General features: G+C 69.1%; 47 protein-coding genes (1 of these 47 running past the window's edge). 30 read left to right on the top strand and 17 right to left on the bottom strand.

Annotated elements, in window-relative coordinates; genetic code table 11:
- Positions 1–2,043: the 3' portion of a BREX-2 system adenine-specific DNA-methyltransferase PglX gene (gene pglX / locus ACGFU7_RS20950; RefSeq protein WP_393697502.1), read on the top strand. 1,668 nt of this gene lie to the left of the window's left edge; 2,043 of the gene's 3,711 nt are visible here — the last part of the coding sequence; the start codon falls outside the window, past its left edge; it ends in the stop codon at positions 2,041–2,043.
- A gap of 81 nt (positions 2,044–2,124) precedes the next feature.
- On the opposite strand, the gene ACGFU7_RS20945 is transcribed toward pglX, so the two are convergent.
- From ACGFU7_RS20945 to ACGFU7_RS20930, 4 genes are all read right to left on the bottom strand, one after another.
- Complete coding sequence (locus tag ACGFU7_RS20945) at positions 2,125–2,331, bottom strand: DUF397 domain-containing protein (protein ID WP_393697501.1); 207 nt, start codon at positions 2,329–2,331, stop codon at positions 2,125–2,127.
- Entirely contained in the window at positions 2,328–3,164 is an 837-nt protein-coding gene (locus tag ACGFU7_RS20940; protein WP_393697500.1) for a helix-turn-helix domain-containing protein, read from the bottom strand. Before ACGFU7_RS20940 ends, ACGFU7_RS20945 begins: the two co-directional genes overlap by 4 nt.
- Before the next feature lie 377 nt (positions 3,165–3,541).
- A complete protein-coding gene (locus ACGFU7_RS20935) occupies positions 3,542–3,667 on the bottom strand; it encodes a hypothetical protein (RefSeq protein ID WP_393697499.1) in 126 nt (41 codons plus the stop codon).
- 9 nt (positions 3,668–3,676) lie between these two features.
- Positions 3,677–4,984 carry a hypothetical protein gene (locus ACGFU7_RS20930; protein WP_393697498.1) on the bottom strand — a complete coding sequence of 436 codons (1,308 nt, stop codon included), beginning with the start codon at positions 4,982–4,984 and terminating at the stop codon, positions 3,677–3,679.
- A 353-nt stretch (positions 4,985–5,337) separates the two neighbouring features.
- On the opposite strand from ACGFU7_RS20930, the gene ACGFU7_RS20925 reads away from it, so the two are divergent.
- Together ACGFU7_RS20925 and ACGFU7_RS20920 are read left to right on the top strand one after the other, a co-directional pair.
- Entirely contained in the window at positions 5,338–8,805 is a 3,468-nt protein-coding gene (locus ACGFU7_RS20925) for a DEAD/DEAH box helicase (protein WP_393697497.1), read from the top strand.
- Between the two features lie 161 nt (positions 8,806–8,966).
- Positions 8,967–9,443 (top strand): ATP-binding protein, encoded by a 477-nt coding sequence (locus tag ACGFU7_RS20920; protein ID WP_393697496.1) that lies wholly within the window; start codon positions 8,967–8,969, stop codon positions 9,441–9,443.
- A 79-nt stretch (positions 9,444–9,522) separates the two neighbouring features.
- Here the strand turns inward: ACGFU7_RS20920 and ACGFU7_RS20915 are convergent, their stop codons facing one another.
- The gene (locus tag ACGFU7_RS20915) at positions 9,523–11,082 is read right to left on the bottom strand and encodes a hypothetical protein (protein WP_393697495.1); all 1,560 of its coding nucleotides are present in this window, start codon (positions 11,080–11,082) and stop codon (positions 9,523–9,525) included.
- A gap of 295 nt (positions 11,083–11,377) precedes the next feature.
- On the opposite strand from ACGFU7_RS20915, the gene ACGFU7_RS20910 reads away from it, so the two are divergent.
- The 6 genes from ACGFU7_RS20910 to ACGFU7_RS20885 all read left to right on the top strand — a co-directional run bounded on the left by ACGFU7_RS20910 (position 11,378) and on the right by ACGFU7_RS20885 (position 23,693).
- Positions 11,378–12,805, top strand: coding sequence for a PIN-like domain-containing protein (locus ACGFU7_RS20910; protein WP_393697494.1), 1,428 nt, complete (start codon positions 11,378–11,380; stop codon positions 12,803–12,805).
- Between the two features lie 92 nt (positions 12,806–12,897).
- Positions 12,898–13,524 (top strand): hypothetical protein, encoded by a 627-nt coding sequence (locus tag ACGFU7_RS20905; RefSeq protein WP_393697493.1) that lies wholly within the window; start codon positions 12,898–12,900, stop codon positions 13,522–13,524.
- Between the two features lie 125 nt (positions 13,525–13,649).
- Positions 13,650–17,507 carry a PglY protein gene (locus tag ACGFU7_RS20900; protein ID WP_393697492.1) on the top strand — a complete coding sequence of 1,286 codons (3,858 nt, stop codon included), beginning with the start codon at positions 13,650–13,652 and terminating at the stop codon, positions 17,505–17,507.
- Complete coding sequence (gene pglZ / locus ACGFU7_RS20895) at positions 17,507–20,242, top strand: BREX-2 system phosphatase PglZ (RefSeq protein ID WP_393697491.1); 2,736 nt, start codon at positions 17,507–17,509, stop codon at positions 20,240–20,242. Before ACGFU7_RS20900 ends, pglZ begins: the two co-directional genes overlap by 1 nt.
- Positions 20,239–21,570 (top strand): BREX system ATP-binding protein BrxD, encoded by a 1,332-nt coding sequence (brxD, locus tag ACGFU7_RS20890; RefSeq protein WP_393697490.1) that lies wholly within the window; start codon positions 20,239–20,241, stop codon positions 21,568–21,570. Before pglZ ends, brxD begins: the two co-directional genes overlap by 4 nt.
- Positions 21,567–23,693: a DEAD/DEAH box helicase gene (locus tag ACGFU7_RS20885; RefSeq protein ID WP_393697489.1), complete on the top strand. Its 2,127-nt coding sequence runs from the start codon at positions 21,567–21,569 to the stop codon at positions 23,691–23,693. The genes brxD and ACGFU7_RS20885 overlap by 4 nt, the downstream gene beginning before the upstream one ends.
- 84 nt (positions 23,694–23,777) lie before the next feature.
- Here the strand turns inward: ACGFU7_RS20885 and aceB are convergent, their stop codons facing one another.
- Together aceB and ACGFU7_RS20875 are read right to left on the bottom strand one after the other, a co-directional pair.
- Entirely contained in the window at positions 23,778–25,397 is a 1,620-nt protein-coding gene (gene aceB / locus ACGFU7_RS20880; RefSeq protein ID WP_393697488.1) for a malate synthase A, read from the bottom strand.
- A gap of 234 nt (positions 25,398–25,631) precedes the next feature.
- The gene (locus tag ACGFU7_RS20875; protein ID WP_393697487.1) at positions 25,632–26,237 is read right to left on the bottom strand and encodes an NTP transferase domain-containing protein; all 606 of its coding nucleotides are present in this window, start codon (positions 26,235–26,237) and stop codon (positions 25,632–25,634) included.
- A 258-nt stretch (positions 26,238–26,495) separates the two neighbouring features.
- On the opposite strand from ACGFU7_RS20875, the gene ACGFU7_RS20870 reads away from it, so the two are divergent.
- Positions 26,496–26,798 carry a DUF5955 family protein gene (locus tag ACGFU7_RS20870; protein ID WP_266356559.1) on the top strand — a complete coding sequence of 101 codons (303 nt, stop codon included), beginning with the start codon at positions 26,496–26,498 and terminating at the stop codon, positions 26,796–26,798.
- Between the two features lie 17 nt (positions 26,799–26,815).
- Here ACGFU7_RS20870 and ACGFU7_RS20865 read toward each other — a convergent pair whose 3' ends face one another.
- Together ACGFU7_RS20865 and ACGFU7_RS20860 are read right to left on the bottom strand one after the other, a co-directional pair.
- Entirely contained in the window at positions 26,816–27,448 is a 633-nt protein-coding gene (locus ACGFU7_RS20865; protein WP_393697486.1) for a response regulator, read from the bottom strand.
- The gene (locus ACGFU7_RS20860; protein WP_393697485.1) at positions 27,445–28,662 is read right to left on the bottom strand and encodes a sensor histidine kinase; all 1,218 of its coding nucleotides are present in this window, start codon (positions 28,660–28,662) and stop codon (positions 27,445–27,447) included. Before ACGFU7_RS20860 ends, ACGFU7_RS20865 begins: the two co-directional genes overlap by 4 nt.
- 110 nt (positions 28,663–28,772) lie before the next feature.
- Between ACGFU7_RS20860 and ACGFU7_RS20855 the strand changes: the two genes are divergently transcribed.
- The gene (locus tag ACGFU7_RS20855) at positions 28,773–29,867 is read left to right on the top strand and encodes an ABC transporter permease (protein WP_393697484.1); all 1,095 of its coding nucleotides are present in this window, start codon (positions 28,773–28,775) and stop codon (positions 29,865–29,867) included.
- On the top strand, positions 29,864–30,553 hold the full coding sequence (locus ACGFU7_RS20850) for an ABC transporter ATP-binding protein (protein ID WP_393697483.1): 690 nt from the start codon (positions 29,864–29,866) through the stop codon (positions 30,551–30,553). Before ACGFU7_RS20855 ends, ACGFU7_RS20850 begins: the two co-directional genes overlap by 4 nt.
- Before the next feature lie 4 nt (positions 30,554–30,557).
- On the opposite strand, the gene ACGFU7_RS20845 is transcribed toward ACGFU7_RS20850, so the two are convergent.
- Positions 30,558–31,358: an IclR family transcriptional regulator gene (locus ACGFU7_RS20845; protein WP_393697482.1), complete on the bottom strand. Its 801-nt coding sequence runs from the start codon at positions 31,356–31,358 to the stop codon at positions 30,558–30,560.
- A 371-nt stretch (positions 31,359–31,729) separates the two neighbouring features.
- On the opposite strand from ACGFU7_RS20845, the gene allB reads away from it, so the two are divergent.
- The 3 genes from allB (at position 31,730) to ACGFU7_RS20830 (ending at position 34,627) form a co-directional block, all read left to right on the top strand.
- On the top strand, positions 31,730–33,073 hold the full coding sequence (gene allB, locus ACGFU7_RS20840) for an allantoinase AllB (RefSeq protein WP_393697481.1): 1,344 nt from the start codon (positions 31,730–31,732) through the stop codon (positions 33,071–33,073).
- 2 nt (positions 33,074–33,075) lie between these two features.
- The gene (gene alc / locus ACGFU7_RS20835) at positions 33,076–34,191 is read left to right on the top strand and encodes an allantoicase (RefSeq protein ID WP_393697480.1); all 1,116 of its coding nucleotides are present in this window, start codon (positions 33,076–33,078) and stop codon (positions 34,189–34,191) included.
- Positions 34,192–34,297: 106 nt separating this feature from the next.
- Positions 34,298–34,627, top strand: a complete 330-nt coding sequence (locus ACGFU7_RS20830) for a putative quinol monooxygenase (RefSeq protein ID WP_393697479.1) — start codon at positions 34,298–34,300, stop codon at positions 34,625–34,627.
- 128 nt (positions 34,628–34,755) lie between these two features.
- Here the strand turns inward: ACGFU7_RS20830 and ACGFU7_RS20825 are convergent, their stop codons facing one another.
- The 6 genes from ACGFU7_RS20825 to ACGFU7_RS20800 form a co-directional block, all read right to left on the bottom strand.
- Complete coding sequence (locus tag ACGFU7_RS20825; RefSeq protein WP_393697478.1) at positions 34,756–35,586, bottom strand: aldo/keto reductase; 831 nt, start codon at positions 35,584–35,586, stop codon at positions 34,756–34,758.
- Positions 35,587–35,671: 85 nt separating this feature from the next.
- Positions 35,672–35,797, bottom strand: a complete 126-nt coding sequence (locus ACGFU7_RS20820; protein WP_393697477.1) for a hypothetical protein — start codon at positions 35,795–35,797, stop codon at positions 35,672–35,674.
- Positions 35,794–36,549, bottom strand: coding sequence for an SDR family NAD(P)-dependent oxidoreductase (locus tag ACGFU7_RS20815; RefSeq protein ID WP_393697612.1), 756 nt, complete (start codon positions 36,547–36,549; stop codon positions 35,794–35,796). Before ACGFU7_RS20815 ends, ACGFU7_RS20820 begins: the two co-directional genes overlap by 4 nt.
- 204 nt (positions 36,550–36,753) lie before the next feature.
- Positions 36,754–37,374: a TIGR03086 family metal-binding protein gene (locus ACGFU7_RS20810; RefSeq protein WP_393697476.1), complete on the bottom strand. Its 621-nt coding sequence runs from the start codon at positions 37,372–37,374 to the stop codon at positions 36,754–36,756.
- A 108-nt stretch (positions 37,375–37,482) separates the two neighbouring features.
- Entirely contained in the window at positions 37,483–38,127 is a 645-nt protein-coding gene (locus ACGFU7_RS20805) for a TetR/AcrR family transcriptional regulator (protein WP_393697475.1), read from the bottom strand.
- A gap of 99 nt (positions 38,128–38,226) precedes the next feature.
- Entirely contained in the window at positions 38,227–39,183 is a 957-nt protein-coding gene (locus ACGFU7_RS20800; protein WP_393697611.1) for a helix-turn-helix transcriptional regulator, read from the bottom strand.
- 140 nt (positions 39,184–39,323) lie between these two features.
- Between ACGFU7_RS20800 and ACGFU7_RS20795 the strand changes: the two genes are divergently transcribed.
- The 6 genes from ACGFU7_RS20795 to ACGFU7_RS20770 all read left to right on the top strand — a co-directional run bounded on the left by ACGFU7_RS20795 (position 39,324) and on the right by ACGFU7_RS20770 (position 44,700).
- A complete protein-coding gene (locus ACGFU7_RS20795) occupies positions 39,324–39,773 on the top strand; it encodes a hypothetical protein (protein WP_393697474.1) in 450 nt (149 codons plus the stop codon).
- Positions 39,774–39,924: 151 nt separating this feature from the next.
- Entirely contained in the window at positions 39,925–40,848 is a 924-nt protein-coding gene (locus ACGFU7_RS20790) for a DMT family transporter (protein ID WP_393697473.1), read from the top strand.
- A 150-nt stretch (positions 40,849–40,998) separates the two neighbouring features.
- Complete coding sequence (locus ACGFU7_RS20785; RefSeq protein ID WP_393697472.1) at positions 40,999–42,216, top strand: sensor histidine kinase; 1,218 nt, start codon at positions 40,999–41,001, stop codon at positions 42,214–42,216.
- A gap of 73 nt (positions 42,217–42,289) precedes the next feature.
- Positions 42,290–43,012 (top strand): response regulator, encoded by a 723-nt coding sequence (locus ACGFU7_RS20780; protein WP_393697471.1) that lies wholly within the window; start codon positions 42,290–42,292, stop codon positions 43,010–43,012.
- Between the two features lie 55 nt (positions 43,013–43,067).
- On the top strand, positions 43,068–44,258 hold the full coding sequence (locus ACGFU7_RS20775) for a cytochrome P450 (protein WP_393697470.1): 1,191 nt from the start codon (positions 43,068–43,070) through the stop codon (positions 44,256–44,258).
- A gap of 16 nt (positions 44,259–44,274) precedes the next feature.
- Positions 44,275–44,700, top strand: a complete 426-nt coding sequence (locus ACGFU7_RS20770; protein WP_393697469.1) for a PaaI family thioesterase — start codon at positions 44,275–44,277, stop codon at positions 44,698–44,700.
- A gap of 19 nt (positions 44,701–44,719) precedes the next feature.
- On the opposite strand, the gene ACGFU7_RS20765 is transcribed toward ACGFU7_RS20770, so the two are convergent.
- Positions 44,720–45,763 carry a Gfo/Idh/MocA family oxidoreductase gene (locus tag ACGFU7_RS20765; protein WP_393697468.1) on the bottom strand — a complete coding sequence of 348 codons (1,044 nt, stop codon included), beginning with the start codon at positions 45,761–45,763 and terminating at the stop codon, positions 44,720–44,722.
- Positions 45,764–45,900: 137 nt separating this feature from the next.
- Here ACGFU7_RS20765 and ACGFU7_RS20760 point away from each other — a divergent pair, with 137 nt between their 5' ends.
- The 9 genes from ACGFU7_RS20760 (at position 45,901) to ACGFU7_RS20720 (ending at position 57,550) form a co-directional block, all read left to right on the top strand.
- On the top strand, positions 45,901–46,659 hold the full coding sequence (locus ACGFU7_RS20760) for a GntR family transcriptional regulator (protein WP_393697467.1): 759 nt from the start codon (positions 45,901–45,903) through the stop codon (positions 46,657–46,659).
- A gap of 93 nt (positions 46,660–46,752) precedes the next feature.
- Positions 46,753–47,763 (top strand): sugar ABC transporter substrate-binding protein, encoded by a 1,011-nt coding sequence (locus ACGFU7_RS20755; RefSeq protein WP_393697466.1) that lies wholly within the window; start codon positions 46,753–46,755, stop codon positions 47,761–47,763.
- A gap of 194 nt (positions 47,764–47,957) precedes the next feature.
- Positions 47,958–48,941: a sugar ABC transporter substrate-binding protein gene (locus ACGFU7_RS20750; protein WP_393697465.1), complete on the top strand. Its 984-nt coding sequence runs from the start codon at positions 47,958–47,960 to the stop codon at positions 48,939–48,941.
- Positions 48,938–49,993: an ABC transporter permease gene (locus tag ACGFU7_RS20745; RefSeq protein ID WP_393697464.1), complete on the top strand. Its 1,056-nt coding sequence runs from the start codon at positions 48,938–48,940 to the stop codon at positions 49,991–49,993. Before ACGFU7_RS20750 ends, ACGFU7_RS20745 begins: the two co-directional genes overlap by 4 nt.
- Positions 49,990–50,850, top strand: a complete 861-nt coding sequence (locus tag ACGFU7_RS20740; protein ID WP_327272037.1) for an ATP-binding cassette domain-containing protein — start codon at positions 49,990–49,992, stop codon at positions 50,848–50,850. Before ACGFU7_RS20745 ends, ACGFU7_RS20740 begins: the two co-directional genes overlap by 4 nt.
- Positions 50,851–50,980: 130 nt before the next feature.
- Positions 50,981–52,144, top strand: a complete 1,164-nt coding sequence (locus ACGFU7_RS20735; RefSeq protein WP_327272036.1) for an ROK family glucokinase — start codon at positions 50,981–50,983, stop codon at positions 52,142–52,144.
- A gap of 14 nt (positions 52,145–52,158) precedes the next feature.
- A complete protein-coding gene (locus ACGFU7_RS20730; RefSeq protein WP_393697463.1) occupies positions 52,159–52,749 on the top strand; it encodes a hypothetical protein in 591 nt (196 codons plus the stop codon).
- Between the two features lie 54 nt (positions 52,750–52,803).
- Positions 52,804–53,067, top strand: a complete 264-nt coding sequence (locus ACGFU7_RS20725; protein WP_393697462.1) for a hypothetical protein — start codon at positions 52,804–52,806, stop codon at positions 53,065–53,067.
- A 748-nt stretch (positions 53,068–53,815) separates the two neighbouring features.
- Complete coding sequence (locus ACGFU7_RS20720) at positions 53,816–57,550, top strand: S8 family serine peptidase (RefSeq protein WP_393697461.1); 3,735 nt, start codon at positions 53,816–53,818, stop codon at positions 57,548–57,550.
- The last annotated feature ends 121 nt before the right edge of the window (positions 57,551–57,671 follow it).

Genomic DNA, 57,671 nt, shown 5'->3' with positions numbered 1-57,671 from the left:
TGGGTGACAGTGGACGATGCTGATCGAGCCACGTTTGCTGCTTATCCGTGGAGCCTCTCAGGGGGTGGGGCGGGAGACCTGTTTGCGAAGCTTTCGAGCGAGCCTGAGCTGAAGTCTCGAGTGGATGGATCAATCGGCGTCCATGCAATCCTCGGGAACAATGATGTTTTTCTGTCCACAACCCTGCCTGCTCGGTGGGATCGGGATGGGATTCCGGTCAGAAAATTTGTGGCAGGAGAGAACATTCGAGATTGGTCATGCTCCTCGATTCGAGTCGCTTGGCCTTACTCTGCAGAAGAACCTGTATTGAACCTGCAGAAAACGCATCTGTTTTGGTCATGTCGGACCGACCTGCGCGCCGGGCTGGTATTCGGTCGAACTCGAGAGCAGCGCGGCATGGCATGGCATGAATATGCAATGCTTTCGCGGAGTAGGATGGACTCGCCTCTCCTGATCTCCTTTGCCTGTGTTGCGACGCATAATAATTTCAGTCTTCAGCGTGGCGGCGCCATTCACAATCAGCACGCGCCCGTAATCAAGCTCCCGGAGGGGGCTACAGAGGAACAGCATCTCGAATTGCTTGGGGTCTTGAATTCTTCGACGGCTTGCTTTTGGCTGAAACAGGTGAGTCAAGCAAAGGGAGGAGCTGATAACTCTAGTGGTGGTGGGAATCGTTGGGCGCCTGAAGATTGGATCGAGCGCTACGAATTCACCGGAACCAAGCTCCAGGAGTTTCCGATCCCGGCCGAATTGCCGCTTGAGCTTGGCCGCGCCCTCGACGCTCTTGGCCGTGCCCTGACAGCCCGCGAGCCCTCTGCTGTGGTCTCTTCGGCGCTCCCCGCTAGGGTCATCCTTGACGAGGCTGAGGCAGCTCACCTCGCCGTTCGCTCCCAAATGATCGCGCTTCAAGAGGAACTGGACTGGACTGTCTACGGTTCGTACAACCTCCTCACACCAGCCGAAGTGGCACGCGCAACCCTTAAAGATTCTGCCGACGCACCCCAATTGGCTCTCGGTGAGCGGGCATTTGAGATTGTTCTGGCTCGAGCAGTGGCCGCCGGCGAGACCGAGACAGCGTGGTTTGACCGGCACGGCTCCCTTCCCGTGACTGAGATTCCTGCTCATTGGCCCGCTGCGTACAAGGCTGTTGTTCAGGCGCGCATTGACATCATTAACTCCCGCAAGGACATCGCGCTCATTGAGAGGCCCGACTGCAAGCGTCGGTGGTCCTCCGAGCCATGGGAGAAGAAGGAGAAGCAAGCCCTTCGAAACTGGTTGCTTGATCGCTGTGAAGACGAGAACCTGTGGTTCAGCCTGCGAGACGGATTCCGCGCCCCTTGCACGCTCACAGTCTCCCAGCTCGCTGACTCTCTTCGTCACGACGCCGAAGTGCAAGCAGTTTCCGAGTTGTACGCCGCCGATCACATGGGCAATCGCGATGCGACACTTGCGATGGTGCTCGCTGACGTCATTTCCGTCGAGCACGTACCCCACCTTGCCGCCCTGCGATACAAGGACTCGGGTCTGCGTAAGCGCGAGCAGTGGGAGCAGGTGTGGGAACTCCAGCGCGAGGAAGATAGGAGGGGGGAGCGGCTCGACATCCCTGTACCTCCGAAGTACAGCTCTGCTGACTTCCTCAAGCACACGTACTGGTCGCACCGAGGCAAGCTGGACGTGCCCAAGGAGCGGTTCATCTCCTACCCCGACGCGTCGCCCGACTCGGACCCGACTCTCCTGCTTGGCTGGGCCGGCTGGGATCACAAGGACCAGGTGCAGGCCCTGATCAACGTGATCAATGACCGGACTGAACAAGCTGGTTGGGAGACGCCGCGCCTGACGCCGCTCATCGCGGGCATCCAGGAACTGATGCCTTGGGTTCACCAGTGGCACGGCGAGTACGACGCAGAGTGGGACGGTGCGCCCGCTGAGGAGTACCAGGCGTACCTGGACGAGCAGCGCGCCAAGTACGGGCTCTCGGCGGAGGACCTCAGAGCCTGGCGGCCGGAGAAAAAGACCCGTGGCCGGGCGAAGAAGGCTGACTGACCCCCGCCTACACGGTCGTGCACATGGAGACGCCCCCGCCACCGTCATATTTCGGGTGATGGGGGCGTCGTCCGTGCGTGGTCAGTTCTGGGCGGCGAACTCCAGGAACGCCGCCCAGCCGCCATCGGCGACAGTCAGGATCGGCCCAGCCTTGACCTTCGAGTCGCGTACGTGGACGGCACCGGGGCAGGCCGCGACCTCGACGCATTCGCCGCCCGAGCCGGTGCTGTAGCTGCTCTTGAACCAGGCCCGTTCAGACACAGCCTGCTTGGGCTCTTCGACGTTCATGCTTCTCCTAGCAACTTCTCGACAAAGGCCAGCGACTCGCGCGGGCTGAGAGCCTGAGCCCGGAGGATTCCGTACTGCTCTTCAAGCTCCCGGACCGACGCCCGATCTGTATAGAGGCGGCTGTCCTTGTACGCCTCCACGTAGGCGATCCTCTGCCCTTCCTTCGTCTCGATCAAGGTGAAGGGCGCTTCCAGTCCAGCATGCTCCTCCCGCTCGATCGGCATCACCTGGATTTCGAGGTTGCGGCGCTGGCCGTGAGCCAAGATCTGCTCCAGCTGCTCCCTCAGTACAGAACGCCCGCCGAGCGGGCGGCGCAACAGGAACTCCTCGATGACGAAGCTGATCGTAGGCAACGGCGCGGCGGAGAGGATGGCTTGGCGTGCGATGCGCGCTGCCACGCGCTGCCCGATTTCGTCCTCGGCCAGCAGCGGGCGCCCCATAGAGAAGACCGCGCGCGCGTAAGCTTCTGTCTGCAGCAGCCCGGGTACAGCCTTCGTTGCGTATACGTGCAGTTCAACTGCCTGCACTTCCAGCCGCGCCGCATCCCGAAAGAACGCCGGATACTGAGCCCGAGCCACCTCCTCCTTGCTGGCCTTCAGAACCCCACCGGCATCCAGCAGTTCGTCCGCCTGGTCGATGAACTTCGGCTGCGGGATACGACGGCCCTGCTCGAACGACGCGATGGACGACGCCGCGTACCCGGTCATCGCCCCGAACTCCGCCCGCTCCAGTCCCGCCCGTACCCGGAAGAGCTTCAAGTGCTGGCCAAACACGTGCAGGATGCCCGACCCGACCTCGTACTCGCACTCCGGCTGCTGTCGCTGATCGTCCACGTCCCACGCCTCCCGTTACCGTGCCGCGTCGCCCTGCCTGCCCCGAACGTCCCGCCTACGCATCGGCCAACGCAGCCCACTGGGGTCGGTCATGCCCCGCACCGCGTACAGCCCGCGCGTGGACGCGTACAACAGGGGCCCGTCGGCGCGTCTCTCCTGGTCAACGGTATGCACGCACCGAGATCGTTTACTGCCTGAACCGAACAGTTCCCCCAGAAGTGCGCAGCGAGGAACGTGAGGTGCGCATCGCCCAGCTTGTCCCTCGACAAGCACGTGATCCAGGCCCTCAGAGCCAATGTGGCTTCACGTTCCCAGCAGGGTTGTCATGCGGGTGCTCCGCAGATCCAAGCGGCGTGTTCGGGCTCGTCCCGGATCGCTCAGGTGGGCTTGGCGATGTTGTCCGCTCCGAGCAGCCGCAGCCTGCCGACGGTCAGATTCCGCAAAGCGGCCATCGCCTGCGGCGCGATGCCGGTGCGGATGGTGGAGGCGTCCTCGGCGAACACCACATCGCCCTACGCGGGCAGCGCAGGGAACACGACCACTGAGCCATCCTTGTCACGCGCAATTTCAATCGCCACGTCTGTCGCCCGGCTGTCGACCATGGCGCCGTCGCCCAGCTTGTGAATTCGGTGTGTCGCGCGCATCAGGCGATCGACTTCACCGGTCGTGAAGACCGGCCGCAAACTCTGCGGGCGTGCCAGCTCCAACGCCGACAGGCGTTCCAGAACACCGGCGATGCTCGACTGCAGTGTGTCGAGGCGCTGATGGTCGGCCTTGAGTGTGCGGGCGAAGTTCTCGAACAAGTTGGCAGGGTCGCTCTGGGCGTGCTCGACGGCCTGTAGGACGATGACCCGCTGCTTCAGCGCGATGGCCAGGGCAGCGAGTTCGAGGTGGGCGCGGAACGCGCCGCCCTGGTCGTCGAGGCCGGGGAACGACTTGGCCAGCGTGCCGATCTCGACAGCCTCGCCATCGGGCAGCTTGTCGAGTGCGCTCTGCCACCGGGCAAGGCGGCGATCAGCTTTGCCCAGCGCCGTGTTGATGGCGTGCACTGCCGAGTCCAGTCCCAGCGAGGCACCGAGCTTGCCCTGGTCGAGCAGAATGGCAGTGGCTTTGTCGATGGCATCGCGGCAGCCGTCGAGCTCGCTGTGCTCGTCTTCGAGTTTCTGTTCGTGCAGTTGCTCCAGCAGTTCCGTGATGTGCTCGATAGCCTGCTGGCGCTTGTGGTTGGCATGCGCGCTCACCCCTACCGCAACGGCCATGAGCACGAGCGGCGCGGCCACGGTGAGCGCCGCGCTGCCTGTGACCGCGACGCCGGCCGTTGCGCCGGCTCCACCGACTGCGCCTGCTGTTGCCGCTTTACCGACCGGCACGAACGTCGCATTGGCTGCGATGCCCGTCGAGTTCATGAGCGCACTGTGGATGCCACCGGCCGTCGCCTTCGACGCCATCGGGCGAACGATGCCTTGACCGAACTGGGCGGCAACCTTCGCCGGAACCACCATGCGATAGAGGCCTTCGCCGGCAGCGGTCGCCGTGGCCGGCGCAGAGGAACTTCGCGCTGATTGCGTGATGAGCTGCGACAGGTGCTGCGCCAAGGGGCTCACGGCGTCGAGCGGGATACCTCGGCTGCGGTCGATCTGGTCGGGCAGCGGATGCATCTCAAGTGTGGCGATCGGCGCATCGGCCAGACCGGCTAGCACACCGCGCAGTTCAGCCAAGCGCTCAACCGTCATCGGCCCGTCTCCGGCCAATGCGGGCACCTGGACGTCGCCGGTCGCCAGCGTCCACACCGGAACGATCGCCTTGCGGTAGTTAATCAACGTCTCCCCCTTGTTTCCCCACAACAGCCTACGGCCGACGTGGGACAAGAACGGCACGAACTTGTGCCTGTCATCTACGGGCGCCGTATCCCCGTTAACTGACGATCTGACGCCTTCCGGGAGCTTGCAACGGTTCTGATCCAGAGCCCGTTGCCCCGACAACGAGTGGGCTCGAGGAGGCGAAGCATTGCTTGGCCGAGCTGCGTTCCTGACGAGCGTCCGCCTCCCGTCGCCGCCGACGGCACAGCGGACACCGACCCGAGGTCGCATATGCGCCAATGCCCTCTGCGCACAGCGCGCGAAGCTGACTAGGGTGATCGTTCCTGGCGGACCGGAACGAGGGGGCGGACCGTATGGCGGCGAGCAGTGAGCGACGGCGCAGGGCGGACATCGTGCGCTACTGGCGGGCGGTGGAGATGTTCAGCCCGCAGAAGGTGGAGAAGACCTCGCCGCCGAAAGGCATGTATCCCGTGGAATCCGAGCGCCCCTTGCCGTGGGAAGAGGGGCATCCCGTCCGGCGACGGAGCCCGGGCCGGAACATGGTCAGGCAGCACACCGTCTACTGCGGCGTGTACCCGGTCGCGTCCGTCCGCGATGTGCTGCTTGATGTCTTCGGCGGCAGCGAGGAGGACCACGACGGCCGTGTGGATGGTGACAGTGCTCTGTTGGCCTTCGAGGTCACTGATGAGGGGCTGCTGGTCCAGGACTCCATCACCTTCTCCGCGTGCGCCTGGGCGACGAGGCGCAGCCGTAGGCCCGGCCCGGGGGCCCAGGGATGGCTCGACGGCTTCGAGGCGGAGGCGGACGCGTGCGAAGGTGTTGTGCTGGGTGTCGGCGACGGCAAGGTGACGATCGCGGACGCGGTGCCAGGGCGGCGGCAGCGGCCTTTCGCGGGGTTGCTGTGCGAGATCACGGTCGGCGCGGTCGGTGGTGCCCTGAACGCCGCGCTCGGGCCGATACTCGGTGACCTGGCGGTCGGTGCCGTCACTGGCGCCGTCGATGCCGTGGCCAACGGCGGCGCCAGACGTTCTGCCAGGCGCGAGGACGAGGGTTCGCTGGACGAAAGCCCGTTGGACGAGGGCGCAGCCGATGCGGGGGACGACGACGAAGCCCCGCCGCGGCTCGGGGAGAAGCCGCTGACCGTGCGTGACCTGTCGGCCGTCACCCGCTGGGTCGCAGAACAGTTCGGCGTCACCGACGACCTGCGGCCGGAGACGATCCGGGTCCAGTGCAGATCTGTGTCGAGGCGGAAGGCCGGCCGGTCGGGCGGGTCGGACTTCCTGAACAGCTTCATCGCGGCGGACCTAGGCTTGGTCGCGGGCAGCCTCTCCAAGGACGAGCCAGGGCCTGCGCTACGGGACTATCTGACCGCTTCGACCACGCTGCGCGGCCGTACGCGCATCGACCTCAAGCACGAACCCGGAGCGGTACTCGACGGCGTTCAGCCAGTCCATTTCCCGCTCGGGCGATGGCCTGCGAAGACGGAGCACCCGCTGGTGCTGAGCCAGCAGTTCGCAGTCAACCGGATCGTGGAGCAACTCGCCGACACCGACGGGCTGTACGCGGTGAACGGCCCGCCCGGTACGGGCAAGACCACACAGCTGCGGGACCTCATTGCATCCGTCCTGGTCATGAGGGCGGAGCGCCTGGCCGAACTCCGGCGGCCCGATGACGCGTTCACCGGCCAGGCGCACCGCTGGAGCACCGGCACCTACCAGCGGTCGGTCGCGTCGCTCAAACCGGAGCTGGTGGGTTACGAGATGGTGATCGCGTCGGCCAACAACGGCGCTGTCGAGAACGTCTCCAACGAGATCCCGGCGCTCGAATCCGTCGCTGCGGAGTGGCGGGAGGAAGCGTCCTTCTTCCCGGAACAGGGTCGCCTTCTTCTCGACGGCGCACCGTCGTGGGGAACCCTCGCCGCGAAGCTCGGCAACAAGGGGAACCGTTCGGATTTCCGCAACAAGTACTGGTTCGGCCCTCCGCGTGAGGAGCGGGCCGAGCGTGGCGAGGGCATGCGGGACGTCCTGAAGGCGGCTGCTTCGCGCGGCTTCGACCTGATGCGGTGGCGGGAATCCGTGGCCCGCTTCAGGGGTGCACGGCAGACGGTGCAGGCCCTGCAGGACGAGCGTCAGCGAGCCTATAGGGCGCTCCTGGACTTCAACGGTTCGGACGCGGCCGTCACTACCGCCCAGGAGGCGGTTGTCAGCGCCCAGCAGGACCTCGACGCACTTCGGCAACCGGCTGCGGAGGCCCGTGCGGCTCGCGGCAGGGCACAGAGGGACCTCGCCGGCCCTGCGGGCCGGAGGGCGGAGCACCGTCGGCACCGTCCCGGCCTGACCGCGGGCATCTTCACCCTCGGCGCGGCGCAGCGCGACTGGCAGACGGAGGACCAACTGCTGGCCGTAGCGGAGCAGACAGCTCGGGCCGCGTACGAGGAACACACCCAGGCGGCCGCCGCGTTCGACCGGGCCGAAGCTGCCCGCAGAGGTGTCCTGGACGAAGCCAGGCGGGTGCTCCAAGCGGCGGAAGGACGCCACGCACAACTCCGGGCCACCTTGGGGGCAGCCCTCGAGCGCTGGGACACTTTCATTCCGGGCCAAGAAGAGCGCGGCGAGCGGACAGAGGAGGATGCCAGGGAGCTCTCCTCGCCCTGGTCCGATCCGGAGTTCACCCGGGCCCGCACCCGTCTCTTTCTCGCCGCGATGGATCTGCACCGTGCGTTCATCGAAGGCGCGGCCGACCGGATGCGCAAGAATCTCGACGCCGCGATGGACGTCCTCTGCGGCGACGCTCCCAAGACCCTGAAGCCGGAGGTGGTGCTGGCGGCCTGGCAGAGCCTCTTCCTCGCTCTGCCGGTCGTCTCCACCACCTTCGCCTCACTGGACCGGATGTTCACGGGGCTGGGGCCCCGGTCGCTCGGCTGGATGCTGATCGACGAGGCCGGCCAGGCGACCGCCCAGATGCCGGTGGGTGCTCTGTGGCGGGCACGCAGGGGTGTCATCGTGGGCGATCCGCTGCAGCTGGAGCCGGTGGTCACGCTGCCGCACACGGGTCAGCAGGCGCTTCGCCGCACCTTCGGTGTGGCTGAGGAGTGGGAACCGTCCCGCACCTCGGCGCAGCGCGTCGCGGACCGGCTGAACAGCTACGGCACCTGGCTGCCCGCGCCCCAGGGCTCGGAGGACGACCGGGTGTGGGTGGGGTCGCCCCTGCGCGTGCACCGGCGCTGCGACGACCCGATGTTCACGATCAGCAACGAGATCGCCTACGACGGGCTCATGGTGCACGGGGTGCACCGGGACGACGACTACGCGGTGGCGCGGCGCGGCGTGTGGTGGCCGGTGAGCGGCGGGCGCGCACCGCAGGGCAAGTGGTCGCCGGACGAGGGGGATTGCGCGAACGTCATTGTGCACCGGCTGGTCGACCAGGGCCTTGACCCGGAGCGTGAACTCTTCGTCATCAGCCCGTTCCGGGATGTCGTGGCCGGACTCCGTCGCAGCCTGTGCCAGGTTGTCCCCCGCGACAGGGTGGGAACCGTGCACACGACCCAGGGGAAGGAAGCCGACGTAGTGCTGCTGGTCCTCGGCGCGGGCGGGGACAAGGCAGGCCCGCGAGCCTGGGCGGCCTCCGCACCGAACCTGCTGAACGTCGCAGTGAGTCGGGCTCGTCGGCGGCTGTTCGTCGTGGGTGACCACGACGCATGGCGTGGACATCAGCACTTCGACGTACTCGCACGTCAGCTGCCGTGCATCTCGGAGGCCGAGCAGGCGGCCATGCGGGAACTCGCCCCGACGGTGCTCGCCGAAGGGTGCCGCTGCCGATAGGCAAGGGCGCAGTCCACCCGGGGCGGTGGCAGAAGCGGGCCCTCCAAGCCGAGCCCGTCACGCTCCGTTACGTGTACAGCGCGCACATGCACGCGTACAGCCCGTTCTCGTCCGCGCGTCCGCCCTGGTCAACGGCATGCGTGGGCGAGATTGTCGTCGACATGAGCCGAGCGACTACCCCAGAGGTGCCGGTCCAGCAACCGGCTTCACCCGTACGCGAATTCGCCATGCAGTTCACCTCCACTCCACGCGGCGCCCGGCTCGCTCGGCGCCTCGTCTCGCACCGGCTCGACGAGTGGGGCCACCCCTACGACTCCACCCCTAACGAGACCTTGACCCTGATCGCCGCCGAGCTGGCCGCGAACGCCATCCGTCACGGCCACGTGTCCGGACGCGACTTCCACGTGAGGCTCATCGAATGCACATCCGAGGCAACGACGGTTCTCCGCATCGAGGTTGCTGACACCTGCACCGAGCGGATTCCTTCCCCCGAGGCGCCCACTCCGCCGACTGCCGACGATGAGTCAGGTCGTGGTCTGTTTCTCGTCTCGCAGCTCGCAGACCGCTGGTGCGTGGCACCTCGCGTCGGAGCCCCGGGCAAGAGCGTATGGGCGGAACTCGAACTCAATCACCGGTAGTCCATCGGACTCTTCGACCCGACGAAGCCGGGGGGAGGGGCACCCAGCTGTTCCCCACCACTGGCCCCTCGGCGCCGCCTCAGCCGCAGGAGCTCGCCCCAGCGTCCGTAACGATCACGTCCTCAAGCCGGACGGACAGTGACTGGTCGCGCCGGGGGTCCCACAGCCATACGCGGTCCCCGGACGTGCCGAAGGTGAGCAGAGAGCGCGTAGCGGCAAGCGGACCGTTGAAGACAGGGATCTCCTTGGACACGGGCTTGACACAAACGAGTCGGCCCTGGACTCCGTAGTACGTCGCCGGGGTCTCGCCGGATGCTGCAGCCACGCGTGCTCGGTTCGCGGCCGCTTCCGCTCCGACGAGTCCGGCGGTCAGGGAGATCCCGATGACGAAGAGGCTCATGAGCGGAACGCCGATCCGGACCATGCCTCGCGCGTGGACCCACTGGTGGTAGTGGCGCAGCCAGCCGGCGATTGCCAGCACCACTACCGCGAGCCCGAGCGCGATTCCGATGGGCTTGAGCGAGGCCGCGTAGGACCAGTACACCGAGACCTGGATGGCGTCGGAAGGGACGCCGAACCCGGCCTTGAGATACATCGTGTGCAGCAGGCCGCCGAACCAGGGCAGGCTCAGGGCGAGCGCGGGGACGAGTGCCGGTACGGCCCAGTTGGCGTTGCGGCTGAACCAGGAGTGAACCAGGGCGTACCCGAGTCCGTAGAGGATCAGGGCACAGAGAGCCACCCCGAGCACTGCGTACGCCGTCACGCGCGCCACTTGCGCCGGGGGACCGGGCATGGTGAGGGCCAGCAACAGGCCGGCCACGGTCATCGGGGCGACGGCCACAGTGCCCCAGACCATGGTGACGGCAAGAGGCCGCTCCTCCCTGCGGTTGGTGATCTCATGGCCCACGGGCCACACCAGAGCGCACGCCATGAGCAGCGGCACCAGCACGAACAGGCCATGCGTGGCCGCAGTGGCGAATCCGCAGGCGACCGCCAGGCCCAGGCCCGCCAACAGGGGGCCTGCCAGGCGCCATGCCGACACCGGACTCGGCGGTGGAGCGTCGGGGTCCCGGCCTTCCATGCCCATAGGGATGCGTAGTTGGAGGCCCTGTGGGTCGTACGGGCGCCCGGTGAGCGTTCCGCGCTCCAGACGCTGTTCGAGCGCTTCGACGGAAGGGCGACCGGTCTGCTTGAGAATACGGACGGTGGAGATCACACCGAGCGACGTGCGCAGGGCTGCGACCCAGGCTCGAGGGCTTGGGGAACCCGAGCGGGCGGACGTCTCCGGGAGCCGGCGGTGGGCGTGGAAGATGGACCGGTAGTCGTGGGCCAGGTCGTGCTCGATGAGGAACGCATCCACCACCCACATGCCCGCCTGGTGGCGGCGAGCGAGGTTCTCGATCTCGGAGACCGCAGCCTGCACTGCGCCGAAACGCGCACCGTGCAGCCGGACTTCGACCAGCAATCCCACACGGCCGGGGCCGAGCGCCGAGGCGTCCGCGGTGTCGTCGCGAGGAAGCCATGGCCGGACCGACCACCCACGCCCCTCCAGGAGCTGTGCCGTGAGATTCGTCTCGTCCGGGCTGTCGACGACCGCGACCAGGACCTCGATCCGGCGGTTGAAGGGCTCGTTGGGCAAGGCCGCCGTGTCCGCACGGTCGACAGAACCTCCGGGGTCACCGGGACCGGCGGCCCCGGACCCGGTTCGCGGACCCGGTACCGTCCTTCCGGCCGAGCGTTGGGTGGCCGTCCGTAGCGTTCGTAACATGCCGCTCTCTCCGTTCCGAAGCTGCTCCCGCACTCCGTCAGCGCTCCTGCACCGGTCGTGCTTAGTTGGCCGAGATAGCTCTCTCGTATCACGGCCAAGCCTGGAACCATGCGCTTCATCGCCCCGGGGAGCACGAAGGGGCCAACGAGGGGAAGCACAGAGCACCATGGCGTTCAAGGACGATCCGGCGGAGAGCGGGACCGGGACCGATGCCGGAAGAGGGCTCGGACGAGGGATCTTCGACTGCGACGGAGCCCATCAGAGCCCTCGAAAGAACGACTACGAGCGGGTCTTCCAGAGCGGGATGGTCGTCCTCGACACCAACGTGCTGCTCAACCTCTACCGCTCCAACGCCCGTACCCGGCAGGACACCCTGGCGGTGCTCACGAAGCTACGGGACCGGCTCTGGGTGCCGCACCAGGTGCTCACCGAGTTTTGGCGCAACCGCGAGCAGAAGTCCGTCCGCCACCACCACAGCACCAAGGCCAAGGAAACATCGGCGGCCTTGGAGCGGGTTCGGCGGTCCGCAAGTGACGCCGTCGATCGGTGGGTCAAGGACGTACGCCTCAAGCACGACGAAGTTGTCACCCAGCGGATCAACGAGAGTCTGTCCGCACTCACCGATACCGTGGAGGAACTGCAGGGGATCATCGACGGTCAGGCCGAGCGCGACGCGCTGGAGGGCACGGCCGAGACCCACAGCGACCCCGTGCTCGTGGAGCTGGAGCCTCTCCTGTCGGGCCGCATCGGCGAGCCCCTGCCGACGGACGAGTACGACAAGGCCGTCCAAACGGCTCAGAAGCGGGCCGACGAGGAAATCCCGCCCGGGTACGAGGACTTCAAGACCAAGCCTGCCGAGCGGGCCGCCGGAGACTACCTGCTGTGGTTGCAGTTGCTGCAGGAGGCTCAGCGACGTACCTGCGATGTGCTGCTGGTGACGGGTGACGTCAAGAAGGACTGGTGGCAGCAGCGAGATGGTGACATCCCGGCGCGACCCAGGGCCGAGCTGGTGGTGGAGCTGAGGGAGCAGGCAGGCGTGCGCCTCTACATGCTGACTCCGGCGGAGCTGCTCACCTGGGCCGAGCAACTGCTCGAAGGGCTGCACGTCGACAAGGACTCGGTGGACGACCTGGAGCAGCTGCGCGGAGCGGACCGGGACGACGACGAGCTGGAGGAAGGCTGGAGCCAGCAGTCGCTGGACGCGTTCATCGAGCAGCTTGTCGTGCGCTATCCGGCGCATGCCAAGGTGATCGTCGCCGCTGCTGCGAACGGAGGGTTCGTGGACCGGGACACGGTGTACGACCTCGCGGGCTACCCGCCGGATCGGCAGCTCAAGGGGTTCACCCGGCCGGTCAGCACCGTTGCACGTGAACTGGAGGACCTGGGGGTGCTGAGCGGCGAGGAGCCGTTCCTGCTGCACACCATCTACGGATCGCTGACGGAACCCTCCTGGGCCAGCGGATTCCGTATCCCGGACGAGACGATCCCGCTGCTTCGTGAGTCCTTCGAGGGCGGTCAGCTCTGGCCGGCTTTCTCCAAGGGCGGTGCTGAGTCCGCTGAGGAAGACAAGGCATCGGAGCGCGACGAGTCGTAGGCGATCGGCGTCCTCCGGCTGATTCGCGCCCTTGTCCCTGTCTTCCGCCCATGTCACACAGGTGGGGGCGATACAGGAGACAGGGGGCGATCATGGACGATGGCGCGGGGTGGAACGGCAAGGGGGCGAGTCCCTCGGCGTGGGCACAGAAGCGCTTCGGCACACAGGCGAGCGGTCTCGTTGCGGGCGTACCGAAGCGACTGACGCGGGCACATCAGCGGGCGAGGGCCGTCCATGCCGAGGCGAATCTCAAAAAGCGCGGACCGTACGGACACGTCCTGGCCGAAGCGGTACGCGAGGAGCTGGCCGAGGAAGCCGTTGCCCTCGGCGGCACGGTCCGTGAGCTGCGCGGCTACGCCTACGCGGTGATCAACGGCCACGCCCTGTTTCCGTTCCGGTACGCCGACCGTGCGGTCCCACTCGATCGTGCGCGGTTGCGGGCCGATGTATCGCCCCAGCGCAGGCGCATGCTGACCGCCCACGGGCCCGAGGCGCCGGAGGGCCTCTTCCCGCTCGACGACATTCTCACCACGGACGAGTACGAGGAACTCCACGAGGCTTTCGAAGAGCTCGGGCGCACCACGAAGCTCGTCTCCGTGTTCTTCACCTCCGCGTGGGAGGACGGTATTCACGCCATCCACTGGGGAGATGCGCACCTCGACGGAGACCGGACGTTCACGTGGTCGCACGTCGAGCCGCTGACCCCGGAGAGGAGGTGACGCGAAGAGCCTTTCGCTGATGTTTCCATCTCTTGGCTGGTATGCCGTGTGAGCTGGCAAGATAGGGGCGAGATGCGCGCAGCGCGGAATATGTGAACCGCCGAGTGAGGGAACGAGAGTCACCGATGCCCACGAATGAGCTCTTCCTGCGGGATGTCATCGACATCAAGGAAGACGTCCATGCCGGCGATTTCAAGGTGGAGCTCACCGGTGGCTTCACCGAGACCGATGCCCGGGTCGCCGAATATGTGGTCACCGACCAGCTCAAGGCTGCCTTCGGCAAGGCCCTCGGTATCGTGCGCGCCGCCGCTCGCGGTGGCAACTCACATGCCGCCTACCTCCACGGTTCATTCGGTTCAGGTAAGAGCCACTTCCTGACCGTGTTGCACGCGGTGCTGAACAACGTGCCGGCTGCCCGTGCCAAGCCGAGGCTCCAGGAAGTCATTGCCGAACACGACGACTGGCTGAAGGGCAAGCGGTTCCTGATGGTGCCGTACCACCTCGTCGGCTCGACCGACCTGGACTCGGCACTGCTCGGTGGGTACGTCGCTGAGGTGCGGCGGCTCCACCCTGATGCGCCCGTCCCGCCCGTCTACCGAGCGGATTCCATGCTCGCCGACGCGGAGAGGTTTCGCGCGGCGATCGGTGATGCGGCCTTTGCAGAGTTGCTGCCTGTGACCGGTGGCACGTCCGAAGTGGTCGAGGACGATCTGGATGTGATCGACGGGGCCACCACGCAGTGGACACCGGCCGAACTGCACCGGGCCTTCTCCGCGCTCGCCGGTGATCCGCTGCGGGATCGGCTGGTCTCCGCACTGCTGACCGGGCCGATGTCTTCGTACGCCGAGGGCGCCCGAGGCGATGCACACGCGTTCCTGCCGCTGGAGAACGGTCTCGCCGTGATCAGCCGGCACGCCAAATCACTCGGCTATGACGGCATCATTCTCTTCCTCGATGAGCTGATCCTCTGGCTGCAGGCACACATGTCGAACCGCGAGAAGGTGAACTCCGAGGTCAGCAAGTTGGTCAAGCTGATCGAGTCGGGGGACAGCGCGCGGCCGGTACCGATCGTTTCGCTCATCTCCCGACAGCGCGATCTCTCCCAGCTCGTCGGCGCCGATGTAGTGGGCGCGGACGTGAAGAATCTGGAGCAGCAGGTCGAGTACCTTGCCGGGCGCTTCGACGTGATCAGTCTTGAGGACCGCAATCTGCCGGAGATCATCAAGGAGCGCATTCTCAAGCCCAAGGACCAGCTCGCCCGGGCTGCTCTCGATGATGCCTTCGCGACCATCGAGTCGAGTAATTCGCAGGTCAAGGATGTTCTGCTCGACGCTCATGGTGCGACACATGCTGATTGGGCAGACTTTCGGGCGGTATATCCCCTTTCGCCCGCATTACTCAATGTTCTTGTGGCGCTCTCCGGCGCCCTGCAGCGCGAACGCACTGGTCTCAAACTGTTGCAGGAGATGCTTCGGAGGCGGCGCGCGGACATCAAGCTGGGCGAACTGATCCCGCTCGGTGATCTGTGGGACGTGCTCTCGGACGGTACCGGGGAAGCCTTCACCGACCGCCTCAAGAGCGAGGCCGAGGCCGCGCACACCTTCCACGCCAAGGTCCGGGCGCACCTCCTGGAGAAGTACGGCTCCGAGCAGAGCGAAAAGTTCATCGCCGACGACCGGTTCGTCAAGACTCTGCTTCTTGCCGCGCTCGCCCCCGATGTCCCGGCGCTCAAGAGGCTCACCGGCGGGCGGATCGCCGCGTTGAACCACGGCTCGATCCGCTCCCGTACCGTCGCTCCCGGGTCGCTCGTGGTGACCCGACTGCGTGAGCTGCAGGCCGAGTTCGGCGAAATTCGCGCCGATGGCGACCAGGACCCCGTCTTCACGCTTCACCTGTCCGACCTGGACATCGAGCCGCTGCTCGACATGGTCGCCGACGAGGACAGGACCGGAGCCCGGCGGATCTGGGTCAAGGACCAGTTGTGGAAGGCGCTCGGACTCAAGGACTCCGGAGCCTTCGTGTGTGAGCACGACATCGTGTGGCAGGGAACGAAGCGCACCGCCGAGTTCGTCTTCGAAAACGTCCGTGACACCGCGCAGTTGTCCGCCGACCAGTTCTGCCCAGGCGTGGACGGGCGGGTCCGGTTCATTCTGGACTATCCCTTCGATGACGGTCAGCACTACCCGAATGACGATGCACAGCGCGTCGAGGCGCTCCGGTCCGAAGGGCTCATGGCTCCGACGCTGGTCTGGCTGCCCTCGTTCTTCTCCGAGCAGAAGAGTGCCCAGCTCGGGCGGTTGATCAAGATCAACTATTTGTTGGAGCGGGACCGGCTCGACGACTATGCAGGGCACCTCCACTCCGACGACCGGGTACGCGTGCGCCACCAGCTCGCAGCCCAGCGCGACACCCTCACCTCACAGCTCGCCGCGACGCTCGCTCAGCTGTACGGCATCGCGAAGGTGGACGAGAACAGCGTCTCCGCGGAGGTGAGCGAGGGAAAGCACATCCTGTCGCTGCTGCCCGAGTACGCGAGGCCGCAGCTGCAGGGCGGCAAGTCGTTCCAGGACAATCTGCAGCACCTCGCCGATGGTGTCTTTCGCGCTCTCTACCCCAAGCACCCGGACTTCAGCAGGACCGGAGACCGCAAGGCTGTCAGTCTCGGAGAGCTGAAGACCGCTCTGACCTGGATCACCCGTGCCATGGACGACGGCGGCCGCCGTATCGAGGTCGACAGCCACCATCTCAAGATCGTCAAGAGAATCGTTGAACCGCTGGAACTCGGCCAGGTTCATGATGGCCCGCTGGTTCTGCGCAACGACTGGCGTGCGCGTATCAACCAGGCCGCCCACCAGTACCGCCCCGGAGCCGAGGACCTGACGGCCGAGGAGGTCCGCACCTGGATCGCTGAGGATCTCGGCTGGACCGGCCTCGACAAGAACACCAGCAGCCTGATCATCGCGACCTACGCACTGCTCGACGACCGTGCCTGGACCTACCACGGCAGCCCGCTGCCCCAGCCGCCCGAGCTGGAGCGCATCGGCGCCGGCTACGGGCTGCGAGCACAGCAGTTGCCGACCGACGAGGAATACGCGACCGCGAGGGTACGGGCGGCAAAGCTCTTCGGCGTGCCCGTCCAGCCGACACTATTCGCCCGGAATGTGAACAAGCTCTTCACCGGCGTCAGTGAGAAGGTCGCGGAGTTCGAGCAGTCGGTCAACGCCTTGCGCACCTCGCTGAGCAGGCACGCGGAGGCGCTCGGTATGGACCGGGAGACCAGTGAACGGCTGTCCTCCGGGAAGGACGCGGCGGACCTCCTGGCCCGTCTCGGGCGCCACCGGGACGCGACCGCGCTCGTACGGGAGCTGGCAGGTGCCTCCCACGACACCGGTGACACTGTCCTCGCTACCGCAATCACCTCGGCAGGCGATGTCCTCCAGGCGCTCGACGACGCGGACTGGGCGTTGCTGGACGGTGTGCGGGGGTTTGCGGGGCGGCAGGACAGTGTGGGGGAACGGGCCGAACGGCTGATCGCGGAGATTGCCGAGACCGCTGCGACCAGCGAATTCGAGCGTTCGCTGATCCCCGTACTCGGGTCCATCCGGGCCAAGGCCGTGGTCCTGGTCCAGGACGCGGCCCGGCTGACACAGGTGGAGACGCCCGTCACACCGCAGCCGGTGGCGGTTCCCGAACCGCCCGCCGCCGACGACGTATCCCTCACCCAGCACGGCAGGCCGTCCGTCCCTTCCAGCGACCCCGCCACGTCAACGGCCCCCGGTCAGCCGAGCACGGGCCTCTCCCGTACGGTCAGGCTTCAGCCCAGCCACGTCGAGAACTCGCTGAACAAGGCCATCGACAATCTCTGGGACGAGATCCTGGCCTACTCGGCCGCGCACCCCGGCATGGCTGTGGAGATCACGTGGCAAGTGGTCCCTGCCGAGGACGGCACCACCAGTTCCACCGAAGACGAGACGCAGTCCTGATGGCTCTGCGGCCGCTCATCGACCGGCGGATCGTCGAAGCCCTTCTGGAGACCGAGCTACGCCGTGCCGCGGAGTGCAGACTTCTGCTCGTCAACGCGCGGTACGACAGCACGGCTCCGACGGAGTTCACTGCCCGCATCGACGGTAGGCAACGGCCGGTGAGGGTCACCGACCAGGACTCCGTTCTCGGGATCGTCGCCGCGTGGCAGGAGCTCCTGGACGGCTCGGAAGCCGATCGGCTGCTCGTCGTCACCAGCGATGTTTCGGCAACTGTTCTGGGCTGGGATGTACGCGCACACGCGGTGGGACGTCGCAGCCTCAGCGTCGACCGGGCCGAGATCGTCAAGCAGTTGTTCGGTGCTACCGACCTCGATCCCCGGATGATCAGGGAGACGTGGCTGCTCACGGCGCTGCTGGAAGCCGAACCGGTGGACGGCTGGCCGCGCAGCGGCTCGGTTCTCACCCGGGACGCCGCAGTACGGGCGCTGATCGGCGAGCGGCTGGGCCTCGGACGTGGTTCCACGGGCCACCGCCTCGAACTGGACACGAATGCCCTGCTCGCCTGGTCCCGGACGACAGCCGGTCCTGCCCGGTTCCAGGAGCTGCCGGGGGCGGAACGCAGCGGCCTGACCGCTTGGCTTACCGACACCGTCGGAGCAGCCGCACCCACCCTGCTCTCCCTGGTCGCCGATGGCCGGGGGCAGGATGCGATGGCGCTCGGCGTGCTGGGGTCTGTACTGAGCGCACCAGAGGCCCCTGCCGGGACAAGCTTCGCGCTCGGGGGCCTTTTCGGCTCCACCCTGCGCTCGGTGGAGGACCTGCCGAAGTTCACCGCCTCGGTGATCGGTACCCTCGCGCGCTGGATCGCCGAGGCCGAGGTCAGTACTCCTGCAGGCGCCGAGGCGCGCCAGCGCGTGTACGCCGTGCTCGACCGGGCCGACGAACTCGCCTCCGAAGCAGGGCTGGGGCAGGCGCTGCGCGTCGACCCGCTATTGCCGTCGGGCTTCAGGGCGCGGCTGCGGGATCTGGCCGCCGCTCTCCCGGATTCCTCCAAGACGGCCGAGGCTGCTCTGGACCAGGTACTGGCACACCAGCTGGCACGCCTGCACCCGGCGAGCTGCGAGGCGGCGCGGATGGCAGTGAGGGTGGTGCGGTGGCTCGATGGGCCGACCCCGACCGCCGAGTCCGTCGGCCAGGCCGTCGGTGAACAGTTCGCCCAGTGGGGGTGGACCGACCGGGCGCTGCGTGTCCTGGCGGCCGGGGACCCCATGGGTGATCCGGTCGTGGGGCAGGCGTACCACCTGCTCATCGGCAATGCACGAGCACGGCGCAGTGCTCTCGACGAGCAGTTCGCCGCACGTCTTGCCGGCTGGACACGCACCGCGTCGTCCCAGGCGCCGGGGGGAGCCCTCCTGATCGAGGACGTACTCAAGACGCTGGCGGTGCCGCTGGCATCCGGAACGAGCCCGCTGGTACTCGTGCTGGACGGTATGAGCGCCGCGATAGCGGCCCAACTGGGCGACGAGATCGACCGCCGGGTATGGACCGAGATCGTTCCTGCGCCGCAGGCTGCCGTTCCTCCGCGACGCCATGCCGCCGTTTCCATGCTGCCCTCCGTCACCACCATCAGCCGCGCATCCCTGCTCTCGGGGGAACCGACCAACGGCAAACAGGCCGCGGAGATCAGTGGGTTCGAGGCGTTCTGGAAGCGGCATCGGCGCGTCGGCAGGCTCTTCCACAAGGGGCAGATCGGCGGCGCCGAGGGACATCGACTCGCCCCCGAACTGCTGGATGCGCTCGCCGGGGACGCCATCGTTGCCGTCGTTCTCAACACCATCGACGATGCCCTCGACCACGGGCAGGAAGGCGAGCGAACCAGCTGGCGGCTGAGGGACATCAGCCACCTGCTGGATCTGCTCAACGCGGCACGCGGATATGGCCGTCCCGTCATGCTCGTATCCGACCACGGGCATGTGCTCGATCGTTCGCTGCAAGGGCAGAGGCCCCTGAAAGCGCCCGGGGCACAGAGCGCCCGCTGGCGTACCGGCGAGGCGGGCGAAGGCGAAGTCGAGCTCAGCGGCCCGCGGGTGAGGGAAGGCGGCGGCACCATTGTCGCGCCGTGGCGCGAGGACATCCGATACACGCCACGCAAAGCCGGCTACCACGGCGGTGCCGCGCTTGCCGAGGTAACCGTGCCCGTGATCATGCTCGTACCGTCGCAGGAACTGCTGCCGTCCGGCTGGGTGGTGCTGCCGAACGAGCAGACCGTGCCCGCCTGGTGGCGGGCCGGCAACGACGCTGCAACAGCACCTGCGGAGACCGAGCAGTCGACGGCACGTAAGCCTCGGCGCCGCGCGGAAACCCAGGCCGGCGAGGCGCTGTTCGCCGCTGACGAGGTGACAACGGCGACGCTGACGCTAGGCGGAAAGGTCGTCGGCTCGCAGCGCTACAAGACGCAGCGCAAATTCGTACGCCGCCCGCCGGACGGCAAGGCTGTCGTCGCCGTCATCGATGCGCTGGCCGACGCCGGTGGCAAGCTCACCCCGGACGCCGTGGCTGCAGCGGCAGCCGAGGCCACCGGTCGGTCGCAGCGGAACGCGGAAGTCTTCGTCACCGTCGTGCAGCGGCTCCTGAACATCGAGGGATACGGCGTGATCAACCTGGTGGACGCGGGGCGGACCGTGGAACTCAACATCCTGCTCCTCCAGGAGCAGTTCGGAACGGAGCAGCCGTGACCGGTGCAACTGAGGTCAGCGCGGCACGCCGCCGCGAAGTGGTCGACGCCCTGCGCCGCGGAACCGTTCCTCAGTCCGGGCTCGATCTCTTCGCAGTCGGCCTCGACCATTTCAGCGGGGCGCTGAACGACGACATCGCGACCGTCGCACGGGGTGGATCCGCTTTTCACGCCATCCGTGGTGAGTACGGCTCCGGCAAGACCTTCTTCGCCAGGTGGCTGGCCGAGCGGGCCAAGCGTGCAGGCCTTGCCACCACCGAAGTGCAGATCTCCGAGACGGAGACACCGCTGCACCGGCTGGAAACCGTCTACCGCCGACTCACCGAGCGACTCACCACCGCCACCCACCAGCCCAGTGCCCTACGGGCCGTGATCGACTCGTGGTTCTACACCCTCGAGGAGGAAATCCTCGACGCGGGTGAAGTGGAGGACGACGACGAGAAGGCCCTCGGGACTGCCGTCGACGCACTCATGGAGCAGCGCCTCGCCGAGGTCGCACGCACCACTCCCGCGTTCGCCGCAGCCCTTCGCGGTTACCGCGAAGCGAGGGCTGCCGGGGACGCCGCTACGGCCGAGGCGCTCATCGCGTGGCTGGGCGGTCAGAAGTCGGTCGCATCCTCCGCGCGGCGTGCAGCCGGTGTGCGCGGCGATCTCGACCACTTTGGCGCACTGGGCTTTCTCCAAGGGCTCCTGACCGTGCTGCGGGACTGCGGCCACCCGGGGCTGCTGGTGGTGCTCGACGAGATCGAGACCCTCCAGCGCGTACGCGGAGACGTGCGCGAGAAGGGCCTCAACGCCTTGCGACAACTGCTCGACGAAATCGACACAGGCCGCTTTCCTGGCCTCTTCCTGGTGATTACGGGGACGCCCGCCTTCTACGACGGACAGCAGGGCGTGCAACGGCTCCCCCCGCTTGCCCAGAGACTCGCCACCGACTTCACGACCGACCCGCGATTCGACTCACCGCGCGCCGTGCAACTGCGGCTGGCCGGATTCGATCTGCCCCGGCTCGGGGAACTGGGGCGGAACGTACGCGACTTGTACGTGGGAGCGGCCCGGAACCCCGAGCGGATCGCGGCGCGGGTCGATGACGCGTACATCGGTGAACTGGCCGCCGCGGTGACGGGCGGCCTCGGCGGGAGGGTCGGCGTGGCACCGCGGCTCTTCCTGCGCAAAATCGTCGCCGATGTGCTCGACCGGGTCGACGAGTTCGACGAGTTCGATCCTCGGCAGCACTATGCGCTCACCGTGTCCAGCGCCGAGCTGAACGAAGTGGAGCGCAACGCGGCGGCGTCGAGTGCGGGCGACATCGAACTGGAACTGCCGTGAGCCCCCTCGATGATCTGGATCCGGTCCTGGTGCACCACATCGTCAACTCCCTCGGGTGGCGCGGGCTGCGCCCCCTGCAGGAGGAGTCGATCGGGCCTGTCATGGCCGGGGAGGACACCATTCTGCTGGCTCCCACAGCGGGGGGAAAGACCGAGGCGGCCAGTTTTCCTTTGCTGTCGAGAATGACGGCGGAACGCTGGTCGGGGACGTCGGTGTTGTACGTGTGTCCCCTCAAGGCCCTGCTCAACAATTTGCTACCACGGCTCGAGACGTATACCGGCTGGCTCGGGCGTACTGCGGCTCTCTGGCACGGGGACGTGACCGCCGGGCGGCGGAAGAGGATCCTGACCGACCGGCCGGACGTGCTGCTCACCACACCGGAATCTCTCGAGGCGATGCTGGTCAGCGCCAACGTCGACCACAGAGCATTCTTCTCGGGTCTGCAGACGATCGTCGTGGACGAAGTCCATGCGTTCGCCGGTGACGACCGCGGGTGGCACCTACTGGCAGTGCTGGAGAGGCTTCAGAAGACAGTGGGCCGACCCGTGCAACGCATCGGGCTCTCCGCGACAGTGGGCAATCCCACCGAGCTGCTCCACTGGCTCCAGGGGTCGGCTGCGGGCCGCCGCTCGGCTCGTGTGGTCGCACCGCATCTCGACGAGCCGCGGCAGCAGGGTGCGCATTCGGTGCCGGGCGACATCGAACTTGATTACGTCGGTTCGGTCGAGAACGCGGCGACTGTGATCGCGGCACTCCATCGGGGTGAGAAGCGCCTCGTGTTCTGCGAATCGCGCCGCCTGGTCGAAGAGCTGGGCGAAAAGCTCCGCCTGAGAGGCGTGACCACGTTTCTTTCGCACGCCTCTCTGTCGGTTGACGAGCGACGCCGTGCGGAGCAGGCATTTGCCGAGGCGCGCGACTGCGTCATCGTTTCGACCAGCACGCTGGAACTCGGCATCGACGTGGGCGACCTGGACCGAGTGATTCAGCTCGATGCCCCCATGACGGTGGCATCCTTCCTGCAGCGTCTCGGACGCACCGGACGCCGGGCGGGGACCAGGCGCAACTGTCTCTTTCTTGCACTCACCGAGGACGGACTTCTCGCCGCAGCGGCTCTGTTGCTCCAGTGGAAACAGGGTTGGGTCGAGCCTGTCGTCGCACCCCCGGAGCCCCGCCACATCGTGGCTCAACAGCTCCTTGCTCTGTGTCTCCAGGAACACCAAGTGGGCGACAAGCTGTGGCAGGAGTGGTGGAACGGCTTCGGTCCCTTTGGGCAGCCGGCCGAGCCGATCGTGCGCCATCTCGTGGAAGAGGGATACCTGGACCAGGACGGCGGCATGCTCTTCATCGGCCCTGAGGCCGAACGACGTTTCGGTCACCGGCACTTCATGAATCTTACCGCCGTGTTTACCGCGCCGCCCCAGTTCACCGTGCTGCAGGGGCGCAGTGAGATCGGCAGAACCGATCCCGATCTGCTCACCGAGGAGATCGAAGGGCCGCGCAAGCTGCTCCTCGCCGGTCGGAGCTGGCTCGTGACGTACATCGACTGGCATCGCAAACGCTGCTTCGTCGAGCCGACCGAGAGCGGAGGGAAAGCCAAGTGGAGCGGTCTCGGCTTCGAACGTGCCACTGCTTTCGAACTTATGCGAGCCATGCGTGAGGTCCTGCTGGGGGCCGACCCGGACGTAGCTCTTTCGAAGCGGGCGGTCACGGCGCTCGCTGAGGCGCGGGACCACTTCATGGATGTTGTGCACCCGGGCGGCACACTCATCACTCGCACTTCCGGCGGGCAGGTCCGCTGGTGGACCTGGGCCGGTCACCGAGCCAACGCCACGCTCGCGGCGACGCTCGGCACCGTTGCTGCACCCGCCCAGCGGGTGAACGACTGCTGGATTCGGCTACGGGAGGATGTGGACCGGCAGTACTGGAAGCAGGCTGTAGCCGATGTGTCGGACCAGCTTTGCTTGCCCGACGTCGACCAGCGGGCCGTAAAGGGGCTGAAATTCGGTGAGGCGCTTCCGCCTCGCCTCGCGCAGGCGACTCTGGCGACGAGGTTTGCCGACCTTGAGGGTGCACGGGCCGTCCTGGAAGAGCCGGTCAGATTTGTCACCCTGCCACCTTCCTGACGCCTTTCTGACTTCGAGTTCATCGCGATATGGCACTGCCCCCGGTGCCGTCGGCACCGGGGGCAGTCATGTACGCAAGCGGCGTCAGACCAGCTGCTCGTACGCCGGCAGCGTCAGGAAGTCCGCGTAGTCCTGGTTCAGGGACACCTGGAGCAGGAGGTCGTGGGCCTGCTGCCACTTGCCGGATGCGAATGCCTCGTCGCCGATCTCGGCGCGGATCGCGGTGAGTTCCTCCGCCGCGACCTTGCGGGCCAGGTCCGCGGTGGCGTGTTCGCCGTTCTCGAAGACCACGTCCGCGTTGATCCACTGCCAGATCTGCGAGCGCGAGATCTCCGCGGTGGCCGCGTCCTCCATGAGGTTGAAGATGGCGACGGCGCCCATGCCGCGCAGCCAGGCCTCGATGTAGCGGATGCCGACCGCGACGGCGTTGCGCAGGCCGTCGTACGTGGGCCTGGCGTCCAGGGTGTCGATGGCGATCAGGTCGCCCGCGGCCACCGAGACGTCCTCGCGCAGGCGTTCCTTCTGGTTCGGCTTCTCGCCGAGGACCGCGTCGAAGGAGGCCATGGCGATCGGGACCAGGTCCGGGTGGGCGACCCAGGAGCCGTCGAAGCCGTCGTGCGCCTCGCGGTCCTTGTCGGCCTTGACCTTCTCGAAGGCGACCTTGTTGACCTCGGCATCGCGGCGGGACGGAATGAAGGCCGCCATGCCGCCGATGGCGTGCGCGCCGCGCTTGTGGCAGGTGCGGACGAGGAGTTCGGTGTACGCGCGCATGAACGGGGCGGTCATCGTCACCGCGTTGCGGTCCGGGAGGACGAACTTGGCGCCGCCGTCACGGAAGTTCTTGACGATGGAGAAGAGGTAGTCCCAACGGCCGGCGTTCAGCCCGGAGGCGTGGTCGCGGAGCTCGTACAGGATCTCCTCCATCTCGTACGCGGCGGTGATCGTCTCGATGAGAACGGTCGCGCGGACCGTGCCCCGGGGGATGCCGACGTAGTCCTGGGCGAAGACGAAGATGTCGTTCCAGAGGCGGGCCTCCAGGTGCGACTCCGTCTTCGGGAGGTAGAAGTACGGGCCCTTGCCGAGGTCGATGAGGCGCTGGGCGTTGTGGAAGAAGTAGAGGCCGAAGTCGACCAGCGCGCCCGGCACCGGGGCGCCGTCGAGCTGGAGGTGACGCTCGTTCAGGTGCCAGCCCCGGGGGCGGGTGACGACCGTCGCGAGCTCGTCGGCGGGCTTCAGGGCGTACGACTTTCCGGACCTGGGGTCTGTGAAATCGATGGTGCGGGTGTAGGCGTCGATCAGATTGAGCTGGCCGAGGATGACGTTCTCCCATGTGGGGGCGGACGCGTCCTCGAAGTCGGCGAGCCAGACCTTGGCGCCCGAGTTCAGGGCGTTGATGGTCATCTTGCGGTCGGTCGGACCGGTGATCTCCACCCGGCGGTCGTTCAGCGCGGCCGGGGCCGGCGCGACCTTCCAGGAGTCGTCCGCGCGGATCGCTGCCGTCTCGGGCAGGAAGTCCAGCGTGGAGGTACGGGCGATCTCGGCGCGGCGCTCGCCCCGGCGGGCGAGCAGCTCGTCACGGCGCGGCGTGAACTGCCGGTGCAGCTCGGCCACGAACGCGAGGGCCGCTTCGTTAAGGACCTCATCCTGCCGGGGCAGGGGCTCGGCATCGACGATGGCCAGCGGGGACGGCGCTGGTGCGGACATGAGCTGTCACTCCTTCAGCGGGCGGTGCGGGCGGCTTCTCACGGCCGCCGGGTCGCCTGAAACGGCACGGCGTGCCAGGGCTCCGAGATACGGCCATGGGCGCCGTCTGGGGTGCAGAGGGCTTCTGACCAGTGGATAATAGTTTCCTCATGGTGGAAGTTCAATGGTTTGTTGATGTCGAGATTCTCCGGGTCGACAGAAGTGGGACGGTGCTGGCGCCGAGTGCCGGCCCGTTCACTCAAGGTGCTTCAGGTCCTCCACCGTGTCGATGTCGTACGCCTGAGCCACATCGGAACACTCGACGAGCGTGATCGCATCGCGGTGCGCCCGCAGATACGCCCGAGCGCCTTGGTCGCCCACCGCCCCCGCCGCGATGTCCGCCCACCGGTCGGCCCCGAACAGCACCGGATGACCGCGCTCCCCGTCGTACGAGGCCGCCACGAGACTCGTCCGGGAGCGGTACGCCGATCGCACCCGCGCCACCGCGTCCGCGCCGATGCCCGGCTGGTCGACCAGGAGGACGAGCGCCGCGTCCGCCCCCGTACCGGTCAGTGCCCCGAGCCCCGCCCGCAGCGACGAGCCCATGCCCTCGGTCCACTCGGGGTTGACGGTCACCGTGCAGCCGGCGAGGTCGGCACGTGCTCGTACCTCTTCCGCAGCGGCGCCCAGAACCACGTGGACGCGGTCGCAGCCGCCCTCCCGCAGTACGCCTACCGCGTGCTCCACCAGCGGCCGGCCGCGGTGTTCGAGCAGTGCCTTGGGTTGCCCGCCGAGTCGCCGTCCGCCGCCCGCGGCGAGCAGCATCCCGGCGACCACCGGGGTCTGTGTTGTCCGAGTCATGCGGACTGGATACCTCATGTTCGCCCTGCCTGCGCAAGCAGGGAGCGGTGAGAACGGGCGTGACGGCCGGGCGGCGCCGTCCATGGCGCGAACATGCGTGTCACCCTTACGGGACACGCTGAATTCTGTCCGTGGAGTGGCGCTCGACACCTGTCATGGCGTTAACTTGCGCGCATCCCGGGACACTTGACCGCGGTCTGGGACCCGGTCGAAACACTGGCACAAGGATGTGCGAGGGGGAGTGCTTTGTTGCGAAGCGTGGGGCAGACGCGGGTGACCAGCAGTGGTGAGGATCCGAGGGTGACGGAGCTGCGTACGGCCGTCTCCCGGCTCCGCCGTGAGCTGGCGGGGCATCCCGCGGAGTTCCCGGACCGGGGGATCGCTGAGGACGAGCTGGCCGCGCTGGATGCGATGGCGGTCAGCGGCGCACCGGAGATTCCGCGCCTGCGCCGTTCGCTGCTACTGATCGCGGGGGCGATCGGCTCGGTCAGCGCACTGGCCTCCGCACTCAGGGACGTACGGGTCGCCGTCGATCTCTTCGGCGAGCCGCCGCGCCGCTGACGTGCGACGGCCGGGAATCAGCGGCGTATCAGCCGGCGGGCCGTCGCGGCCGCGACCGCCGAGGTGCGGGAGTCCACGCCCAGCTTGGCGTAGATGTGCACCAGATGGGACTTCACCGTCGCCTGGCTGAGAAAGAGCTTCTTGCTGATCTGCAGGTTCGACAGGCCCTCGCCGACCAGCTGCAGGACTTCCAGTTCGCGCTTGGTCAGGGCCTGTGCCGGAGTCCGCATGCGGTCCATCAGGCGGTGGGCGACCGCCGGTGCCAGTGCCGACCGGCCGGCCGCAGCCGTGCGCACCGCCGCCGCCAGTTCCTCCGGCGGGGCGTCCTTCAGCAGATAGCCGGAGGCGCCCGCCTCGACCGCGGCCAGGATGTCGGCGTCCGAGTCGTACGTGGTGAGGATCAGGACCCGGGGCGCGCCCGCCTTCGCCGTGATGGCTGCCGTGGCCCGGGAGCCGTGCATGCCCGCGCCGAACTGCAGGTCCATGAGGACGACATCGAACTCGCCGGTCGCGGCGAGCGCGACGGCCCGCTCGGCGGTGGCCGCCTCGGCGACCACGCAGAAGCCGGGTTCGGCGTCGAGCACGGCCCGCAGCCCCGCCCGCACCACCGGGTGGTCGTCGGCGAGCAGCAGCCTGACGGGGGTGGTCATGCGGCGTCCTGTCCTGGCCAGCCGTCGGGGAGCGGAACGGGAAGCGGAAGGGTGAGGGCGACGGCGGTGCCCTGGCCGGGCGCCGACTCGACACTGAGCGTGCCGCCCAGAGAACCGGCCCGCGAACGCATCGCGGGCAGTCCGAAGCCGCCGGTGCCGGTGTCCGCCGCGACCGGCCCGCTCCCCGGGGCGAAACCGCGGCCGTCGTCGACGACGTCCAGCGACACCGAGGTGTCCATGAAGCTGAGAGTGATCTCCGCGCGCCGCGCCCCGGCGTGCTGCACCGTGTTGGCCAGCGCCGACTGAGCGGTACGCAGCAGCGCCACCTCGTACGGGGTCGGCAGCTCGACCGGGGGGCCGCTGACCGCGAACTGCACCGTGAGGCCGGGGCCCGTGGTGCGGGACGCAAGGCGTTCCAGGGCGGCCGCCAGGGAACCGTTCTCCAGGTCGGGCGGCGACAGGGCGCGTACGAAGCGGCGGGCCTCGGCGAGATTGTCCTGCGCGGCCTCGCGGGCCCGGCGGACGTGGGCGGTGGCGGGAGCGTCGGCGGACAGGGTGCGTTCGGCGGCGCGCAGCAGCAGCTGGATGCTGGACAGGCCCTGCGCCAGGGTGTCGTGGATCTCGCGGGCCAGCCGCTCACGTTCGGCGAGCGTGCCCGCCGTACGTTCCGCCTCGGCCAGCTCCGCCCGGGTCGCCATCAGCTCCTCGATGAGCTCGCGGCGCCGTTCGCTCTCCCGGAACAGCGCGTCGTACCCGAGGACCGTCGCGACCGCGACCGCCGCGCCGAGCAGCGGACCGATGAAGGCGCCGGGCGTGACGGCCTGGCCGTGCAGCACGAAGCTCGCGATGGCGGCGGCAGCGGTGGCCGCGACGGTCGGCAGGGCCCAGCGCGTCGGCAGCAGATGCAGCTGCAGGAAGTAGAGCGGGAACGCCACCCACAGGGCGTCGGGCGACAGGACGAGCAGCAGCAGCCAGACGCCGCCCAGCAGCGCCAGCCACACGGCGGCCGCGCGGCCACGCGGCTGTACGGCGGGGGCGAGCGCGCCCGCCGCGTACACGGCGGCCATCACACAGGTGACCACGACGACGGCGGTGGCGTGCGGTGCCCCGTCACCGAAGGCCCGTACCGCCGCGAGCGCGAGCAGCCCCACCAGCAAGGCGTGCAGACACAGCCGCAGCGCGGCGGCGACCGGGGGATGAGCACGGGAATCCATGATTCGTCCAGCGTAGACGGACGGTGTCCGCGGCCGGTCAATCGAAAGGTTGATGTCAGGCCCTACCGCCGAGCGATGTCTGCGGGGGCCCGCGTGGCGAGGCTGGAAGCATGTTCGTCGCATGGAGAGATCTCAGGTTCGCCAAGGGGCGGTTCGCGCTCATGGGCACGGTCGTGGTGCTGATCACGCTGCTCGTGGGTCTGCTGTCCGGTCTGACGGCCGGCCTGGCCCGGGAGAACACCTCGGCCGTCACGGGGCTGAACGCAGACCACCTCGCGTTCGCCGCCCCGCCCGACGGCCAGTCGGTGTCCTTCACGAATTCGACCGTCGAGGAGAGCGCCTGGCGGAGCTGGGCCGAGCAGCCCGGTGTGAGTGACGCGGAGCCGCTCGGTATCCGTACCCTCAACGCCGCAGCCGTCGAGGGGGAGCGCACGGCCGCCGTCTCGGCCTTCGGTGTCGAGCCGGACGGGGGCCTGGCGCCCGTCGGCGGTGCGCGCGTCGGCACCGGGAAGGTGGTGCTGTCCGAGCAGGCCGCCGACGACCTGGGGGCCGGGGCCGGGGAGCGGCTGCGGCTCGGCGGTAGTGAGGTGACCGTGGCGGCGGTCGCGACAGATGCCTCGTACAGTCATACGCCGGTCGTGTGGACCTCGCTCGACGACTGGCAGCGCTTGGGGGCCGATGGCTCCGGCGGGGCGCAGCACGCCACGGTGATCGCGCTGACCACCACCGACGGCGCGGACCTCTCCGCGGGTGACAGAGCGGCGGGCACCAGCACGCTCTCCCTCGGGGACTCCCTCACCGCCATCGGTTCCTACCAGGCCGAGAACGGCTCGCTCCAGCTGATGCGCGGCTTCCTCTTCGCCATCTCCGCCCTGGTCATCGGCGCCTTCTTCACCGTCTGGACGATCCAGCGCAGCGGCGATGTCGCCGTCCTCAAGGCGCTCGGCGCCTCCACCCCGTATCTGCTGCGCGACGCGCTCGGGCAGGCCGTCGTGATGCTCGCCATCGGTACGGGGGTGGGCACCGCGCTCGCCTCCGGCATCGGCGCGGTGGTCAGCGGCGGGGCCGTGCCGTTCGTCCTCGACGCGGCGACCGTCCTGGTCCCGGCGGCAGTCATGATCACCCTCGGTGCCGCCGGGGCGGCCCTGTCCATCCGGCGGATCACCGCCGTCGACCCGCTCACCGCACTCGGGAGTGCCCGATGACCCTCACCCTTGCCGATGTCACCCTCACCTACCCCGACGGCGACGGCCGGCTCACCGCCCTGGAGCGGGTCTCGCTGGATGTGCCCGCGGGTTCGCTCACCGCGGTCGTCGGACCGTCCGGCTCCGGCAAGTCCAGCCTGCTGGCGGTGGCCGCGACCCTGGTCACCCCGGACGAGGGGCGGGTCGTCGTCGCCGGTACGGACACCGCGGGCCTCGGCCGTGCCGAAAAGGCCGCGCTGCGCCGCGAACGCATCGGCATCGTCTTCCAGCAGCCCAATCTGCTGCCGTCCCTCACCGCGGCCGAACAGCTCCAGGTGATGACCCATCTGTCGGGCGGCGCCGTACGCGGAGCCCGCGGCCGGGCGCTGGAACTGCTGGAGGCGGTCGGCCTCGCGGACAAGGCCGGCCGCAGGCCCCATCAGCTGTCGGGCGGACAGCGTCAGCGGATCAACATCGCGCGGGCCCTGATGAACGATCCGGCGGTGCTGCTCGTCGACGAACCGACCAGCGCGCTCGACCACGAACGGGGTGCGGCGGTGCTCGACCTGCTGGTCACGCTGACGAAGGAGCGGTCGACGGCGACAGTGATGGTCACGCACGACCGGGCCCATCTGGACCGGGTGGACCGCACCGTGACGATGGACGACGGCCGTCTGACGGTGCCCGCCATGACGCCTCAGGCGTGACGTCTCAGCCGGTGGAACCGCTGCTGGCCAGCGCGTCGGACAGTTCCTTCGCGGCCTGCTGCAGAATCGGCACGATCCGCTCCGTCGCCGCCTCCGTCACCCGGCCCGCCGGACCCGAGATCGAAAGCGCGGCCGAGGTGGGGGAGTTGGGTACCGAGACCGCGAGGCAGCGCACCCCGATCTCCTGCTCGTTGTCGTCCACCGCGTAGCCGACCCTGCGGACCTGCTCCAGTGCGTCGAGGAAGCCGTCAGGCGTGGTGATCGTCTTCTCGGTGGCGGCCGGCATTCCGGTACGGGCGAGCAGTGCCCGTACCTCCTCCGGGGGCGTGTGCGCCAGCAGCGCCTTGCCGACCCCCGTGGAGTGGGGGAGCACCCGGCGGCCCACCTCGGTGAACATGCGCATCGAGTGCTTGGACGGCACCTGCGCCACGTACACGATCTCGTCGCCGTCGAGCAGCGCCATGTTCGCGGTCTCGCCGGTCTCCTCGACCAGGCGCGCGAGATACGGGCGTGCCCAGGTACCGAGCAGCCGGGACGCGGACTCGCCGAGCCGGATCAGACGCGGGCCGAGCGCATAGCGCCGGTTCGGCTGCTGGCGCACATATCCGCAGATCACCAGCGTGCGCATCAGGCGGTGAATGGTCGGCAGCGGTAGTCCGCTGCTCGCGGAGAGTTCACTCAGCCCGACCTCGCCCCCCGCGTCCGCCATCCGCTCCAGCAGATCGAAGGCGCGCTCAAGGGACTGCACACCACCGCTGGAAGCGGCGGGCTTGGAGTCGGATGTGCTGGCGTGGGACGGCGGCACGTCAACGGTCCTTTCGAGGCGGAAGAGCGGCTGCCCCGCCCGGCGAGGCACCCCGCAGCCTACCGGGCGGTTCCCGATCGGCCCACTGCTCCGGGTACGGCGTCCTGGCCGGTCAGAGCCTGTTTGTCCCGGTGTCTGCACTCGGTGGGGCAGTTCTGCGGTGCCGCACTGGTCCCATGTTACATTCCGCTCTCCGAAATTGTTCTTTTACTTTGTGGAAACCTCCAGTTGCGGGTGCGGGTGGTCCGCCAGTCGCCGGGCGAGGAAAGTGGGGTCTTGACGGGCCCGGATCCCGAGTGAAGACTCCTTCAACAGTTCGTTGAATTTGCCAGTGGTCATCAGTGGTCGAAGGTCCGAAGTGAGGAGCACGGGTGTCCGGTGCGGACGTGAATCTGGTACTGCGCTCGACGCGTGTCGTCACCCCGGACGGGACGCGCCCCGCAGCGGTCGCCGTCGCCGACGGGAGAATCGACGCCGTCCTGCCGTACGACACCGAGGTGCCGGCCGGTGCCCGGGTGGAGGACTTCGGTGACGACGTCCTGCTGCCCGGACTCGTCGACACCCATGTCCATGTGAACGACCCCGGCCGCACCGAGTGGGAAGGCTTCCACACCGCCACCCGTGCCGCGGCGGCGGGCGGCATCACCACTCTGCTCGACATGCCGCTCAACTCCCTCCCGCCGACCACCACCGTCGGTCATCTGCGCACCAAGCAGCAGGTGGCCGCCCCCAAGGCACACATCGACACCGGATTCTGGGGCGGGGCGATCCCGTCCAACGTCAAGGACCTGCGGCCGCTGTACGAGGCCGGGGTGTTCGGCTTCAAGTGCTTCCTCTCGCCCTCCGGCGTCGACGAGTTCCCGGAACTCGACCAGGAGCAGCTGGCCAGGTCCATGGCCGAGATCGCCGGTTTCGGCGGACTGCTGATCGTGCACGCCGAGGACCCGCGCCATCTGGCCTCCGCCCCGCAGCGCCCCGGGCCCGCGTATGCCGACTTCCTCGCCTCCCGGCCCCGGGACGCCGAGAACACCGCGATCGAGGGGCTCATCGCGCACGCCAGGCGGCTGAACGCGCGGGTCCATGTCCTGCACCTCTCCTCCAGCGACGCGCTGCCGATGATCGCCGCCGCCAAGCGCGAGGGCGTACGGATCACCGTCGAGTCCTGTCCGCACTTCCTCACCCTCACCGCCGAGGAAGTCCCGGACGGCGCGACGGAGTTCAAGTGCTGCCCGCCGATCCGTGAGGCCGCCAACCAGGACGCGCTGTGGGACGGGCTGGCCGACGGCACGATCGACTGCATCGTCTCGGACCACTCGCCGTGCACCACCGACCTCAAGACGCCGGACTTCGCCTCGGCCTGGGGCGGCATCTCCTCCCTTCAGCTGGGCCTTCCCGCCATCTGGACCGAGGCCCGAAAGCGCGGCCACTCGCTCGACGACGTCGTCCGGTGGATGTCGGCCGCCCCCGCCGAACTGGCCGGGCTCACCCGCAAGGGCGCCATCGAGGCCGGCCGCGACGCCGACTTCGCCGTCCTCGCCCCGGACGAGACCTTCACCGTCGACCCCGCCGAACTCTTCCACCGCAACCAGGTCACCGCCTACGCCGGCAAGACCCTGCACGGCGTCGTGAAATCGACGTGGCTGCGTGGGCGGCGGATCGCGGCGGACGGCGCCGTCGGCGAACCCACCGGCTGCCTCCTCGTAAGGAACCACTGACTATGACGGCGACAGCCCGCTTCACCGGCGACGCGAACCCGTACGGCGGCGGCGACCCGTACGCCGACTACCGCACAGTCGACTTCCCCTTCACCGACCTCGTCGACCTCGCCGACCGGCGGCTCGGCGCGGGGGTGATCGCCGCCAACGACGAGTTCTTCGCCGAGCGCGAGAATCTGCTGAAGCCGGAACCCGCCGAGTTCGACCCCGAGCGCTTCGGCCACAAGGGCAAGATCATGGACGGCTGGGAGACCCGCCGCCGACGCGGTGCGAGCGCCGGCCGGCCCCACCCCACGGACGAGGACCACGACTGGGCACTCGTACGGCTCGGCGCACCCGGAGTCGTACGTGGCATCGTCGTCGACACCGCCCATTTCCGTGGCAACTACCCGCAGGCGGTCTCCGTCGAGGCGGCCTGTGTCCCCGGCTCCCCGTCGCCCGAGGAACTACTCGCGCCCGAGGTGAAGTGGGCAACACTCGTACCGCGTACGGCCGTTGGCGGGCACGCGGCCAATGGATTCGTCGTCGCGGCCGAGCAGCGCGTCACCCATCTGCGGGTCAACCAGCACCCCGACGGCGGGATAGCCCGCCTCCGCGTGTACGGCGAGGTCGCCCCCGACCCCACCTGGCTGGCCGCTCTCGGCACCTTCGATCTGGTCGCCCTGGAGAACGGCGGCACGGTCGAGGACGCCTCCGACCGCTTCTACTCCCCGGCCACCAACACCATCCAGCCGGGCAGGTCCCGCAAGATGGACGACGGCTGGGAAACCCGCCGCCGACGCGACAAGGGCAACGACTGGATCCGCTACCGCCTCGTCGAGCAGGCGGAGATCCGCGCCGTCGAGATCGACACCGCGTATCTGAAGGGCAACTCGGCAGGCTGGGCGAGCCTTTCCGCCCGTGACGGGGAGAGCGGCGACTGGAGCGAGGTGCTGCCCCGGACCCGGCTGCAGCCCGACACGAACCACCGCTTCGTCCTGCCCCAGGCGGTGCGGGCCACGCACGTCCGGATCGACATCTTCCCGGACGGTGGCATCTCCCGGCTGAGGCTGTTCGGCTCACCGACAGAGGAGGGCGCCACGCGACTGGCCGCGCGCCACCGAGAGCTCGGCGGTTAGGGTCTCTGGCCCACCCGAGGGCCGGACGGGCCGGAATTCGGCCCGTCCGGCGCCATCCGGGTGTGCCCGATGAGTCCGCATCCATGGCATATGGGACCCTGGAGGCATGATCTTCATCGCCGTCAAATTCACCGTCCACAGCGCCGAACGCGACAACTGGCTCCCGGCCGTGGAGGACTTCACCCTCGCGACCCGGAAGGAGCCCGGCAACGTGTTCTTCGAGTGGTCGTACAGCGTCGAGAACCCGGACCAGTACGTCCTGCTGGAGGCCTTCGCCTCCCCCGAGGCCGGGGAGGCCCATGTGAAGTCGCAGCACTTCGCGGCGGCGATGGACACGATGGCGGATCTCGTCGCCGAGACCCCGGAGATCATCAACGTCGAGGTGCCGGGTGAGGGTTGGTCCCGGATGGCGGAACTCACTCCGCGCTCGCGGTGACCCGGACGTCGGTGTGTCCGCGCCGAGTGACGCGGGCACACCGACGCGGGCACACCGACGCGGGCAGGCCGATGCGGGCACACCGACGCGGGCAGGCCGATGCGGGCGCACCGATGCGAGCACGCCCCTCAGAACTCCTCGTGGACCTCCGGATCCCCGCCGAACCGCTGCTGCGGCCCGGCCGAGATGCGGGCCAGCTCGTCCGCCGTCAGCTCGAACCCGAACAGGTCCAGGTTCTCGCGCTGCCGCCCCGGATCGGCCGACTTGGGAATCGGTACGGCACCGAGCTGGGTGTGCCAGCGGAGTACGGCCTGAGCGGGCGTCACGCCGTGCGCATCGGCGATGGCGACCAGCTCCGGGCCGGCCGGCAGATCGCGGCCGCGGCCGAGCGGGCTCCAGCTCTCCGTGATGATGCCCCTGGCGGCGTGCACGGACCGCAGTTCGTCCTGCGGCAGGCGCGGGTGCATCTCGATCTGGTTGACGGCGGGCAGTACCCCCGTCTCCTGCTGCAGCCGGTCGATCTGGGCCGCGGTGAAGTTGGAGACACCGATCGAGCGCACCAGCCCGTCCTCGCGGAGCCGGATCAGCGCCTTCCACGTGTCGACGTACAGATCGAGCCGGGGCAACGGCCAGTGGATGAGATACAGATCCACGTACTCCACCCCGAGATTGCGCCGCGACTCCTCGAACGACGCCAGCGTCGGTTCGTAGCCGTGATGCCGGCCCGGGACCTTGGTGGTGACGAAGACGTCCTGCCTCGGCACGCCGCTGCGGGCGATCCCGCGGCCGGTACCGGTCTCGTTGCCGTAGTTCAGCGCGGTGTCGACGAGCCGGTAGCCGAGGCCCAGCGCCCCGGCGACGGCCTTCTCCGCCGCGTCGTCGTCCAGCGGCCAGGTGCCGAGCCCGACGGCGGGGATGGCGCGGCCGTCGTTCAGGGGGTGAACCGGGGTCTCGGTCATGATCTCCCTTTTCGTTCGGAAACCTTCCCGGCCAGGGTAGGGCGGACCGGGGCGCGGGGCGGGGACCGGTGCGGGTACGCCCGGCTCACAGCCCCGCAGCCCTGCGCAGTTGGGTGATGACCTCGTCGACCCGGCCGCGGTCGTGGCCCCGCCGGATCAGGACGAGGCCCGGGGGACCGGCCGGCGGGTTGCCGCTGCGAAGCCGGGTCAAGCCGCGTGGCCCCCGTCCACCGTCACCTCCGTACCCGTGATGTACGCCGCTTCGTCACTGGCCAAGTAGGCGATCAGGGAAGCTACTTCGTCCACCGTGCCGAACCGGTCCAGGGCGGTCGCGGAGCGCTGACCGGCGGCGAACGGGCCGTCGGCCGGGTTGAGGTCCGTGTCGACCGGGCCGGGCTGGACCAGGTTGACCGTGATGCCACGCGGGCCGAGTTCGCGGGCGAGCGGCTTGGTGAGGCCGGCCAGCGCCGACTTGCTCATGGTGTAGAGGGTGGAGCCGGGACCGCCCGCGTGCCGGCTCAGAGCCGTGCCGATGGAGATGATGCGGCCACCGTTCCCCATCAGCCCCGCCGCCGCGCGGCAGGCCAGGAAGACCGCCCGTACGTTGACCGCGAGCACCCGGTCGACATCGGCCGGGGTGAGGGTGTCGATGGGGCCGAGGACGCCGATGCCCGCGTTGTTGACCAGGATGTCGAGCCGGCCGAGCTCGTCAGCGGCACGCCGCACGGCCGCCGGGGCGGCATCCGGGTCGGCCGAGTCGGCGCGCAGGGCGATGCCGCGACGGCCGTACGACTGGATCTTCTGGACGACCCTCTGCGCGCCGTCCTTGTCCCGCACGTACGTGAGCGCCACATCGGCGCCGTCCCGGGCCAGCCGCAGGGCGGTCGCGGCGCCGATGCCGCGGCTGCCTCCGGTGACGAGTGCGGTCCTGTTCGAGCCGGTGGTCGTGGTGGTGCTGGTCATGGTCATGTTGGGTCTCCTGGTCCGTGAGGCCGGGTCCTGCGCGGCGTCGGCTCCTCCGACGCCCGGGGTCTTCCGACACGGACAAGGAAAGTTCTTCTGCGCGGCGGAAACCGGCGTGAATCGGACGCCTACCCCGATGCGCCCGGGAGCGGGGATTCCCGCCCGGTGGACCGATGCCAGGCCGAGCGACGTACGGACCCGGTCTCAGCGCCCGTTCGGAGCCGTCCAGTCGGGTGACCGGCCGAGCGTCGTCAGTACCAGGTCGACGGTCGTCGCGGTGCCGTCGGCAGCGGCCCGGTCCGCGGGTGCCAGGGCGGGCCGGAACGCCGCGCCGGGCCGTTCGCGCCGTTCGCCGCCGGGGACGCGCAGGGCGACGGGCAGTGCCGCTTCGATGATCTCCGCGGAGAATTCGGGACGCATCCCCAGTGCCGCCGCCACGTCCCAGGAGTGCACCACATAGTCGATGAAGTGGAATCCGACGGCGACGGAACCGGGGAACGTCCCCTCGGGGTTGATCTCCGGCAGGCTGAACTCCTGGGTCAGGACGCTCGGTTGGGCGAAGGTGTCCAGCACGTCGCAGGCCGCGGTCCGGTACGAGCCGACCGGGTCCGCGCCGAGCGGGCGCGGCTCCCACAGGGACGGGTCGCCTCCCTCGCCCCGTGCGGCGGCGGCGAAGCCGTGGTGCTGGACGCTCATGTGTTCCACGAGCAGGCGCAGAGTCCAGCGGGAACAGGGGGTGGGGCGTTCCCAGTCCTCGGGGCGGGCCTGTTCCACGATGCGTACGGATTCCAGGACTGCGGCCCGGTCGAGCTCCACGATGTTCATGATCAAGTCCTCGATGGTCGACAGCGTGATCGCCGCCGAGCCTACGACTGTACGAACGATCGTGCGTTTAAATTCCCATGTGTCCTGGCTGAAATCAGCTCCGTTCGCTCACGCAATGGCCGGCAGCAGCGAGGTGTCGGTGGAGACGGACCGCAGCCGTCCCAGAATGGCCCGGGCCGCCTTCGTATAGCTGCCGGCGCTGTTGTGCAGCACGGACTCGCCGTTGGCCAGCTCCAGGAACGCGATGATCTCGAAGGCGAGTTGGGCGACATCGGAGTCCGTCCGGATCTCGCCCAGGACCCGCGCCTCCTCGATCCGCCGCTCCACGAAGGTGACCCAGCCGGTCTGGTTAGCCGCCAGCGCATCGTGCACCCGGCCTTCGCGGGCGTCGAATTCGGCGAGTGCGGAGTAGAAGAAGCAGCCACCCGGGAACACCCGCTGCTCGGAGTACGCGATCCATGCCTCGCACATCCGCCACACGCGGCCGAGACCGGCAGGGACGGCTCTCGTCGGCCGCACGACATGCTCGTCGTAGATGTCGACGGCGGCGCGCACCGTGGCGAGCTGGAGCTCCTCCTTGGAGCCGAAGAGCGCGAACACGCCGCTCTTGCTCAGCTTCAGTTCCGTGGCGAGCCGCCCGAGCGACAGCCCCTCCAGCCCCTCGGCCGAGGCGACCCGGACCGCACGCCCGAGGACCAGCTGCCGGGTCCGGTTGCCGCGCTCGACGCGCCCGTCCGGCCGCGCTCCAGCCATGGGCCCACTCCGTGCTTTCCGAGGTCCCGGGGACTTCCGGGGCCGGCTCGCCATTGTAGGAGGGCGTGCTGCGGTGCGCGGTGTCCGTCGGCCGGCACCTCAGGAGGAGGCGTAGCGCATCGCCAGTGCGCGTACCGTCGCGGCGATCCTGGCCCTCAACTCGGGTGGGCCCAGCACCTCGACGTCCTCGCCCAGAGCCAGGAACACGCCGTGGGCATGGTCGAGCGACTCGATGGGCAGCACCGCGCGGACCCAGCCGTCCGGATCCGTCGTCCCGCTGTCGGCCAGTGCCCGGGCCGCCGCCCCCGTGAGGCGTGACATGGCATGCGGTGCGATGCGTACCAGTGCCTCCGCCTGATGGAGCCGGGCATGGAAGTCCGCCTGATGGCGCTCCCAGTGCCCGGCCAGGTCGAAGTTCCCCGGAGGGGTGAACTCCTCGTCGAGGACGGTGAGCCGGAGGATCTGGTCGACCCGGTACGTACGCGGTCCCGGTCCGGCGACGACGTACCAGCGTCCTGCCTTGAGCACCAGCCCGTACGGTTCGAGCCGCCGGTCGACATCGGTCGGCTGCCGCCAGCGGCGGTAGCGGACGTCGAGGATCCGGCTGTGCCACACCGCGTCGGCGACCTGCCGGAGGTAGGGAACCTTCTCGTCCTGTGTGTACCAGCCGGGCGCATCGAGATGGAACCGGGCGCGCATCCGGTCGGCCTGGTCGCGCAGTTCGGGCGGCAGTGCCGCGCGCAGTTTGAGCTGGGCCGTCGCCAGGGACGCACCGAGGCCGAGATCCGCGGCGGGGCCCGGGATGCCGGACAGGAAGAGGGCCTCCGCCTCACCCGTGCTGAGGCCGGTCAGCCGCGTGCGGTAGCCCGCGAGCAGCTGGTAGCCGCCGGAGTGCCCGGCATCCCCGTAGAGCGGAATACCCGCCGCGTGCAGCGACTCGATATCGCGGTAGACGGTCCGCACGGACACCGCCAGCTCCGCCGAGAGCTGGGCGGCGGTCATCCGCCCCCGGGTCTGGAGCAGCAGGACGATCGAGAGGAGCCGGCCGGACTTCACTGACACAAGGTGTCAGTGAAGTGCGTCTACGGTCCAGCCATGGCCTTCGAGGAGGACCCGGCCGGGACCGATTCCCCGGGCGGGAAGGGGCCGCTGATTCCTCCCGCCGATCCTTTCGACCGCACCGCAGGAGATCCCTCATGAACGACTTCGACTTTCTCATCGGCACCTGGGACGTCACCAATCGCCGGCGGACCGACTTCCTCGACGAGGCGAGCGCGTGGGAGGAGTTCCCCGCCGTCAGCCACGCCTCGCGTCACTTCGATGGCGGGGCGAACTTCGACGAGATCGACTTCCTGGGGCAGGGGCACTGCGGACTCACCCTGCGGCTCTACGACCCCGAGCGCGAGCAGTGGTCCCTGTACTGGTCGAGCAGCCGCACCGGAGCGCTGTTCCCGCCGGTTGTGGGCCGGTTCGAGGACGGCCGGGGCGAGTTCCACGGAGACGACACGCATGACGGCAAGGAGGTCCGGGTGCGGTTCATCTGGTCGGGGATCACCGCGCAGTCGGCCCGCTGGGAGCAGGCGTTCTCCCTGGACGGCGGCGAGAGCTGGCTGACCAACTGGATCATGGAGCTGGCGCGCCGCTGACACCGACGGCGAGGCACGGCACGACAGATGAGACGGGTATTCCCGGGGCCGGCCACTGCCCGGTACGGTGATCGTTCCGCGTGTGAGCCACCGAGGTCTCCACAGCGTTCCCGCATCGTTTCCGCCGTGGAGAACCAGGAGAACGAGCCAGGTGTCCTCGATCGCCGTACCCGCCCTCGCCCCGCCGCGCCGTGCCTGGCTCACCGATCTGCCGGTGCTCCTCGTGGCGGTCGTCTGGGGCTCCAGCTACCTCGCTGCGAAGGGCATCACCACCACGCAGACCGTCATCGCGGTCCTCGTACTGCGCTTCGGCGTCGTGCTGCCCGTGCTGGCCGTGGCCGGCCGGCGAAAGCTGCGGGCGCTCGGCGCGGCGCAGTGGCGGGGGGCCGGTCTGCTGGGCCTGGCCCTCAGCGGGATCTTCCTGCTGGAGACGTATGGCGTCGTGCACACCTCGGCGACCAACGCCGGGCTCATCATCAGTCTCACCATGATCTTCACCCCGCTCGCCGAGGCCGCCGTCACCCGCGTACGGCCGCCGAGGGCCTTTCTCGCCGCCGCCGGGCTCTCGGTGGCCGGTGTGGCGCTGCTGACCCAGAGCGGCGGATTCACCAGCCCGTCGGCGGGCGATCTGCTGATGCTGGTGGCCGCCCTCGCCCGTACCGCGCATGTGCTGCTGATGGCCCGCATCAAGTCGGTGCAGGGGGCGGACTCGCTGTCGCTGACCACGGTCCAGCTCGGCAGCGCGGTCGCCGTCTTCGCCGTGCTCGCCGCCGTGCCCGGCACCGGTCAGGCGCCGTGGACGGTGGCCGCCGGGTTCGGCGCCCAGGAGTGGGGCGGACTGCTCTTCCTCTCCGTCTTCTGCACGCTCTTCGCCTTCTTCGTACAGATGTGGTCGGTACGCCGCACCTCGCCGTCCCGGGTCAGCCTGCTGCTCGGTACGGAGCCGCTGTGGGCCGCCGCCGTGGGCATCGCGATCGGCGGTGAACGGCTCGGCATCCTCGGTGTGGTGGGCGGGGCCCTGGTTCTCGCGGGCACCGGCTGGGGGCGCCGGGCGGTGACTCCGGCTGCTCCTTGAGCCGGCCGGCCGCCCCACCACCGCCCGGAACCGGAACCACCCCGGCCACCGGGCTGCCGCGTTCCGCCGAAAGTCTCGCGTCCCGCGACTTTGGTGGCTGCCTGCGCCCGAACGGCCGGGACCTGCGACTGACCTGGGTAGTTTTGTCGTATGACGCGTACGGAGTACCGCTGGCTGCTGCCCTCGGCGATGGCCGACCCCGAGCTGCCCGGTGACCAGGGCGGCCGCTCGCGACGCACCGTGCGGGACTGGGCCGTCGACATCACCGCCTTCCTCTTCGCGGTGGGAATCGGACTGCTCGCGGCGGCGGCGATCGATGCCGACCGCACCACCTCCGGCGGCGTCGTCTTCGTCGACTGCCTGATCGGGGCCGTCGCCTGCTGTGCCCTGTGGGTGCGGCGGCGGTGGCCGGTCGGCCTCGCGGTGGGCCTGATCCTGCTCTCCACCGTCGAACCGGTCGCCGCGGGAGCCATGCTCGTGGCCCTGTTCAGCGTCGCCGTGCACCGGCCGTTCCGCCCCGCGGCGGCCATCGGGGCGCTCGCTCTGGTCACCGCTCCCGTACAGCCGTATCTGCGCCCCGACCCGGGCAGCTCGTTCTTCGAGTCGACGGTCATCGGTGTGCTGCTGTCCCTGCTGGTGCTCAGCTGGGGCATGGTCGTACGGTCCAGGCGCCAGCTCGTCGTCACGCTCCGCGAGCGGGCCCGCCGGGCCGAGGCCGAGGCCGGGCTCCGCGCCGAGCAGGCTCAGCGGCTGGCCCGCGAGGCCATCGCCCGCGAGATGCACGATGTCCTCGCTCACCGGCTGACCCTCCTCAGCGTGCACGCCGGCGCCCTCGAATTCCGCCCCGACGCACCCCCGGCCGAGGTGGCGCGCGCCGCCGGGGTCATCCGGGACAGCGCACACGAGGCGCTCCAGGACCTCCGCGAGATCATCGGCGTCCTGCGCAGCCCCGGTGAGAGCGACGGCGACCGGCCGCAGCCCACCCTCGCCACCCTGGACGCGCTGATCGCCGAGTCCCGTCTGGCCGGCATGAAGGTCACCCTCGACAACCGCATCACCGACCCCGCCGCGGCCCCCGCCGCCACCGGCCGCACCGTCTACCGCATCGCCCAGGAGGGCCTGACCAACGCCCGTAAACACGCACCCGGCGCCGAGGTCACCGTCACGGTGAGCGGCGGCCCGGGCGACGGACTCACCATCGAGGTACGCAACCCGGCGCCCACCGAACCGTTCGAGCAGGTCCCCGGCTCCGGCCAGGGGCTCATCGGCCTCACGGAACGCGCCACCCTGGCCGGCGGCCGCCTCGACCACGGGCCGGAGCCGGACGGCGGTTTCGGCATCCGGGCCCGGCTGCCGTGGTCGCCCTGACCGCCGGACGATCCGGAGCGGCCACAACGGCCCCCGGCGCGTTCGGTGTCCGGGCCTGGTTACGGTGGTCGTCATGACCGCCCCGACCCCCATGGATCCCGTGGCGCAGCCCGTCCGGCTGCTCATCGTCGACGACGACCCGCTCGTACGGGCCGGGCTCGCCCTCATGCTCGGCGGCGCCGACGACATCGACATCGTGGGGGAGGGGGCGGACGGCTGCGAGGTCGCGGATCTCGTCGACCGGCTCCGCCCCGATGTGGTGCTGATGGACCTCCGGATGCCAGCCATGGACGGGCTGACGGCGACGGAGGCACTGCGGACCCGTCCCGATGCTCCGGAGGTCATCGTCCTGACGACGTTCCATGCCGACGAACAGGTGCTGCGGGCCATCCGCGCCGGAGCCGCCGGATTTGTCCTGAAGGACACCCCGCCGGCTCAGATCGTCGACTCGGTGCGGCGGGTGGCGGCCGGTGATCCGGTGCTGTCGCCCGCGGTGACCCGCCAGCTCATGGCCCGCGCCGCCGGGAGCGGCCAGGGCGACCGGGTGGACCGCACCGACCGGGCACGACAGCGGATCGCCGCGCTCACCGACCGGGAACGCGAGGTCGCGCTCGCCGTCGGACGCGGCCGTTCCAACGCCGAGATCGCCGCCACGCTCTACCTGAGCGTGGCGACCGTGAAGACGCAGGTGTCCCGGATCCTGGCCAAATTCGATTTCAACAACCGCGTCCAGATCGCGCTGTTGGTGCACGACGCGGGCCTGCTCGACGACGACGGTCGAGACCCGGCGGCATAGGCTGAACCGGTCGATCGCATGCGATCGAGCCGATCAGACCGGGAGGGGCGATCCCATGTCCGATGCCAGCAGCCACGTCGATGTAGATCTGCGCGGGGTCAAGGACTTCACCGCGAATCCCTATCCGTACTACGAGAAGCTGCGCGCCGCAGGTCCCGTGCACACCATCCGTACCGACGAATTCGAGCGGATCTGGCTCGTGGTGGGGTACGACGAGGGCCGCGCGGCCCTGGCCGACCAGCGGTTCGGCAAGGAGGGGCAGGGGCTGGTGGACCGGCCCGAGGGGAACGACCCGATCTTCGCCAACATGCTGGAGCTGGACGCACCCCATCACACCCGGCTGCGCAAACTCGTCACCCGGGAGTTCACCGCACGCCGGGTCGAGGCCCTGCGCCCGCGCGTCCAGCAGATCACCGATGAACTCCTCGACGCGATGGTGCCCGCCGGGCGCGCCGATCTCGTGGACGCGCTCGCCTTCCCGCTGCCGATGACCGTGATCTGCGAACTGATCGGTGTGCCGGACCTGGACCGGAACACCTTCCGCCGGCTGTCGAACGACGTCGTCACCCCGGCCTCGCCGGAGCAGGAGAGCGAGGCGGTGGCCGCCATGGGCGCGTACCTCGTCGAACTCATCGAGGACAAGCGGTGCTCGCCCCGTGACGACCTGATGAGCGCGCTGGTCAGGGCACGTGACGAGGAGGGGGACGGGCTGTCGCCCGACGAGCTCGTGGGCATGGCCTTCCTGCTGCTCGTCGCGGGCCATGAGACCACGGTCAACCTGATTTCCAACGGGGTACGGGCATTGCTCCATCACCCGGACCAACTGGCCGCACTCCGCGCGGACTTCGGCCTGATCGACGGCGCGGTCGAGGAGACGCTGCGCTACGACGGGCCGGTGGAGACCGCCACGTTCCGCTTTCCGTGCGAACAGGTCGAGATCGGGCAGAGGGTCATTCCGGCGGGCGAGCGGGTTCTGATCTCTCTGGCGGGGTCCGACCGCGACCCCGGCCGCTACCCGGAACCGGACCGCTTCGACATCCGCCGCGACACCCAGGGGCATCTGGCCTTCGGGCACGGCATGCACTTCTGCCTGGGCGCGCCGCTGGCCCGGATGGAGGGCCGGATCGCGATCCGTACGCTGCTGGAGCGGTGCCCCGGTCTCGCCCTGGACACGGACGCCGGGGAGCCGGACTGGCTTCCGGGGATGCTGATCCGTGGGGTGCGCGAGCTGCCCGTCCGCTGGTGAGGTAAGAAGCTCTGTCATGACCGGACTTGATTTGCAGATGGCGCAGAAGGTCCTCGACAGCCAGCCGTTCAGCGGACTCGTCGGGGCGCGGATCACCGCCTTCGGGGACGGCGCGGCCACCCTGGAAGTGGACATCCGTCAGGAACTCCAGCAGCAGAACGGCTTTGTGCACGGCGGAGTCCTGGCCTACGCCGCCGACAACTCGATCACCTTCGCCGCCGGGACGACCCTGGGCCCGGCCGTGCTGACCGGCGGCTTCTCCATCCAGTACATACGGCCCGCCACCGGCCGCACGCTCATCGCCCACGCCGATGTCGTGCACACCGGCCGCCGCCAGGCCGTGGTCCGCTGCGAGCTGTTCGCCGCGAGGGAGGACGGGGCGAAGACGCTCTGTGCGGTCGCCCAGGGGACCGTACTGTCCGCCACGCCGTCGTCCTCCTGAGCGCCCGGCTCGTCTTCGGCTACGAGGAGGACGGTGCCACGCCCGCCGGCCGGGCGGCTGCTCCGTCGGCGATCTCCGCGATCTCCACGGGGCGCCGCTCCCGGCGGGACACCTCGCACGCCTCCGCGATCAGCAGCGCGTACCAGGCTTCCCGGCCGTCGCACGGATTGGGCAGCTCGCCCCGCACCACCCGTACGAACGCGTCCAGTTCCGCCTGGTACGCCGGGGCGAACCGCTCCAGGAAGCCCGGCCAGGGGCTGAGCGGTGCGGCGGGGCCCTGCGGCTCCGCCGAGGTGACCGGCGTACGGCCGTCCAGGCCTACCGTGATCTGGTCCAGCTCGCCCGCCAGTTCCATCCGTACGTCGTAACCGGCGCCGTTGCAGCGGGTGGCCGTCGCCGTGGCCAGGGTGCCGTCGTCGAGGGTCAGCAGGGCCGCCGCCGTGTCGACGTCGCCGGCCGCCCGGAACATCTCGGGCCCGGCATCCGATCCGGTGGCGTACACCTCGGTCACCTCACGGCCCGTCACCCACCGCAGCATGTCGAAGTCATGGACCAGACAGTCCCGGAACAGCCCCCCGGAGAGCGGCAGATACGCGGCCGGCGGCGGTGCGGGGTCCATGGTCATCGCCCGTACGGTGTGCAACCTTCCCAGCGCCCCCGCCCGCACGGCGGCGCGCGCCGCTCCGTACCCCGCGTCGAACCTGCGCATGAAGCCCAGCTGGAGCACGCTCCCCGCCCGGTCGACCTCGCACAGCGCGCTCAGCGTCCCCGGCAGGTCCAGTGCGATCGGCTTCTCGCAGAACGCGGGCAGTCCCGCCCGTGCGGCCCGGCCGATCAGTTCCGCGTGCGCCGAAGTGGCAGAGGCGATCACCACGGCGTCCACACCCGCGCCGAACACCTCGGCGGCGCTGTCCACGGCCGTCGCGCCGATGCGGTCCGCGACCTCGGCCGCCCGCGCCCGGTCGGTGTCCGTCACCACCAGGGTGTCCACCTCGGGATGGCGGGCCAGCACACCCGCGTGGAAGGAACCGATCCGGCCTGTGCCGATGAGTCCGATACGCATGGACCCAACGTGCCGCCCGCCGACTGCGCTGTCAACCATATGTCCTGACAAGGTGCGGCTTGTTCGGTGTTCATGCTGTCCGGACAACAGAACGACCTGACTACCGGAGGTTCTGACGTGAGGGATACCCTCCACGCGTGCCCAAACCCACCACCGACCCCGCCGCACTTGAACTCGGCGTGGACCGCTCCAGTCCGGTCCCCCTGTACTACCAGCTGGCCCAGCAGCTGGAAGCGGCGATCGAGCAGGGCCGGCTCGCCCCGGGCAGCCTCCTCGGCAACGAGATCGAACTCGCGGCCCGGCTCGGCCTGTCCCGGCCCACCGTCCGCCAGGCCATCCAGTCACTGGTCGACAAGGGGCTGATGGTCCGTCGCCGGGGCGTCGGCACCCAGGTCGTGCACAGCAGGGTCAGGCGCCCGCTCGAACTGAGCAGCCTGTACGACGACCTGGAGGCCGCGGGCGGGCACCCCACGACCCGCGTCCTGCGCAACATCGTCGAGCCCGCCGGTGCCTCGGTCGCCGAGGCCCTCGGAGTCGCGGAGGGCACCGACGTACACCTCGTCGAGCGGCTGCGGTACGCGCACGACGAGCCGCTGGCACTCCTGCGCAACCACCTGCCCCTCGGGATCGTCGACCTGGGCACCGAACGGCTGGAAACCACCGGTCTCTACCGGATGATGCGCAGCGCGGGCATCACCCTGCACAGCGCCCGCCAGACCGTCGGCGCCCGGCTCGCCACCGCCGACGAGGCTGCCTCACTCGCCGAGGCCGAGGGGGCCGCGCTGCTGACGATGGAGCGCACCACCTTCGACGACACCGGGCGGGCGGTCGAGTTCGGCTCCCACATCTACCGGGCCTCGCGCTACTCCTTCGATTTCCAGCTGCTCGTACGGTGACGACGGCCACTCGGCCCCGTTGACGTCTCGTACGCCCACCGCTAAAACTCCCCCAGCCGCACTCGGGCGGCCGGGAGAGAAGGCGGACCCACCATGCGTACCTCTCGCAAGGCAGCAACCCTGATCACCGTCGCCGCCATCGGCATCGGTCTCACCGTCGCCGGATGCAGCGGTTCCGGCGGCAAGAGCGCCGAGGAGAAGCCCCAGGGGGCAGGAGGCAGCGGGGGCAAGGCGGTCTCCACTCCCCGGATGAAGATCGCAATGGTCACGCACTCGGGGGAGGGCGACACCTTCTGGGACATCGTGCAGAGCGGCGCGAAACAGGCGGCGGCCAAGGACAACGTCGAGTTCCTGTACTCGGCGAACAAGGAGGGCAAGGAACAGGCCCAGCTCGTCCAGGCCGCCATCGACCAGAAGGTCGACGGCATCGTTGTCACCCTCGCCAAGCCGGAAGCGGTCAAGGACGTCGTCGCCAAGGCCGTGAAGGCCGGCATACCCGTCGTGACCATCAACTCGGGCGCGCAGTTCTCCAAGGAGATCGGCGCGCTCGGGCATATCGGGCAGGACGAGAAGGTCGCGGGCGAGGCCGTCGGCGAGGAGCTCAACGAGCGGGGCCGTAAGAAGGCCGTCTGCGTCATCCACGAGCAGGGCAATGTGTCGCTGGAGGAGCGCTGCGCCGGGGTGCGGAAGAGCTTCAGGGGCACCGTCGAGAACCTCAACGTGGAGGGCACCAACATGCCCGCCTCCACCTCCTCGATCGAGGCGAAGCTCCAGGCGGACAAGGGCATCGACGCGATCGTCACCCTCGGCGCCCCCTTCGCCGCCGCCTCCGTCAAGGCCAAGGAGGGCTCCGGCAGCAGGGCGGAGGTCGACACATTCGATCTGAACGCCGAGGTCGTCAAGCGGCTGAAAGCCAAGGAGGTCGGCTTCGCCGTCGACCAGCAGCCCTACCTCCAGGGCTATCTCGCCGTCGATGAACTGTGGCTGAACAAGACCAACGGAAACGTCATCGGCGGCGGAAAGCCGGTGCTCACCGGCCCGGCGATCGTCACCGCCGACGACGTACCGCAGCTGGAGGAATACACCGCGCGCGGCACCCGATGACCGTCCCGCGCACCGCTGTGCACACCCGCTGCCGACACACGTGCCCCGCCCCTGCCGGGCGGCGCCGTCGGCGGCTCGGGGATACTTGGCCAGCCGGGCAGGGTGTGAACCGTCCCCGGCCCCACCAAGCAGCACAGCGAGCAGCACTAGAAGGGCACGGCGTCGTGGCAAGGGTTCGGACAGGGGTACGTGCGATGGGTGCCGTGCTTGCGGCGGTGCTCGGGGCTTCCCTCGTGGGATGCAGCAGCACCGGCGGCAAGCGGGCGGAGGAGCGCGCGGCCCAGGCCGCCGCCGAGGGCCGGTCCGCGGTGAACACGCCCCGCTGGACCTTCGCCATGGTCACCCACTCGGGCGACGGCGACACCTTCTGGGACATCGTCCAGCGGGGCGCCGAGCAGGCGGCCGTCAAGGACAACATCAAGTTCCTGTATTCGCACAATGACGAGGCGCAGCAGCAGGCCCAGCTCGTCCAGGCCGCCATCGACCAGAAGGTCGACGGGCTGATCGTCACACTCGCCAAGCCCGACGCGATGAAGGACGTCGTCGCCAAGGCCACCAGGGCCGGCATCCCGGTGATCACGGTGAACTCGGGCTCCGCGGAGTCCAAGCAGTTCGGCGCGCTCACCCATATCGGCCAGGACGAGTCCATCGCGGGTGAGGCCGTCGGCGACGAGCTCAACGCCCGGGGCCGCAAGAAGGCCCTGTGCATCCTGCACGAGCAGGGCAATGTGGGCCATGAGCAGCGCTGCGCCGGGGCGAAGAAGACGTTCGACGGGCAGATGCAGAACCTGTACGTCGAAGGCACCAACATGCCCGACGTCCAGGCGTCCATCGAGGCCAAGCTCCAGGCCGACAAGGACATCGACGCGGTCGTCACCCTCGGGGCGCCGTTCGCGGACGCCGCCGTCAAGGCGAAGAAGACCGCGGGCAGCAAGGCCGAGATCGACACCTTCGACCTGAACGCCAAGGTCGCCACGGCCCTCCAGGACAAGACCCTCGGCTTCGCGGTCGACCAGCAGCCCTACCTCCAGGGGTACGAGGCCGTGGACCTGCTCTGGCTCTACCGCTTCAACGGCAATGTGCTCGGCGGCGGACGCCCGGTCCTCACCGGCCCGCAGATCATCACCTCGAAGGACGCCGCCGAGCTGGCGGAATACACGAAGCGGGGGACCCGATGAGCACGGTTGCAGGGCAGCCACCCGCCCCCGCCGGGGCCGACGAGCGGCTGCTGCGCACCTCGCCGCTGCGCAGACTGCTCGGCCGCCCCGAGCTCGGCTCGGTGGTCGGCGCCGCGGCCGTCTTCATCTTCTTCTCGGTCGTCGCCGACAGTTTCCTGCGCGCCTCCAGCCTCGGCACGGTGCTGTACGCGGCCTCCACCATCGGGATCATGGCCGCGCCGGTGGCGTTGCTGATGATCGGCGGCGAGTTCGACCTCTCCGCCGGTGTGCTGGTCACCAGCTCCGCGCTGATCTCATCGATGTTCAGCTATCAGATGACGGCCAACGTCTGGGTCGGCGTTTTTGTGTCGCTGCTGGTCACGCTGGCCATCGGAGCGTTCAACGGCTTCATGCTGACGCGTACCAAACTGCCGAGCTTCATCATCACGCTCGGTACGTTCCTGATGCTGACCGGACTCAATCTGGGCTTCACCAAGCTGATCAGCGGGACCGTGTCGACGAAGTCCATCGGCGACATGGAGGGCTTCGACTCGGCCCGTCAGGTCTTCGCCTCGCAGTGGACCATCGGCGGCGTCGAGTTCAAGGTCACCATTCTGTGGTGGGCCGTGCTCGTCGCGATCGCCACCTGGATCCTGCTCCGCACCCGTTTCGGCAACTGGATCTTCGCGGTCGGCGGTGAGGCCGACGCGGCCCGCGCGGTCGGCGTCCCGGTGATCCGTACCAAGATCGGGCTCTACCTCGGGGTCGCCTTCGCCGCCTGGGTCTCCGGGCAGCATCTGCTGTTCTCGTTCGACGTGGTGCAGTCCGGCGAGGGCGTCGGCAACGAGCTGATCTACATCATCGCGGCCGTCATCGGCGGCTGTCTGATCACCGGCGGCTACGGCTCCGCGATCGGCTCCGCGGTCGGTGCCTTCATCTTCGGCATGACCAGCAAGGGCATCGTGTACGCGGAGTGGAACCCGGACTGGTTCAAGTTCTTCCTCGGAGCCATGCTGCTCCTGGCCACCCTGCTCAACGCATGGGTACGCAAGCGCGCGGAGGCGACGAAATGACGGCCCCCCAGGCACCGGCCGACCGGGAGACGTCCCACCGGGCGCTCGTCGAGCTGGATCACGTCAGCAAGTTCTACGGCAACATCAAGGCCCTGACGGACGTCTCGCTGGAGGTGCACGCGGGGGAGATCTCCTGCGTCCTCGGCGACAACGGCGCCGGCAAGTCCACCCTGATCAAGATCATCGCGGGGCTGCACCGGCACGACGCGGGGACCTTCCTCATCGAGGGCGAGGAGACCACACTCGCCAACCCGCGCGACGCCCTCGACCGCGGCATCGCCACGGTCTACCAGGACCTGGCCGTCGTCCCCCTGATGCCGGTCTGGCGGAACTTCTTCCTCGGCTCCGAGCCGACCACCGGCGCGGGCCCCTTCAAACGCCTCGACGTGCGGCTGATGCGTGAGACGACCCGCTCCGAGCTGCTGCGCATGGGCATCGACCTGCGCGATGTCGACCAGCCGATCGGCACGCTCTCCGGCGGCGAGCGCCAGTGCGTCGCCATCGCGCGGGCCGTCTACTTCGGCGCCAAGGTCCTCGTCCTGGACGAGCCCACCGCCGCGCTCGGCGTCAAGCAGTCCGGGGTCGTCCTCAAGTACGTCGCGGCCGCCCGCGACGCGGGTCTCGGCGTGGTCCTCATCACGCACAACCCGCACCACGCGTATCTCGTGGGTGACCGGTTCGTCCTGCTCAAGCGGGGCGCCATGTCCGGCAGCCACACCAAGGCGAGCATCACTCTGGACGAGCTGACCCGCCAGATGGCGGGCGGCAGCGAGCTGGAGGAGCTCAGCCACGAGCTGGAGCGGGCCCCGGGCCCGACCCATCTGGGCGGCCACCCCGTCGCCGACGACCCCCAGTAGCCCCGGGCCGATACCGGCCCTTACCAACAGGTCCGCCAGCCGCGGCGCCCCGGCAGTGGCAGAATCGAGCCCGACGGGCGCAGTCCGCCGCCGGGAGCACCGCCCCGGCCCCCCAGACCCCGCAGGGACGATGAGCACGTACCGCGACTTCACACACCGCGGCTCCGCCCGCGCCACCGTCCTGCGGACCGTAGGCACCCGGGAGCGGCGCTCGCACCTCACGGCGCCGCGGGTACCCACTGTCGGCATCGACATCGGGGGTACGAAGGTGATGGCCGGCGTCGTCGACGCCGACGGCAACATCCTGGAGCAGCTGCGCACCGAGACGCCGGACAAGTCCAAGAGCCCCAAGGTCGTCGAGGACACCATCGTCGAGCTGGTCCTGGACCTCTCCGACCGGCACGATGTGCACGCCGTCGGCATCGGGGCGGCCGGCTGGGTCGACGCGGACCGCTCCAAGGTGCTCTTCGCCCCGCATCTCGCCTGGCGCGACGAACCGCTGCGCGACGCCCTCGCCTCCCGCCTCGTCGTCCCCGTCATGGTCGACAACGACGCCAACACCGCCGCCTGGGCGGAGTGGCGCTTCGGAGCGGGCCGCGGCGAGGACCACCTCGTCATGATCACGCTCGGTACCGGCATCGGCGGCGCGATCCTGGAGGACGGTCAGGTCAAGCGCGGCAAGTACGGCGTCGCCGGTGAGTTCGGCCACATGCAGGTGGTGCCCGGCGGGCACCGCTGCCCCTGCGGGAACCGCGGCTGCTGGGAGCAGTACAGCTCCGGCAACGCCCTGGTCCGCGAGGCCAAGGAGCTGGCCGCGGCCGACTCCCCGGTGGCGCACGGCATCATCGAGCGGGTCAAGGGGAACATCCCCGACATCACCGGGCCGCTCATCACCGAACTGGCCCGCGAGGGCGATGCGATGTGCATCGAGCTCCTCCAGGACATCGGCCAGTGGCTCGGCGTCGGCATCGCCAATCTGGCCGCCGCGCTCGACCCCTCCTGCTTCGTCATCGGAGGCGGCGTCAGCGCCGCCGACGACCTGCTGATCGGCCCCGCCAGGGACGCCTTCAAACGCCACCTCACCGGCCGCGGCTACCGCCCCGAGGCGCGGATCGCAAAGGCGCAGCTCGGCCCGGAGGCAGGTATGGTCGGCGCCGCCGACCTGGCCCGGCTGGTGGCCCGCAGATTCCGCCGTACCAACCGTCGCCGCGTCGAGCGGTACGAGCGGTACGCACAGATCTACGACCAGGCCGCGAGCACCATCCGTAACACGCGCAACACTCGCACCTCCTAGGGATCTTCAGAGACATGACCGCAGCCGAGCACCCCGTCCTGCCGCGCCAGTCCTCGCCGCCCGACGACGACAAGCCGCCGCAGGACCGGCGACGGGTGATCCGCCGCCGCCTGATCACGGCGACGATCATCGTGCTGCTCATCGGCATCCCGGCCGGCTATCTGCTGATCTCCGCTGGGCAGAGCCGCCGCTCCGGCCAGAACAAGGAGGCCGAGGCATCCGCCCAGGGGCTCCGGGAGGGCTGGCCCTCCCGGATGCAGCGCCGGATCTTCGAGTTGCCGGTCCCCGGCAACGCCCTGGACATGCAGTACTACGAAACCAACAACTGGAAGGCCAGCCGGCTGTACGTGGAGTTCCGCACCACGTCCGCCGGGCTCGACCGGTTCCTGAGCCGGATGGGCAGCGGCCGCGCCGCCCTGGAGACCGGGAAGGTCAGCATCGGCGTCCGCGACCAGAAGATCTCGGGCTGGAGCTTCGGCACCGGCGTCGAGTGGGCGGGCACCACGCACACCAACAAGGACCCGCGGCCCACCCAGGACATCACCGTGAACATGTCCGATCCGATGAACCCTGTCGTATATGTCGTATCTGCGGCGACCCCCTGACCGGAAGCCGGCAGACCGCTGACTGACCCGGAGCAAGTGAGCGACGCCAGTGACATGAATACCCCGCAGCCCGTACCGGCCCCGCAGGCCGCGCGTGCCCCGCAGACCGCACAGCAGGGGCAGCCGGTACCTGCCGCCCCGCAGCCGGCCCACCAGGGGCAGCCGGACGGGCCCGCGGCACCCGTGCCTCCCGTACGGATTCCGCCTGCGGCCCAGGCCCTGCCCATGCACACGCTGCAGTACCGGTTCGACGGCCCCGAGGGCGCCCCGGTCCTCGTCATCGGCCCGTCGCTGGGCACCACCCGGCACAGGTCATAGGGGCTGTTCAGGGGCGTCCGGCCGATTCAGGACGGGCGCTTGATGCCAGGTCAGGGCCTGCTGGTCCGGGGGAGCCCGCACAGTCGGTGAGACCTGTGTGAGAGCGCGTGAGACGACGAGGCCCCGCCGGAATGTTCGGCGTGGCTTCTATGCGCGGCGGGCTACTGGGCGTCGCTGTCGACCGTCTCGGACGGTCCAGGAGTCTCGTTCGGGGCGGAGCGGGAGTCTGTGCGCGCTCGCGAATCCAGGCGGCCGACTCGCGGGCGGTCCGGCTCGGTATCCCGCCGAACCGGATGAAGGGCTGGTCACTCACGGGGTACTCACCCGTCAGCGACGACAAGGTGCTCCCCCGGCCACTCGCAGGGCCCACTCCCTTGCCCTCGGCAAGCGGATTGGTCGTCGTTGTGGCATGTGGCATGCGGCATGTCAGGACCATCCCCGCGGGTGCGGGGAGCAGCCACCGGTCCGGCGAATGACCGTAGTTGATCGGGGGCCATCCCTGAGGGTGCGGGTGCGGGGAGCAGAGCGGCGCGGACGCCACCCCCACCGTCCTCACCGGACCATCCCGTCACCGGGCGGCGAGCGGTCGCCAAGGGCTTCGCGCCGCAACCGCTGACTGAATACCCACGTGCGGAAAGTATGACCTTGCCCGGATGCGCGCGGTTCACGGCTGACAAGTCCGTGCCATGGCAAGGACTTGCCTTCATCAGGCCTTCACGTCGGCGTTACCGGCCGATAGACCCATGGCATGTTCTCTCCCTCACTATCTTCAGCCTTCCGGCGCAGACGCTGGCAGCTGATCTCCGCTGCCACCGTGGTGCCGCTGCTGGCGTCGGGGCTAGCAGTTCTGCAAGCGCCCGCACAAGCCGCTCCGAGCAAGCCCACCGTTCCCGCCAAGCCCTCGGCGACCCACAAGGTCACCCTGGTCACCGGCGACGTCGTCACGGTCACCACGATGGCCGACGGCAAGCAGACCGCCGACGTCGACCGGCCGGACAGCGCCGTCGGCGGCGTAAAGATCCAGGAGATCAAGGGTGACCTGTTCGTCATTCCGGACGAGGCGGTGCCGCTGCTGGGCGCGGATAAGCTGGACCGCCGGCTGTTCAACGTCACCGACCTGATCGAGATGGGCTACGACGACGCGAAGTCGGCCGCGGTGCCGCTGATCGCGGCGTACGCCCAGCCGAAGTCCCGCTCGGCCGTCGAGCCGACAGCCCCCCGGGGCAGCAAGCTGACCCGCAAGCTCAAAGGCATCCACGGTGCCGCGCTCAGCACCGAGAAGCGGCAGGCCCGCACCTTCTGGACCAGCGTCGCGCCGCAGGGCAGCGCGAAGTTGGGCGCGGGTGTGTCGAAGCTGTGGCTCGACGGTCGCGTGAAGGTCAACCTGAAGGAGAGCGTGCCGCTGATCGGCGCGCCCGAGGCATGGGCGGCCGGCTACACCGGCAAGGGCGTCAAGGTCGCGGTGCTCGACACCGGCATCGACGTCAACCACCCCGACTTCGCCGGCCTGATCGACGGCACGACCAGCTTCGTGCCGGGTGAGGGCGTCACCGACGTCAACGGGCACGGAACGCATGTGGCCAGCACGATCGTCGGCTCCGGCGCCGCCTCCGGCGGCGACTACAAGGGCGTCGCCCCCGGCGCCGACCTGTTCGTCGGCAAGGTGCTCGGCGGCGCTGAGGGCTACGGCCAGGACTCCTGGGTCATGGCCGGCATGCAGTGGGCCGCCGAGTCCGGTGCGGACGTCGTCAACATGAGCCTCGGCGACTCCTACCCGACGGACGGCAGCGACCCGATGTCGCAGACGGTCGACGCGCTGTCCGCGCAGTACGGCACTCTGTTCGTCATCGCCGCCGGCAACGCGGGCCCGGAGAGCATCTCCGCCCCGGGCGCGGCCGCCTCGGCGCTGACCGTGGCCGCCACGGACAAGCAGGACCAGCTCGCGTCCTTCTCCAGCACCGGCCCGCTGGCCGGCTCCGGCGGCATGAAGCCGGACATCGCGGCACCCGGCGTGGACATCACCGCGGCCCGCTCGCAGGAGATGACCGACGGTGGTGAGGGCCTCTACCGCACCCTCAGCGGCACCTCGATGGCCACCCCGCACGTGGTCGGCGCGGCGGCGATCCTGTCCCAGCAGCACCCGGACTGGACCGGCGCGCAGCTCAAGGAACACCTGATGAGTACCGCGAAGGGCCTGGCCGACGGGTACTCGCCGTACGAGGTCGGCACCGGCCGTGTCGATGTGGCCGCCGCCGTACGCACCACGGTCCGCGGCACCGGATCGCTCTTCTTCGGCAACTACACATGGCCCCACGAGCCGAGCGACGTCGCCGTCACGAAGGACCTGACCTTCACCAACTCCGGCTCCGCCGACGTCACGCTGAACCTGGCGCTGACCGACGACGGCGGCCCGTTCACGCTGGGAGCCACCAAGGTGACCGTCCCGGCGGGCGGCACCGCCGCCGTCCCGGTGACCGGTGACCCGCAAGCCGCCTCGGCAGGCCGGCACGTCGGCTACGTGATAGGCACCGACGCGGCCACCGGGAAGCCGGTGACCCGCACGTCCGTGGCGCTGCTCAAGGAGGAGGAGCGCTACGACCTGAACATCAAGCTGGTCGGCCGGGACGGCAAGCCCGCCGCCGGCTGGGTCGGAATCAACCTGGCCGGCGACTTCTTCCCGTGGAATGTCTACGTCGACGGCTCGACCACCATGCGCATGGCACCCGGCCTGTACACCGTCGCGGGGTACCTCGATGTGGCCGGCGAGAAGGCGGACCGCTCGGGTCTGGCCGTGCTGGTCGCCCCGGAGACCGTGCTCAAGGACGGCTCCGCGGACGTGGTGCTGGACGCGAGCAAGGCACGCCTGCTGCAGACCGAGGCGCCGCAGCGCACCGAGGACCGCCAGCGCAAGGTCGACTTCAACGTCCACTACAAGGGCCTCGACCCGTTCATGGACTACCGCAGCGCGTACGTGCTGCCGCCGACGTACGACGATGTCTACCTCGCGCCGACGAAGCCGATGAAGCAGGGCGAGTTCATGCTGATCACCCGCTGGCGCAAGGGCGAGCCGCTGCTCAGCCTGAGCACGCTGGGCGGTCGGCTCCGCTTCGAGGCACTGGTGCAGGCGGGCAGCGCCCTGGGTACCGCCACGGACAAGCTGGACGCCGTCTATGCGGGCAACGGTGCGGCGGCCGCATACGAGAAGGTCAGGGCAAAGGGCAGGGTCGTCGTGATCGAGCGCAGCGACGAGGTCTCGCCGCAGGAGCGCACCGATGCCGCGGTCGCGGCCGGTGCGAAGGCGCTGATCGTGGTCAACGACGGTGTCGGTGCCCTGATGGAGTACGTCGGCGAGTCGACCATCCCGGTCGCCGCCGTGCACCGTGACGCGGGCAAGACTCTTGTCTCGATGGCCAAGGCCGGCATCTTGAAGCTGACCGCGAAGCAGACCGAGTACACGCCGTTCGTCTACGACCTGACCCGGGACTACCCCGGCCAGGTGCCGGACCGGGCCCTGGTCTACAAGCCGGCCAAGGGTGACCTCGCCCGGATCGACGCCCGCTACTACTCGGCCACGGACGGCGGGGTGGCGGAAGGGTACCGTTCCGACTTCACCCTCAGCCCGTCGTTCAACCTCCCCGAGCGCGAGTGGCACCCGGGCACCCGCACCGAATGGGTGACCCCGGGGCAGGACTGGAGGGAGTTCCACACGCAGGGCGTCGACGGAGCCCTGCCGTGGTCGATGGTGTCGGGCGACAACACGTATGCCAAGGGCAGCACCACCCGTCTGGACTGGTTCGCTCCGGCGACCCGGCCCGGCCAGAGCGAGTCCTTCGGTGTGTACAACTCCCGTTGGCAGAACTACATGACCTGGAACGTGCAGGCGTGGGCCTCCGCCAGCGACACCATGCGGCTGGGCGGCTACCTGCCGTGGGGTGAGACGCCGTCCCACCTGCAGGTCCTCCAGGGCGACACGCTGATCGACGACAACCCGAACGGCGGAGACATGCAGTGGCAGGAGGTGCCGGCGGGCAACCTTCCCTACCGCGCCGTCCTCGACGCGGAGCGGCCCGGTGATGTCTTCCGGCTGTCGACGCGCACCCACACCGAGTGGACGTTCATGTCCGGCACCGTCGACTCGGACGTCTTCGAGCCGTTCTCGGTGCTGAACCTGGACTACAAGCTGGAGTCGGACCTGCACGGCGACGTCAAGGCCAATGCGACCCAGCAGATCGCGCTCAAGCCGGTGTCGATGAACCTCGGCACCGTCCCGGGCACCGTCACCAAGGTGAAGCTGGACGTCTCGTACGACGACGGCGCCACCTGGCAGAAGGTGACCCTGGCCAAGGGCGCCCACGGCTACTGGACGGGTTCGTTCAGGACGGCGAAGAAGCCTGGCGGCTTCCTCTCGGTCCGCGCGAGCGCCGAGAAGGACAGCGGCTTCAGCGTCAAGAACGAGATCATCCGGGCGTACGGCCTGCGATGAACCGCACTGTCGGGCCCCGGGGAGGCGGGCGAATTCGAGGGGTCGTTGCAACACGTGGTCGGTTGATCAGGCCGCGAGCAGTTTAGACAGGCGCTCGGCTGGGGTTTCCCAGCCGAGCGTT

The organism is Streptomyces sp. NPDC048473 (assembly GCF_043200155.1).
Taxonomy (GTDB): Bacteria; Actinomycetota; Actinomycetes; order Streptomycetales; family Streptomycetaceae; genus Streptomyces.
The sequence above is the reverse complement of the archived record's forward strand: the minus strand, read 5'-3'. Positions and strand labels throughout refer to the sequence as shown.

Bases quoted from the DNA above. Each gene is read 5' to 3' on its own strand.
- ACGFU7_RS20815 (WP_393697612.1), bottom strand. From the start codon at position 36,549: ATGACCAGCACCACCACGACCACCGGCTCGAACAGGACCGCACTCGTC.
- ACGFU7_RS20825 (WP_393697478.1), bottom strand. From the start codon at position 35,586: ATGACCGAGACCCCGGTTCACCCCCTGAACGACGGCCGCGCCATCCCC.
- ACGFU7_RS20750 (WP_393697465.1), top strand. From the start codon at position 47,958: ATGGGTGCCGTGCTTGCGGCGGTGCTCGGGGCTTCCCTCGTGGGATGC.
- ACGFU7_RS20805 (WP_393697475.1), bottom strand. From the start codon at position 38,127: ATGGCTGGAGCGCGGCCGGACGGGCGCGTCGAGCGCGGCAACCGGACC.
- ACGFU7_RS20785 (WP_393697472.1), top strand. From the start codon at position 40,999: ATGACGCGTACGGAGTACCGCTGGCTGCTGCCCTCGGCGATGGCCGAC.
- aceB (WP_393697488.1), bottom strand. From the start codon at position 25,397: ATGTCCGCACCAGCGCCGTCCCCGCTGGCCATCGTCGATGCCGAGCCC.
- ACGFU7_RS20745 (WP_393697464.1), top strand. From the start codon at position 48,938: ATGAGCACGGTTGCAGGGCAGCCACCCGCCCCCGCCGGGGCCGACGAG.
- ACGFU7_RS20720 (WP_393697461.1), top strand. From the start codon at position 53,816: ATGTTCTCTCCCTCACTATCTTCAGCCTTCCGGCGCAGACGCTGGCAG.
- ACGFU7_RS20900 (WP_393697492.1), top strand. From the start codon at position 13,650: ATGCCCACGAATGAGCTCTTCCTGCGGGATGTCATCGACATCAAGGAA.
- ACGFU7_RS20725 (WP_393697462.1), top strand. From the start codon at position 52,804: ATGAATACCCCGCAGCCCGTACCGGCCCCGCAGGCCGCGCGTGCCCCG.
- ACGFU7_RS20905 (WP_393697493.1), top strand. From the start codon at position 12,898: ATGGACGATGGCGCGGGGTGGAACGGCAAGGGGGCGAGTCCCTCGGCG.
- ACGFU7_RS20925 (WP_393697497.1), top strand. From the start codon at position 5,338: ATGGCGGCGAGCAGTGAGCGACGGCGCAGGGCGGACATCGTGCGCTAC.
- pglZ (WP_393697491.1), top strand. From the start codon at position 17,507: ATGGCTCTGCGGCCGCTCATCGACCGGCGGATCGTCGAAGCCCTTCTG.
- ACGFU7_RS20865 (WP_393697486.1), bottom strand. From the start codon at position 27,448: ATGACCACCCCCGTCAGGCTGCTGCTCGCCGACGACCACCCGGTGGTG.
- ACGFU7_RS20780 (WP_393697471.1), top strand. From the start codon at position 42,290: ATGACCGCCCCGACCCCCATGGATCCCGTGGCGCAGCCCGTCCGGCTG.
- alc (WP_393697480.1), top strand. From the start codon at position 33,076: ATGACGGCGACAGCCCGCTTCACCGGCGACGCGAACCCGTACGGCGGC.
- ACGFU7_RS20850 (WP_393697483.1), top strand. From the start codon at position 29,864: ATGACCCTCACCCTTGCCGATGTCACCCTCACCTACCCCGACGGCGAC.
- ACGFU7_RS20795 (WP_393697474.1), top strand. From the start codon at position 39,324: ATGAACGACTTCGACTTTCTCATCGGCACCTGGGACGTCACCAATCGC.
- ACGFU7_RS20830 (WP_393697479.1), top strand. From the start codon at position 34,298: ATGATCTTCATCGCCGTCAAATTCACCGTCCACAGCGCCGAACGCGAC.
- ACGFU7_RS20945 (WP_393697501.1), bottom strand. From the start codon at position 2,331: ATGAACGTCGAAGAGCCCAAGCAGGCTGTGTCTGAACGGGCCTGGTTC.
- ACGFU7_RS20735 (WP_327272036.1), top strand. From the start codon at position 50,981: ATGAGCACGTACCGCGACTTCACACACCGCGGCTCCGCCCGCGCCACC.
- ACGFU7_RS20775 (WP_393697470.1), top strand. From the start codon at position 43,068: ATGTCCGATGCCAGCAGCCACGTCGATGTAGATCTGCGCGGGGTCAAG.
- ACGFU7_RS20920 (WP_393697496.1), top strand. From the start codon at position 8,967: ATGAGCCGAGCGACTACCCCAGAGGTGCCGGTCCAGCAACCGGCTTCA.
- ACGFU7_RS20755 (WP_393697466.1), top strand. From the start codon at position 46,753: ATGCGTACCTCTCGCAAGGCAGCAACCCTGATCACCGTCGCCGCCATC.
- ACGFU7_RS20765 (WP_393697468.1), bottom strand. From the start codon at position 45,763: ATGCGTATCGGACTCATCGGCACAGGCCGGATCGGTTCCTTCCACGCG.
- ACGFU7_RS20910 (WP_393697494.1), top strand. From the start codon at position 11,378: ATGGCGTTCAAGGACGATCCGGCGGAGAGCGGGACCGGGACCGATGCC.
- ACGFU7_RS20875 (WP_393697487.1), bottom strand. From the start codon at position 26,237: ATGACTCGGACAACACAGACCCCGGTGGTCGCCGGGATGCTGCTCGCC.
- ACGFU7_RS20855 (WP_393697484.1), top strand. From the start codon at position 28,773: ATGTTCGTCGCATGGAGAGATCTCAGGTTCGCCAAGGGGCGGTTCGCG.
- ACGFU7_RS20860 (WP_393697485.1), bottom strand. From the start codon at position 28,662: ATGGATTCCCGTGCTCATCCCCCGGTCGCCGCCGCGCTGCGGCTGTGT.
- ACGFU7_RS20740 (WP_327272037.1), top strand. From the start codon at position 49,990: ATGACGGCCCCCCAGGCACCGGCCGACCGGGAGACGTCCCACCGGGCG.
- ACGFU7_RS20730 (WP_393697463.1), top strand. From the start codon at position 52,159: ATGACCGCAGCCGAGCACCCCGTCCTGCCGCGCCAGTCCTCGCCGCCC.
- ACGFU7_RS20770 (WP_393697469.1), top strand. From the start codon at position 44,275: ATGACCGGACTTGATTTGCAGATGGCGCAGAAGGTCCTCGACAGCCAG.
- ACGFU7_RS20810 (WP_393697476.1), bottom strand. From the start codon at position 37,374: ATGAACATCGTGGAGCTCGACCGGGCCGCAGTCCTGGAATCCGTACGC.